54 protein-coding genes and 2 CRISPR repeat arrays (2 of these 56 cut by a window edge) are annotated in these 57,671 nt (G+C 40.5%); of the genes, 24 read left to right on the top strand and 30 right to left on the bottom strand.

All coding sequences use genetic code 11. The annotated features are described in order from the left end of the window. Window positions 1–314 carry the 5' portion of a CitMHS family transporter gene (locus tag SC428_RS03325; RefSeq protein ID WP_140182371.1) on the bottom strand. Its footprint begins 1,003 nt before the window's first position, so the window shows 314 of its 1,317 coding nt (coding positions 1–314); its start codon is at window positions 312–314; its stop codon lies beyond the left edge, outside the window. A 566-nt stretch (window positions 315–880) separates the two neighbouring features. On the opposite strand from SC428_RS03325, the gene SC428_RS03320 reads away from it, so the two are divergent. Further along, entirely contained in the window at window positions 881–1,975 is a 1,095-nt protein-coding gene (locus SC428_RS03320) for an NADH:flavin oxidoreductase/NADH oxidase (protein WP_318705827.1), read from the top strand. Between the two features lie 164 nt (window positions 1,976–2,139). Here the strand turns inward: SC428_RS03320 and SC428_RS03315 are convergent, their stop codons facing one another. Both SC428_RS03315 and SC428_RS03310 read right to left on the bottom strand, forming a co-directional pair. Next, a complete protein-coding gene (locus SC428_RS03315; RefSeq protein WP_070926170.1) occupies window positions 2,140–2,460 on the bottom strand; it encodes a hypothetical protein in 321 nt (106 codons plus the stop codon). Between the two features lie 136 nt (window positions 2,461–2,596). After that, window positions 2,597–3,469, bottom strand: coding sequence for a DMT family transporter (locus tag SC428_RS03310; protein ID WP_318705826.1), 873 nt, complete (start codon window positions 3,467–3,469; stop codon window positions 2,597–2,599). A gap of 291 nt (window positions 3,470–3,760) precedes the next feature. On the opposite strand from SC428_RS03310, the gene SC428_RS03305 reads away from it, so the two are divergent. Further along, entirely contained in the window at window positions 3,761–3,955 is a 195-nt protein-coding gene (locus SC428_RS03305; RefSeq protein WP_070926165.1) for a hypothetical protein, read from the top strand. Window positions 3,956–4,014: 59 nt separating this feature from the next. On the opposite strand, the gene SC428_RS03300 is transcribed toward SC428_RS03305, so the two are convergent. Next, window positions 4,015–5,487, bottom strand: coding sequence for a DASS family sodium-coupled anion symporter (locus tag SC428_RS03300; protein WP_318705825.1), 1,473 nt, complete (start codon window positions 5,485–5,487; stop codon window positions 4,015–4,017). A gap of 769 nt (window positions 5,488–6,256) precedes the next feature. Here SC428_RS03300 and cutA point away from each other — a divergent pair. Further along, window positions 6,257–6,604: a divalent-cation tolerance protein CutA gene (gene cutA / locus SC428_RS03295; protein ID WP_070926163.1), complete on the top strand. Its 348-nt coding sequence runs from the start codon at window positions 6,257–6,259 to the stop codon at window positions 6,602–6,604. Window positions 6,605–6,754: 150 nt separating this feature from the next. Here the strand turns inward: cutA and betA are convergent, their stop codons facing one another. From betA to betI, 3 genes are read right to left on the bottom strand one after another with little or no spacing between them, the layout of a single operon-like run. Continuing rightward, complete coding sequence (betA, locus tag SC428_RS03290) at window positions 6,755–8,422, bottom strand: choline dehydrogenase (RefSeq protein WP_318705824.1); 1,668 nt, start codon at window positions 8,420–8,422, stop codon at window positions 6,755–6,757. A 39-nt stretch (window positions 8,423–8,461) separates the two neighbouring features. Further along, complete coding sequence (gene betB / locus SC428_RS03285) at window positions 8,462–9,937, bottom strand: betaine-aldehyde dehydrogenase (protein WP_318705823.1); 1,476 nt, start codon at window positions 9,935–9,937, stop codon at window positions 8,462–8,464. A 27-nt stretch (window positions 9,938–9,964) separates the two neighbouring features. Beyond that, a complete protein-coding gene (gene betI / locus SC428_RS03280) occupies window positions 9,965–10,561 on the bottom strand; it encodes a transcriptional regulator BetI (protein ID WP_272579614.1) in 597 nt (198 codons plus the stop codon). 209 nt (window positions 10,562–10,770) lie between these two features. Between betI and SC428_RS03275 the strand changes: the two genes are divergently transcribed. Beyond that, entirely contained in the window at window positions 10,771–12,813 is a 2,043-nt protein-coding gene (locus SC428_RS03275; protein WP_070926157.1) for a choline transporter, read from the top strand. 182 nt (window positions 12,814–12,995) lie between these two features. After that, on the top strand, window positions 12,996–13,913 hold the full coding sequence (locus SC428_RS03270; RefSeq protein ID WP_318705822.1) for a chitinase: 918 nt from the start codon (window positions 12,996–12,998) through the stop codon (window positions 13,911–13,913). Window positions 13,914–13,968: 55 nt separating this feature from the next. On the opposite strand, the gene SC428_RS03265 is transcribed toward SC428_RS03270, so the two are convergent. Further along, window positions 13,969–14,325, bottom strand: coding sequence for a hypothetical protein (locus SC428_RS03265; protein WP_318705821.1), 357 nt, complete (start codon window positions 14,323–14,325; stop codon window positions 13,969–13,971). A 261-nt stretch (window positions 14,326–14,586) separates the two neighbouring features. Then, on the bottom strand, window positions 14,587–15,372 hold the full coding sequence (gene kdgR / locus SC428_RS03260) for a DNA-binding transcriptional regulator KdgR (protein WP_318705820.1): 786 nt from the start codon (window positions 15,370–15,372) through the stop codon (window positions 14,587–14,589). Between the two features lie 281 nt (window positions 15,373–15,653). Here kdgR and SC428_RS03255 point away from each other — a divergent pair, with 281 nt between their 5' ends. Then, window positions 15,654–16,607 (top strand): sugar kinase, encoded by a 954-nt coding sequence (locus SC428_RS03255; protein WP_318705819.1) that lies wholly within the window; start codon window positions 15,654–15,656, stop codon window positions 16,605–16,607. Window positions 16,608–16,609: 2 nt separating this feature from the next. Further along, window positions 16,610–17,227: a bifunctional 4-hydroxy-2-oxoglutarate aldolase/2-dehydro-3-deoxy-phosphogluconate aldolase gene (locus SC428_RS03250; RefSeq protein WP_070926133.1), complete on the top strand. Its 618-nt coding sequence runs from the start codon at window positions 16,610–16,612 to the stop codon at window positions 17,225–17,227. A gap of 264 nt (window positions 17,228–17,491) precedes the next feature. Here the strand turns inward: SC428_RS03250 and SC428_RS03245 are convergent, their stop codons facing one another. From SC428_RS03245 to SC428_RS03235, 3 genes are all read right to left on the bottom strand, one after another. Further along, entirely contained in the window at window positions 17,492–18,217 is a 726-nt protein-coding gene (locus SC428_RS03245; RefSeq protein WP_081335884.1) for an RNA polymerase sigma factor FliA, read from the bottom strand. A gap of 214 nt (window positions 18,218–18,431) precedes the next feature. Then, complete coding sequence (locus SC428_RS03240; RefSeq protein WP_140182397.1) at window positions 18,432–19,598, bottom strand: FliC/FljB family flagellin; 1,167 nt, start codon at window positions 19,596–19,598, stop codon at window positions 18,432–18,434. A gap of 346 nt (window positions 19,599–19,944) precedes the next feature. Beyond that, the gene (locus SC428_RS03235) at window positions 19,945–21,321 is read right to left on the bottom strand and encodes a FliC/FljB family flagellin (protein ID WP_318705818.1); all 1,377 of its coding nucleotides are present in this window, start codon (window positions 21,319–21,321) and stop codon (window positions 19,945–19,947) included. A 325-nt stretch (window positions 21,322–21,646) separates the two neighbouring features. Here SC428_RS03235 and fliD point away from each other — a divergent pair, with 325 nt between their 5' ends. Genes fliD through fliT form a run of 3 tightly spaced genes read left to right on the top strand, consistent with a single transcriptional unit; the run spans window position 21,647 to window position 23,851 of the window. Further along, window positions 21,647–23,068: a flagellar filament capping protein FliD gene (gene fliD / locus SC428_RS03230; protein ID WP_272579605.1), complete on the top strand. Its 1,422-nt coding sequence runs from the start codon at window positions 21,647–21,649 to the stop codon at window positions 23,066–23,068. A gap of 5 nt (window positions 23,069–23,073) precedes the next feature. After that, entirely contained in the window at window positions 23,074–23,472 is a 399-nt protein-coding gene (gene fliS, locus SC428_RS03225) for a flagellar export chaperone FliS (RefSeq protein ID WP_070926123.1), read from the top strand. After that, the gene (gene fliT, locus SC428_RS03220) at window positions 23,462–23,851 is read left to right on the top strand and encodes a flagellar protein FliT (RefSeq protein ID WP_070926121.1); all 390 of its coding nucleotides are present in this window, start codon (window positions 23,462–23,464) and stop codon (window positions 23,849–23,851) included. Before fliS ends, fliT begins: the two co-directional genes overlap by 11 nt. Before the next feature lie 161 nt (window positions 23,852–24,012). Here fliT and def read toward each other — a convergent pair whose 3' ends face one another. Then, entirely contained in the window at window positions 24,013–24,516 is a 504-nt protein-coding gene (gene def, locus SC428_RS03215; RefSeq protein WP_070926119.1) for a peptide deformylase, read from the bottom strand. 522 nt (window positions 24,517–25,038) lie between these two features. Here def and SC428_RS03210 point away from each other — a divergent pair. Further along, window positions 25,039–25,797 carry a YadA C-terminal domain-containing protein gene (locus tag SC428_RS03210; RefSeq protein ID WP_318705817.1) on the top strand — a complete coding sequence of 253 codons (759 nt, stop codon included), beginning with the start codon at window positions 25,039–25,041 and terminating at the stop codon, window positions 25,795–25,797. A gap of 70 nt (window positions 25,798–25,867) precedes the next feature. Here SC428_RS03210 and SC428_RS03205 read toward each other — a convergent pair whose 3' ends face one another. From SC428_RS03205 to fliE, 10 genes are all read right to left on the bottom strand, one after another. After that, on the bottom strand, window positions 25,868–26,983 hold the full coding sequence (locus SC428_RS03205; protein WP_318705816.1) for an adhesin: 1,116 nt from the start codon (window positions 26,981–26,983) through the stop codon (window positions 25,868–25,870). 15 nt (window positions 26,984–26,998) lie between these two features. After that, entirely contained in the window at window positions 26,999–27,532 is a 534-nt protein-coding gene (locus SC428_RS03200) for a fimbrial protein (protein WP_140186866.1), read from the bottom strand. Next, a complete protein-coding gene (locus tag SC428_RS03195; protein ID WP_140183162.1) occupies window positions 27,532–28,065 on the bottom strand; it encodes a fimbrial protein in 534 nt (177 codons plus the stop codon). The genes SC428_RS03200 and SC428_RS03195 overlap by 1 nt, the downstream gene beginning before the upstream one ends. Continuing rightward, window positions 28,058–28,486 carry a fimbrial protein gene (locus SC428_RS03190; RefSeq protein ID WP_070926111.1) on the bottom strand — a complete coding sequence of 143 codons (429 nt, stop codon included), beginning with the start codon at window positions 28,484–28,486 and terminating at the stop codon, window positions 28,058–28,060. Before SC428_RS03190 ends, SC428_RS03195 begins: the two co-directional genes overlap by 8 nt. Window positions 28,487–28,516: 30 nt before the next feature. After that, a complete protein-coding gene (locus tag SC428_RS03185; protein WP_070926109.1) occupies window positions 28,517–29,248 on the bottom strand; it encodes a molecular chaperone in 732 nt (243 codons plus the stop codon). Window positions 29,249–29,276: 28 nt separating this feature from the next. Continuing rightward, a complete protein-coding gene (locus SC428_RS03180) occupies window positions 29,277–31,814 on the bottom strand; it encodes a fimbria/pilus outer membrane usher protein (protein WP_318705815.1) in 2,538 nt (845 codons plus the stop codon). A 58-nt stretch (window positions 31,815–31,872) separates the two neighbouring features. After that, the gene (locus SC428_RS03175; RefSeq protein WP_140183160.1) at window positions 31,873–32,451 is read right to left on the bottom strand and encodes a fimbrial protein; all 579 of its coding nucleotides are present in this window, start codon (window positions 32,449–32,451) and stop codon (window positions 31,873–31,875) included. A gap of 212 nt (window positions 32,452–32,663) precedes the next feature. Beyond that, on the bottom strand, window positions 32,664–33,215 hold the full coding sequence (locus SC428_RS03170) for a fimbrial protein (RefSeq protein ID WP_070926105.1): 552 nt from the start codon (window positions 33,213–33,215) through the stop codon (window positions 32,664–32,666). A gap of 227 nt (window positions 33,216–33,442) precedes the next feature. Next, complete coding sequence (locus SC428_RS03165; protein ID WP_070926103.1) at window positions 33,443–33,727, bottom strand: helix-turn-helix domain-containing protein; 285 nt, start codon at window positions 33,725–33,727, stop codon at window positions 33,443–33,445. Between the two features lie 1,209 nt (window positions 33,728–34,936). Beyond that, window positions 34,937–35,248 carry a flagellar hook-basal body complex protein FliE gene (gene fliE / locus SC428_RS03160; RefSeq protein ID WP_318705814.1) on the bottom strand — a complete coding sequence of 104 codons (312 nt, stop codon included), beginning with the start codon at window positions 35,246–35,248 and terminating at the stop codon, window positions 34,937–34,939. Window positions 35,249–35,488: 240 nt separating this feature from the next. Between fliE and fliF the strand changes: the two genes are divergently transcribed. The 13 genes from fliF (at window position 35,489) to fliR (ending at window position 46,530) form a co-directional block, all read left to right on the top strand. Then, window positions 35,489–37,174: a flagellar basal-body MS-ring/collar protein FliF gene (gene fliF, locus SC428_RS03155; protein WP_070926100.1), complete on the top strand. Its 1,686-nt coding sequence runs from the start codon at window positions 35,489–35,491 to the stop codon at window positions 37,172–37,174. Then, entirely contained in the window at window positions 37,171–38,163 is a 993-nt protein-coding gene (fliG, locus tag SC428_RS03150; RefSeq protein WP_070926099.1) for a flagellar motor switch protein FliG, read from the top strand. Before fliF ends, fliG begins: the two co-directional genes overlap by 4 nt. Further along, window positions 38,156–38,887, top strand: coding sequence for a flagellar assembly protein FliH (fliH, locus tag SC428_RS03145; protein WP_070926097.1), 732 nt, complete (start codon window positions 38,156–38,158; stop codon window positions 38,885–38,887). Before fliG ends, fliH begins: the two co-directional genes overlap by 8 nt. After that, entirely contained in the window at window positions 38,884–40,248 is a 1,365-nt protein-coding gene (gene fliI / locus SC428_RS03140; protein WP_070926095.1) for a flagellar protein export ATPase FliI, read from the top strand. Before fliH ends, fliI begins: the two co-directional genes overlap by 4 nt. Window positions 40,249–40,259: 11 nt before the next feature. Next, window positions 40,260–40,703, top strand: a complete 444-nt coding sequence (gene fliJ, locus SC428_RS03135; protein ID WP_070926093.1) for a flagellar export protein FliJ — start codon at window positions 40,260–40,262, stop codon at window positions 40,701–40,703. Continuing rightward, window positions 40,704–42,056, top strand: a complete 1,353-nt coding sequence (locus SC428_RS03130) for a flagellar hook-length control protein FliK (RefSeq protein WP_318705813.1) — start codon at window positions 40,704–40,706, stop codon at window positions 42,054–42,056. It abuts the gene before it with no gap. Between the two features lie 162 nt (window positions 42,057–42,218). After that, a complete protein-coding gene (gene fliL, locus SC428_RS03125; RefSeq protein ID WP_070926089.1) occupies window positions 42,219–42,701 on the top strand; it encodes a flagellar basal body-associated protein FliL in 483 nt (160 codons plus the stop codon). A 5-nt stretch (window positions 42,702–42,706) separates the two neighbouring features. Further along, window positions 42,707–43,714, top strand: coding sequence for a flagellar motor switch protein FliM (gene fliM, locus SC428_RS03120; RefSeq protein ID WP_070926087.1), 1,008 nt, complete (start codon window positions 42,707–42,709; stop codon window positions 43,712–43,714). Continuing rightward, window positions 43,707–44,123 (top strand): flagellar motor switch protein FliN, encoded by a 417-nt coding sequence (gene fliN / locus SC428_RS03115; protein WP_070926085.1) that lies wholly within the window; start codon window positions 43,707–43,709, stop codon window positions 44,121–44,123. The genes fliM and fliN overlap by 8 nt, the downstream gene beginning before the upstream one ends. Before the next feature lie 16 nt (window positions 44,124–44,139). Next, window positions 44,140–44,568 (top strand): flagellar biosynthetic protein FliO, encoded by a 429-nt coding sequence (gene fliO / locus SC428_RS03110; protein ID WP_070926083.1) that lies wholly within the window; start codon window positions 44,140–44,142, stop codon window positions 44,566–44,568. Between the two features lie 12 nt (window positions 44,569–44,580). Further along, window positions 44,581–45,318: a flagellar type III secretion system pore protein FliP gene (gene fliP, locus SC428_RS03105; RefSeq protein WP_140181654.1), complete on the top strand. Its 738-nt coding sequence runs from the start codon at window positions 44,581–44,583 to the stop codon at window positions 45,316–45,318. A gap of 157 nt (window positions 45,319–45,475) precedes the next feature. Continuing rightward, the gene (gene fliQ, locus SC428_RS03100; RefSeq protein ID WP_140181651.1) at window positions 45,476–45,745 is read left to right on the top strand and encodes a flagellar biosynthesis protein FliQ; all 270 of its coding nucleotides are present in this window, start codon (window positions 45,476–45,478) and stop codon (window positions 45,743–45,745) included. A 2-nt stretch (window positions 45,746–45,747) separates the two neighbouring features. After that, the gene (gene fliR / locus SC428_RS03095) at window positions 45,748–46,530 is read left to right on the top strand and encodes a flagellar biosynthetic protein FliR (protein WP_140181649.1); all 783 of its coding nucleotides are present in this window, start codon (window positions 45,748–45,750) and stop codon (window positions 46,528–46,530) included. 75 nt (window positions 46,531–46,605) lie between these two features. Beyond that, window positions 46,606–47,416: a CRISPR direct-repeat array (repeat unit 28 nt; unit sequence TTTCTAAGCTGCCTGTGCGGCAGTGAAC). A 130-nt stretch (window positions 47,417–47,546) separates the two neighbouring features. Here the strand turns inward: fliR and cas6f are convergent. The 7 genes from cas6f to dhbA all read right to left on the bottom strand — a co-directional run. After that, window positions 47,547–48,188 (bottom strand): type I-F CRISPR-associated endoribonuclease Cas6/Csy4, encoded by a 642-nt coding sequence (gene cas6f, locus SC428_RS03090; RefSeq protein WP_318705812.1) that lies wholly within the window; start codon window positions 48,186–48,188, stop codon window positions 47,547–47,549. An 8-nt stretch (window positions 48,189–48,196) separates the two neighbouring features. Then, window positions 48,197–49,222, bottom strand: a complete 1,026-nt coding sequence (gene csy3 / locus SC428_RS03085) for a type I-F CRISPR-associated protein Csy3 (protein ID WP_318705811.1) — start codon at window positions 49,220–49,222, stop codon at window positions 48,197–48,199. A 2-nt stretch (window positions 49,223–49,224) separates the two neighbouring features. Next, window positions 49,225–50,157, bottom strand: coding sequence for a type I-F CRISPR-associated protein Csy2 (gene csy2 / locus SC428_RS03080; protein WP_318705810.1), 933 nt, complete (start codon window positions 50,155–50,157; stop codon window positions 49,225–49,227). After that, the gene (gene csy1, locus SC428_RS03075; protein ID WP_318705809.1) at window positions 50,154–51,425 is read right to left on the bottom strand and encodes a type I-F CRISPR-associated protein Csy1; all 1,272 of its coding nucleotides are present in this window, start codon (window positions 51,423–51,425) and stop codon (window positions 50,154–50,156) included. The genes csy2 and csy1 overlap by 4 nt, the downstream gene beginning before the upstream one ends. Window positions 51,426–51,656: 231 nt before the next feature. Beyond that, window positions 51,657–55,199: a type I-F CRISPR-associated helicase Cas3f gene (gene cas3f / locus SC428_RS03070; RefSeq protein WP_318705808.1), complete on the bottom strand. Its 3,543-nt coding sequence runs from the start codon at window positions 55,197–55,199 to the stop codon at window positions 51,657–51,659. After that, a complete protein-coding gene (cas1f, locus tag SC428_RS03065) occupies window positions 55,196–56,173 on the bottom strand; it encodes a type I-F CRISPR-associated endonuclease Cas1f (RefSeq protein WP_318705807.1) in 978 nt (325 codons plus the stop codon). The genes cas3f and cas1f overlap by 4 nt, the downstream gene beginning before the upstream one ends. Window positions 56,174–56,404: 231 nt before the next feature. Next, a CRISPR array of direct repeats spans window positions 56,405–57,454; the repeat unit is 28 nt; unit sequence TTTCTAAGCTGCCTATACGGCAGTGAAC. A gap of 195 nt (window positions 57,455–57,649) precedes the next feature. Then, window positions 57,650–57,671, bottom strand: partial view of a 2,3-dihydro-2,3-dihydroxybenzoate dehydrogenase gene (dhbA, locus tag SC428_RS03060; RefSeq protein ID WP_070926148.1) — the 3' portion only. The gene runs 737 nt beyond the window's last position; only the last 22 of its 759 coding nucleotides appear in the window; its start codon lies beyond the right edge, outside the window — the gene reads right to left on this strand; the stop codon is at window positions 57,650–57,652.

The raw sequence follows: 57,671 nt of genomic DNA, 5'->3' as shown, positions 1-57,671 counted from the left end.
ATTAACGTAGTCATCACACACACGATGATCACATTGCCACGAGTCATTTTGACCATCAAACGAATAATCGGGTCAAAAATATGTAAGTCTTTCATTAAGCTAAAAAATAGAATGGCAAACAAAAACATCGCTGCCACTTTGGAGACTTTATTGATACCACTTTCGAAAAAAGTAGAAATTTCAGGTATTGAGTAACCTGCGATTAGGGCACCAATAAAAGGAATACACGACATTGCAATGATTGGGCTAACTTTTCCCATCATCAGTAAGGTCACAATAGAAAGAATGATCAAGATACCAATAATCGTAAGCACATTGAGTTCCTTATTAGAATTATTTTTTCAGGTGAATAATGAAACGCTAAAAATATTTATCTGAATATTATTTATCTTTGATTAAATAGAATTCGTTTTTAGACCTTATATAAAGCGACCTAAATTTAGCAAGTACGAATATATTTTTTTGCGAGGAAAACACCCGCAAATCAGTAACTAAAATCGCTATTTAAAATAAAAACACAGGTTAAAACTCTTTTAACACCATTAAAACCATTAGCGCAAATTAAGACCAAAGCAATTTGTGTTTTATTTACTTAATCACTAACTTAGCGATTATATGGGAATATTTATTTGCAATTATTAAGCGATTTTATCTTTTCTACTTTTTTTTGATATTTCATCCCTTAAATTAATTTATAGCGGCAGAAATTTATACTTTTTTGCTTAGCACTCAAATTTTTACTTCCCTGCTTGCATTCTGTTGTGGCTCCACGGTAAAAAATTTAATAGCAAAATCACATCTATCGCACAGCATCATGATGTATTTATTTGTATTCTTTTAAGATCTGTTTGATTAAGGTTATTAATTAAGGAATACAATAATGAGCTTCCTATTTTCACCTTCCTCTTTGGGGCAAATCTCTTTAAACAATAGGATTATTGTTCCACCAATGTGCCAATACTCAGCTATTGATGGCATGCCAACTGCGTGGCATAACGCACATTATATGAATTTAGCGCTTTCAGGTGCGGCTCTAGTTATTGTTGAAGCGAGTGCGATAACACCTGTCGGACGGATCACCTACCAAGATTTAGGTATCTGGAATGATGAACAAGCTAATGCGCTGAAAAAAATGCTAAACGACATTAGGCAATTTGCCGATGCACGTCTTGGTATTCAAATTGCTCATGCAGGTAGAAAGGCATCCACTGATTTACCTTGGGTCGGTGGCAAAAGTTTATCCAGTACAGAGCCACATGGCTGGCAAACTGTATCAGCCTCAAATATAGCGTTTGGGCAATCTTATCCACCTTGCGAATTAAGCCAATCGCAAATCGCGGAAACGGTACAACAATTTATTGATGCCGCTAAGCGCGCGGAATATGCAGGATTTGATGTCATTGAAATTCACGCTGCACACGGTTATTTATTGCATCAATTTCTCTCACCTTTATCCAATCAACGACAAGATGAATATGGCGGTAGTTTTGAAAATCGCAGCCGATTGCTGATCGAAGTGTTCCGTGCAGTTCGCCAAGCAGTTACCCCTGAAATCGCGGTGGGTATTCGAATTTCAGCAACAGACTGGGTTGATGGCGGTTGGGATTTACCTGAAGCAATTGAATTAACTGAACAGCTTGAAGAGCTCGGTTGCGATTACATGCATGTGTCATCAGGTGGGTTGTCAGATAAACAGCAGATTCCAGTTGGTCCAAACTATCAAGTTCCCTTTGCACAAGCAATCAATGAACATACCATGATGCCCGTTATTGCCGTGGGTTTGATCACTGAGCCAGCTCAAGCAGAGGCGATTATTGCAACGGGGCAAGCAGATTTTATCGCGATAGGTAGAGGGATGCTGTATGACCCGCGCTGGCCATGGCATGCTGCGGCACAATTATCTGAAAACATTCGCGTCGCACCACAATATTTACGCAGTGCACCACATCAATTTAAATCATTATACTCAAAATAATTCATAATTTGAGATATTCTAAACAACAATTGAATAAAATATGGGCGAAATTATCAGTATTCAATGAAAAATATTGTAACTGAAAAGATGGCAAATATATTTAAATAAATAAAAAACCACAACACATTATTTGGACTGATGTTGTGGTTTTCATTGCGGTTAAATTAACGGTCGTTCTTAGTACATTGATTGACGAATTCAATCATTGATTTCTGAAAATCAGGTTCTGCTGTTGCAGATTTGGCTAATTCACCTTCAATACGTTTAAATTCTTTTAAACCGTATTTTTCTATTGTTTTATCGTATGCGCAACCACAAATTGCACTAATTGCATCCGCAGTTTCACCCGCTGGGCTACCTGATGCCTTAACACAGTCGCTTACAAAACTTGCTTTATACTCAGCAATTTCAGCTTTATCATCTGAACATGCCGCCAATAACGTCATCACACCAGCCATACCCAAAACTAAAGCGATCTTTTTCATTCTAAGCCTATTATCTATTTGGATTGTATTGATATTAATCTTATTTAGATTAATCCCCCACACCGTTCTTATGTAAATAATCATAGCTGCTTTAATATAAAAAATCTCTATTATAAGTAACGTTTTAATAAAAATCTTAATTGGATAAGGCGCGGAAAGAGCGCCAGCGATAATAAAATAATGCGCTTAAAATAAGCACACAGCCGATAATTTGGATCGCAGGCATCCTTTCGTGATACCAAAAAGCTGCAACAAACACCGTCATCACTGGCTCTAAAATCATAATAATGGCTGCGTTGGCTGCTGTTGTATTTTTTTGCCCCACTAATTGCAATATAAAACGCAAACTGGTAGCAATGATAGCGCTAGCGGCAAACCACGCTAATGTCGATGCTGAAATCGTTGTTGGCCATTGTTCCAATAATAAGGATAACACCAAGCCAATAACGCCTGTGCAAGCCAATTGAATCGCTGTTAATGGCAATACTGGCAAGCTACGTGCATATAGGCTGGTATAACAAAAATAGATAGCCTGAACGATTGCCGCGGCTAAAAACCACAGTTGGCTGCTTTTAAACTGGATTTGTCCTTTAAATAACGTCAAACAAGCGAGTCCGAGTACCGCGATAGGCAGAGCTTGCCAAAAATAGCGTGAGGGACGAATTTTTAAAATAATCCATCCAACTAAAGGGACAAATAACATTGCCAAGCTCATGATAAATGCTCCCTCGCCAATAGAATCTGTCGTCGCAACAGCGTATATCCATAGTGCGAGGTTTAGCGCCATCCAGCCACCGGTCATTAAAGCGCTGGGGAGTTGTCGTAAGCGAAATTGATTACGCTTTCCACTACAGAATGGCAATAAGATGATTGCAGCCAATAAGAAACGACTGCCGAGAAAAGCAAATATGGGCATTCCCTGCACTGCCTCTCGTGAAAAAACCCATCCCCACGCGGCAATAAATGTGGTTAAGACTAAAAATAATTCAGCTTTTCTTTGGGAATGCATTGGCATTGATACCAGTTAATACGATGTGTTAGCGATAATCATACTAACTATCGGCTAAATGCCAATGGATATTTTATCGTCGCTCGCGAATTCGCTCTCTAAATATGACGTTCACAGCTCACATTCTTCCTCTTAAATACGACTGACACAGCCTATTGTCTGTTTGACTAAAATATTTTCATTTTTCGACTCATTAAATGAGGAAATCTTGTAACAGATTGGTCAATTTTTCTCATTCTGCCGAGTGAGATAATAGCTATATAGTAAAACACATAAATCAAGGTGGACATGATGAACTGTACACACAAAGATTCGCTCAGCCAGTCTGAATTAATTAAAAATACCAAAAATGCCATCCGTGCGCGTAAATATGCTCATCCAGACGAAATCAATTTATTATGGAAGAATTCATCAAAAGCGAGTTGGCTGCAAATAATGCTGATTGCTTGTGTTGGCAGTTTTCTATTGATGCTGTTAGTAAGCTAGGCGATTTAAAATATAAAACCCAGATGGCTATTGCTATCTGGGTTTTATGGGCTAATTAATCACCAATAACCGAGGAATTTCCACCAAATACTTCCTAAACCTATCCAAATAATTAGGTTAACAACGCTCATCACAAATCCCGCTTTCCACCATTCCCCTAAAGTCGCATAACCAGACCCAAAGATAATCGGTGCCGTACCTGTTCCGTAATGCGTTAATGACATCATCAGTGATGATGAGAATGCTAATGTTAAACCTAACAACATAGGTGGCGCACCTAACGCCAAGCCTGCTGCAAAAAATGCCCCAAACATAGCGGTAATATGTGCGGTGGTACTAGCGAAGAAATAATGTGAGTAGACATAAATTAGCACTAAAATAAGTGCTCCCCAAACCCAGCTAAGCCCCATATTATCAATCGAAGTGCCCACTGAGAGCGACATCCATTTAATTAAGCCGAGTTTGCCTAAAAAACTTGCCATCATCACTAACGCAGCAAACCATACAACCGTATCCCACGCACCTTTATTTTTTAGCACATCATCCCAATTAATCACCCCTGTGGCCAATAAGATCCCAAGACCAATAAATGCCGCAGTCGTCGCGTTAATAGTATAACTAGAGCCAAATAGCATCGCAGGTACTCCTGCCCACATTAATAGCAATAACAGGAAGACGCCTAACGTGATCACTTCAGGTAATGAAATTGGCCCTAACTGCTGTAAACGTTCTCTGGCGAAATTTGGCGCATCTGGCGTTGAAGTTATTTCAGGCTTATACATGAAATAAATCACCAGCGGCATCAATATCAGTGAAACCAGAGCCGGAGCAAAAGCCGCAATCGCCCACATCGACCAAGTCAATTCATGTGTGCCCCCCGCTTCACTGACGATCAGACTCACAATAAGCGGGTTTGGTGCTGTTGCAGTAATGAACATCGCAGAAGTAATTGGGTTAATATTATAGTTAACCAAAGAAAGATAACGGCCTATTTTTCCTGCGGTGCCATCATCGGCTTTAGAGCCAAAACTATCGGCAATTGAACGCATTATAGGGTGAATGATCCCCCCACCACGTGCAGTATTGCTCGGGGTAACAGGAGCAAGTACCGTTTCTGCAATGGCTAATGAATAAGCGATCCCGAGTGTTTTTTTACCAAATAAAGATATCACATAATAACCAATTCGCGCCCCTAAACCGGTCTTATTTAAACTCATTGAGACCATGATAGAAATACCAATCAGCCAAATAAGATCATTTGAAAAACCACTTAATGCATCTGCAATTGCCGCTTTCGTCGAATTAGGGTTAGTCACCCCCGTCACGGCGACTAATGCAATAGCAATGATAGAAACACCTCCAATAGGAAGCGCCTTACCAATAATCGCCGCAATAGTTCCAACAAAGAGCGCCAATAAATGCCAAGCATCAGGGTTAACACCTTCGGGAACAGGGATCACGAACCAAATAATGAGGGTAATAGCAACAGCAATCAATGTAGGTATCGGTTTTAACGGGGTCAGTTTATTCATGTCAGGCATCCATACACGTTTTAAGATGGAAACAAAAAACTGTACTCTAAATAATTCGCAGTTCAGCTAGGCAGGAAATAAACCATGAACAACATACCTTAATGTAAAACGCTGTAGCTGGAAGAATAACGAGTACTAATAATATATTTTTATCTTTACAGTTATGTTAGCTAAATATCGTTGAAAGACTTTGATCGTTATCATTGAGTTATACATCTTTACATATAAAAAACGACTTTAATTTAGTAACAAAAGGTAATTAATCAATTCAACAAACATTCTTAAAAATTTAACTAACAGGTATCATTTCATTTACCTTGTTATTATTAAAATAATAAGCACATCAATTTATAATCAAAAAAACACCACTTCACTCGGTGAATGGGTAAATAAGTGAAAAATCTAATTTATTTTCCAGAACCATCACTTTTTGGCGTATGCAATATACAAAAAAATATAGGTAATTTATATTACAACTCGTAAAAATGAAGGCTGAATCGAATTATTCGTTTTCTATCTTATTACTCACTACAAGCGACTAAATTACGAGCTTAGCTCTTCACGAATAATAATGTACAAATAATAAACTCACCTTCGCTTAATCATTAACGGCAATCACCTTAAAATTCTTTCTAAACGTCAGGTATCAAACTATTTTCCCCTGCATTACAATTAGCAATTGATTAATCTTCATACACAGTATGGCTATTTAATCTACCCTTAACCATGGATGCACACTAAATAAAGCAATTATTCTGAGGGAATTTAAATGACTAAAAATGATGTCAGCTACAAAAATGAACTACAACCTTGTATTATTTTATGCACGACAAACAGCCAAAGTAATGCGATAAAAATTGCTCAATTGTTATTAGATAAACACTTAGCAGCCTGCGTGTCACTGCTTCCTGAGCTAACGTCACTTTATCGGTGGGAGGATGGGATAGCCCAAGACAAAGAAATTATGTTATTCATCAAATCTACCTACAAAAACCAATCTAAATTATTTGCGACAATCAAAGAAATTCACCCTTATGAAACACCTGAACTGATTTGTCTGGATTTAGATCAAGTAGATGGCAGCTATTTAGAATGGTTAATAAAATCGGTTAAGTGAACCTAGATAGTGAGCAAGCTCCCAATATTTTATCTTACCTAAGCACCAGTGTACTGGTCTGCTCTGGTAGGTAAAAAATAAATGTTATACAGATGTTCTCGTTTTCGATTTATTTGCCCTCTTTTATAGAGGGCTTTTTTCGTAAACTCATCAGATTTGGCGTGTTTCGGCTTCACCAGCAACATAATAATCCACTTGGCTTGTGGGAAGAGGCGCCCGTCCACGGATTTTATCCGCTATTTTTTCTGCGATCATAATAGTTGTCGCATTCAAATTACCTGTAATAATCAACGGCATAATCGATGCATCAATTACCCTTAAATTTTCAAGGCCATGCACTTTACCTGCACCATCAACAACCGCCATCTCATCATTTCCCATTTTACACGTCCCACAAGGGTGAAATGCGGTTTCTGCGCGCTCACGCACAAAAGCATCCAATTCCTCATCCGTTTGAACGTGCTTACCTGGACTAATTTCTTCACCTCGATAAGGCGCTAATGCAGGCTGAGACATAATTTCACGCGTGATACGAATTGCTGCGCGAAACTCCTCCCAATCCTGTTCACATGACATGTAATTAAATAAGATACTTGGATGTTGATAAGGATCCGTTGATTTTAACCTTACACGTCCACGACTAGGGGAGCGCATGGAGCCAACATGAGCTTGAAAACCATGTACGTTAACGGCATTACTGCCATTGTAGTTGATTGCGACTGGCAAGAAATGGAATTGAATATTTGGCCAAGCAAACTTTTTGCTCGTACGAATAAAACCGCCAGCTTCAAACTGATTACTCGCCCCTATACCAGTACCTTTAAATAACCATTCTGCCCCAATACCGGGTTGGTTATACCATTTTAATGCAGGGTATAGCGATACGGGTTGCGTACATTCATATTGCAAATACATCTCCAAGTGATCCTGTAAATTTTCGCCAACACCAGGAAGCGAATGTACGATAGGGATATTGAACTGTTTTAGAACCTCTTCAGGCCCCACACCAGAACGCTGTAATATCTGTGGTGAAGCAATCGCACCAGCGCATAATAACACCTCTTTACGCGCCTTAACTTGAACCGCGTTTTTACTGTTTCCTTGATAAAAACGCACCCCCGTCGCTTTTTTCGACTCAAACTCAATCAAATCAGTGGTCGCATGGGTGATAATAGTTAAGTTTTTACGTGCCTTAGCCTGATCAAGATAGCCTCTCGCAGTACTAGAACGACGGCCTTTCGGGGTAACCGTTCTATCCATCGGGCCGAAACCCTCTTGTTGGTAACCATTAAGATCATCGGTTCTCGGATAACCCGCTTGTACACCAGCCTCAACCATCGCATGAAATAACACATTGTTACCTTGCTTTGGCGTCGTCACACTGACGGGGCCATCACCGCCATGATAGCTATTTTCACCGATATCTCGCGTTTCCGCTTTACGGAAATACGGTAAGCAATTGAGATAGTTCCAATCCTCTAACCCAGGCGCCTTAGCCCATTCATCGAAATCTAATGCATTACCACGGATATAACACATACCGTTGATTAACGAAGAGCCGCCTAACCCCTTGCCTCGGCCGCATTCCATACGGCGGTTATTCATGTGAGGTTCAGGCTCTGTTTCATAAGCCCAGTTATAACGGCGACCCTGTAACGGATATGCTAATGCCGCTGGCATTTGAGTGCGAAAATCGAACCTATAGTCCGGTCCTCCAGCTTCAAGGAGCAGCACAGTAACATCAGGATCTTCTGTCAGGCGAGTAGCAAGAACGTTACCGGCTGAACCAGCACCGATAATAATGTAATCATAGACCATTGTTATCTCCTCTGTTTCAGTCAAATTAAAAATAAGTGATTAAAATACGGATGAAAATTCCTCGAGCTCAACTTGAATGGATTTGATTTGAGTGTAATTTTGTAATGTGACTAAGCCATTTTCACGCCCAACCCCTGAGTGCTTGTAACCGCCAACAGGCATTTGAGCCGGTGATTCACCCCATGTATTAACCCAACAAATACCCGCTTCCAATTGATGAATGACTCGGTGAGCACGTGATATATCACGGGTAACCACCCCTGCTGCTAGTCCATATAATGTATTATTCGCTCGCTCAATCACTTCATCTTCGGATTGATAACTGAGAATGCTCATCACAGGGCCAAAAATTTCCTCTTGGGCGATCCGCATATCATCTGTACAGTTGGTAAAGACAGTAGGCAATATGTAAGCTCCCTGAGCAAACTCATCTTCAATGAAACGTTCCCCCCCACACAGCAATGTGGCGCCTTGCTTTTTACCTATCTCAATGTAGCGCAAGACATTTTCCATATGAGAGAAACTGACAAGTGGTCCAAAATTGGTATCAGGATCAACCGGCGAACCAATTCGAATACGCCCTACACGTTGTTGGATTTTAGCTTCAAATTTCTGTTTTAATGCTTCAGGCACAAACACTCGCGTCCCATTAGTACAGACTTGCCCTGAGCTGTAAAAATTAGCCATCATGGCAATATCTGCGGCGATATCGAGATCGGCATCATCAAAAATGATCAAGGGTGATTTACCACCTAGCTCCATTGTCACTTCTTTAAGTGTCGAGCCAGATGCATTTGCCATGACTTTTTTGCCTGTCGCAACACCACCTGTAAACGAAACCTTAGCGATACCTGCATGTTCTGATAGCCATTGCCCAATTTCGGCGCCACCAGTAACAACATTAAATACACCAGCGGGTAGGCCTGCTTCGGTATAAATTTCAGCTAATTTAAGTGCAGTTAATGAGGTGACCTCACTGGGTTTGAACACCATTGCATTACCAGCAGCTAAGGCGGGAGCCGATTTCCACAGAGCAATTTGAATAGGGTAATTCCATGCGCCAATCGCAGCAACAACCCCCAGTGGTTCACGACGTGTATAAACGAATGAGCTATCACGCAAAGGTATCTGCTCCCCTTCTAAAGCGGGGATCAGACCTGCGTAATACTCCAACACATCTGCACCTGTTACAATGTCGACATAACGGGTTTCTGATATCGGTTTACCTGTATCCAATGTTTCAAGTTGAGCGAGTTCTTCGTTACGTTCACGCAATAAGTCAACGGCTCGACGCAAAATACGTGAACGTTCCATTGCCGTCATTGCCGCCCAAATTTTTTGCCCTTGATGAGCACTTTCCACCGCCCAATTAATATCTTCATGGCTAGCTGATTGTAAACGTGCGATCACTTCACCATTTGCTGGGTTAATTGCATCAAACTGCTCACACTCAGGTTGTGAACTATCCACATATCCACCGTGGATATAGAGTTTATGTAATTGGGATTGGTGCATAATATCTCCTTCGATTAAAGCTAAGGCTTAGCTCTGACCATGTCGTTCAAATTGCATATCGATGTATTCGTTGGTAATGGTTAATGCATCCTGTAGTGGAAATGTTTCGTTGCTTAACGCGCTACGTAACCAAATCCCATCAATCAACGCTGCTAGGCCTTTTGCAGCCATACGTGCCGATTGCTTATCCAGCACACGCGCAAACTCATAACTTAAGTTTGAATACAACCGTCTATCATTGACCTGTTGTAAGCGATTTAAATTGCGTTGATGCATACTGCTTGCCCAAAATGCTAACCATGTTTTCATTGCCGCTTCACTGATCTGTGAAGGATCAAAGTTACCTTCCACAATAGCTTGAATGCGTTGCTTAGGCTCAGCATGACTCAACATCCTTAAGCGCATCGCAACAGCAAAACCGAGCTGGTACTGAATATGGCGCATTGTGGCCTCTAATAAACCATTTTTATCGCGGAAGTAATGGCTAATAATTCCTGTTGATACTCCCGCTTTGCGAGCAATTAATGCGATGCTAGCTTCCTGCATTCCAACCTCATTAATCACTTCAAGTGTGGCTTGAATTAGCTGCTGCTTACGTATCGATTGCATTCCTATCTTCGGCATGATCTCTAAACCTAAAAAATACAGTGAACACTATTATTAAACTTTTTTTTAATTGAACATTCAATCAATATTAACTATATTTTATCACAAAGATTTTACAAACATAAGGAGAGGATAGCCGTGAAAATTTGAATCTTTGCTAAAAATTCAAACAGTTAGCAAAGAATGCAACTTTTAACTTTTAAACAAATAAAATTGTGGAACTGCCGATGACAACTCAAAACAGTCCAAAAAATCAGCAGAAAGACAAACTGAATTCTGTGGTTTTTTTCTATTCCGCTGGGTTAATCCTAGCGTTTTCATTTTTCACCATACTCATGACCGAAACCGCCAATCAATGGATCGTTGCCACGCTAGGCTGGGTATCCAAAACATTTGGTTGGTATTATTTATTAGCAGCAACCTTGTATATCGTGTTTGTGATTTTTATCGCCACCTCACGGTTTGGTAATATCAAGTTAGGGCCTGAGCAATCTAAGCCTGAATTCAGTGTGCTCAGTTGGTCTGCAATGTTATTTGCGGCAGGGATCGGTATTGACCTGATGTTTTTCTCTGTGGCTGAGCCCGTGACACAATATATGCTACCGCCAACTGGCGAAGGGCAAACATTAGAAGCAGCCCGTCAGTCGATGGTGTGGACCCTATTCCACTATGGCCTGACGGGCTGGTCTATGTACGCATTGATGGGGATCGCTCTGGGGTATTTTAGTTATCGCTATAATTTACCTTTAACCATTCGCTCCGCGCTATATCCTATATTTGGTAAACGAATTTACGGGCCAATTGGCCACACCGTCGATATTGCCGCCGTTATTGGTACCATCTTTGGAATTGCAACCACATTAGGCATCGGTGTTGTACAGCTTAACTATGGGTTGAAAGTCCTATTCGATATCCCACAGGGGCTAGCCGCTCAAGGTGGATTGATCTTACTTTCCGTTATTATGGCTGTAATTTCAGCAACTTCAGGGGTTAATAAAGGGATCCGCGTTTTATCTGAGCTAAATGTGTTACTGGCTTTTGGTTTGATCTTATTTATTCTCTTTGTTGGTGATACTGAATTCTTACTCAATGCCTTAGTACTGAATGTCGGCGATTATATTAACCGCTTTATGGGTATGACCCTTAACAGCTTCGCTTTTGATAGACCAACGGATTGGATGAATAGCTGGACGCTCTTTTTCTGGGCGTGGTGGGTTGCATGGTCACCATTTGTAGGGCTCTTTCTTGCACGTATTTCCCGCGGACGCACTATACGCCAATTCGTTATTGGCACCCTGATCATTCCATTTGTATTCACCCTGCTTTGGCTATCCATTTTTGGTAATAGCGCACTCTATGAAATCATTCATGGTAATAAAGCGCTCGCCGAAACCGTTCTTGCCGCTCCCGAGAAAGGCTTTTACTCACTACTTGAGCTTTACCCGGGTTTTGGCTTAACCGCTTCTGTCGCCACCATCACTGGCTTGTTATTTTACGTGACATCCGCTGACTCAGGCTCCTTAGTACTTGGTAATTTCACCTCTAATTTAAGCGATATTAACAATGATGCGCCAAACTGGTTACGTATTTTTTGGTCAATCGCCATCGGTTTATTAACCCTTGGTATGTTGATGACCGATGGTGTTTCTGCTTTACAGAACACGACCGTGATCATGGGCTTACCATTTAGTTTTGTGATTTTCTTTATCATGGCGGGTCTATATAAATCATTAAAAGTTGAAGATTTTAGACGTGTCAGTTCATTAACGACCAGCGCACCTGCGCCTTTATATGGCAATGGTAAATTAAACTGGAAACAGCGCCTTGGTCGAGTGATGAATTTCCCTGGAACCACTTATACCCAAAGGATGCTCGATCTTGTGTGCGTACCCGCCATGCAAGAAGTGGCAAAAGAGCTATCACTGCGGGGTGCAAAGGTTGAATTTAATAGCCTTCCACCGGTTGCAGATGAGCGATTAAACCATTTAGAGCTGGTTGTCGATTTAGTTGAAGAGCAAAACTTTATTTATCAAATTTGGCCTCAACGCTATTCAGTACCGGGTTTCACCTATCGAGCACGCTCAGGAAAATCACACTATTACCGATTAGAAACCTTTTTATGGGAAGGAACTCAAGGTAATGATTTAATGGACTTTACTAAAGAACAAGTGATAAGTGACATCTTAGATCAATATGAAAAACACCTTAACTTTATTCACTTAAGCCGTGAAGCCCCCGGTTCAACACTAACTTTCCCTGAAACTAACTAACCGTACTACCTAAAAAGGACTCGTTTGAGTCCTTTTTAGCCTTGCAACGGCCTGCACGTTTTTCCAATAAATTTCATGACAAGTCATTAATGTCTTCATCATTTAACCAATGAATATGGCGTAATTTTATCGTTAACGACCCAATGTAAGCAGGAAAAATTTCCGCTATTGAAAGAGAAATGATGATGAAAAAAACACTGTTTTCACCTTATTTTAATGTGACTGTTGATGCGATTTGGAATGATCCACTTTCCCCCAACGGTAAACCAAACCCTAAATATAGCCAAGCTGCGATCAGTAAAGGCGTTGATGGTGTTTACTTAGCTTTTTTAACCGCGGATGCGAATAATAATGCTGCATGGGGAGCATACTCAAGTATGCCTATCTCTTGGGCTAAACCATTTTGTGATGCCTTGATTGATGCCAATATCAAAGTGATAGTGTCCTTTGGAGGGGCTGCTAACTATGATATTTCAGTTAGACAAACCGTTGAGCAACTTATTGCCACCTATCAAGACGTGATTGATACGCTTGGCGCTTCACAACTGGACTTTGATTTCGAAAATGATTTATACGATGCCGATAAAGCTTTTAGCGCATTAGTCACCATCGTGAAAAATAACCCTGATATCGTTTTAAGTCTCACATTACCGGTCATGCCATATGGCCTTGTTACAAAAGGGTTAGCCTTAGTACAAAAATCCGTTAATGCGGGTTTAAAAATGAAAGTTAATGGTATGGCAATGGATTATGGTCAAGGAACTGATAAAAATATGGGACAAGCAGCGGTTGATGTAGCAAGCAGTCTAAAAAACCAATTAAAAATTTACTACCCAACACTGACAGATACAGAGCTATATGATTTAGTACAAGTCACACCAATGATCGGCCTTAATGATGATAAATCTATGTTTAACTTTGATGATATTAATACCCTAAGTAGTTTTGCAAAAACCAATGGAGTGAACTTAATTTCAATATGGAGTTTAACCCGCGATAGAGTTGGCGTTGGTGAATCAGCATCAGCGTCCTACTCAGGAAACTCAGCACAAACCAAGGATTTTGAATATACGGAACGCTTTGTCAATGCTCTTAAATAATCAATTTAAATGATGAGTAATGAAAACCTAAGGAAAGGCACTATCGCGCCTTTCCTTATTTCCTTGCTTGTTCAATCATCTGTTTGAGCTGTTCAGGATCATGCAGCCATGCAGGTTCACCAGTACATCCATTGGTAACAACAGAGCGATGACAGAGATCATTATTCCAATTTCCCCAAGTATTACCTTGTTGCTGCTTTTCAGCCAGTAAATCTTCATAATGGCGCTCCGCTTCTGGGATCTTCTTTTTAGGATCAAAAACGAAACGTTGTTGCTGTTTGACAGTATCAATACCTTGATAGTTTTCACTATATACGCGATCTGCGGGAGACTTTTCTTTGAAGGTATAACCCGTTGCCATACTTGGAACGGAAATAATAAATATGCTGAATATTAATAAGCTTTTAAACATAATCATATCTTGATAATAAAATTATCAAAAATTATAGATATGACGAATGAAATGGCGAGTTTTATCTTAAAAAAACTCGCATTAATGGACGATTTATCAACAGATGAATGATATTTTCATCAAATTTCAATCGATTGATTTTATTTGTTTTTTATGACTAAACTGTTAACCACACAAAGTTTAATGGATAATAGCCTTCGAGGCTTTAAATCATTCAAAATACAGTGAGGCGGCAAGTGAGCATACTCAACAACACCGCAACTATAATGGGTAATTATGATACCCCATTTTCTCAGAAATATTACGTCCCGCCACCTTTAATAAACTCACATAATCGTCTAGTTGTTGTTCATCAAAGCGAATAGTTGGGAAAGAGATTGATAATCCTGCAATAACTTGCCCTAAACGATCATAAATAGGCACGGCAACACAACGTAACCCTAGCTCTTGTTCTTCTCTATCCTCTGCGTAACCTTGTTCTCGCACCATCGCTAATTCAACCGTTAGCTGATTTGCATTCAATAATGTCGTCTCTGTTTTTCTAACAAATTCAATCTGTTCTAATATTCCTTTGACAATCTCTTCATCTTGCCAAGCTAACAGCACTTTACCAATAGCGGTACAATACAAAGGATTACGTCGTCCAACTCGCGAATACATGCGTAAATTATAGCTAGAATCAATTTTATGAATATAAATAATCACATTATCATCAAATGCACCAAGATGTAATGCCTCATGAGTTAATTGACCAATATGGCGCATTTCTTTATCAGCAATTTCAATTAAATCAACATACTCTAGCGATTTAGCACCTAATTCAAATAATTTAAGTGTCAGAGAATATTTATCCGCTTCCCCTTCTTGTACCACATATCCTAGTTGTTTCATGGTCTGTAAAAAGCGATAAGTTGTCGCTTTTGACATGAATAAACGTTGGGAGAGTTCAGATACCCCGATCTCTTTTTGCTCTCCTAATGCGCTCAGGATACTGAATACTTTCACTACAGAAGATACCGCGTCTGTTTGCGTGACATTATCCGTCATTATTAACCATTCCTTATAGACTCAAAATAATTCAAGTTGCAGATAGGTGGCAATCACCGCCCTTTAACGAAAAGCTCCGCGACTTGAAGCACGACGAGTATATGCCATTTTATTGACTGCTACACAGCATAGAGAACCCCCTCATAAAAAACAAGAACAGCAATTCAATTTTTTTAAAACACTGTTTCATTTTTATTGAAGTTACCTAAAAAATGGGCTTTAATGACAACCATTCAATGATGATTTTTAGAATGACAATAAAATGCAGGTGGTAAACAAACATGGCTAAAACTCTACAAGTTGCCATTATCGGTGAATGCATGGTTGAGTTACAGAAATCAGGGGAATTATTTAAACAAACCTTTGGAGGGGATACGCTTAATACTGCACTCTACCTTGCTCGCCTCACCGCTTCTTTCGGTGTGATGACACGCTATTTAACCGGACTTGGTCAAGATCCTTTTAGCCAGCAAATGTTAACCAGCTGGCAAAAAGAAGGCATCAATACCGATCACGTTGTTATCTCAGATAGACACCTGCCCGGCATGTATTTGATTGAAACCTCAGCAGATGGCGAGCGTCGTTTTTTCTACTGGCGCGATAATTCAGCAGCTAAATATTGGTTGAATGAACAAACCGCATCTGACACTCAGCAATTACTCAACCAACAACAATTCATCTACCTAAGCGGTGTTAGCTTAGCCATTTTACCTGAACCCACGCGCAATTTATTGTTTACTTTACTTGAGACGGCGCGCCAATCTGGTGCGAAAATTATCTTTGATAATAATTATCGTCCTGCATTATGGCCGTCTATTGAAGCTGCCCAAGCGGCTTATCAACATATGCTTGCGCTGACAGATATGGCTTTCTTGACCTTTGATGATGAGCAACTGCTATATGGCGATCAGCATGAAAATCAGTCTATTACTCGTGCTCAACAATATGGCGTCAATGAAATCATCATTAAACGAGGCGAAAAACCCTGCTATATCGTTATCGATAATCAACAACAAGAGATCCCTGCGGATCAAGTGAGCAATGTTGTTGATACCACTGCTGCGGGTGACTCTTTCAGTGCAGGCTATCTGGCTTGTCGCATTTTAGGAGGAACACCTGCCGAAGCTGCCAGTACAGGTCATCTTCTTGCTGGGACAGTGATCCAACATCGCGGTGCCATTATCCCTAACGATGCCATGCCCCAAATGACATTAAATCAATCCCAAAAGGCGTAATCATGAATCGATTAATTGAGAAATTAAAAAAAATCAGTGTTGTTCCCGTTATTACTATTAATAATGCACAGCATGGTGCAGCGCTTGCTAAAACATTAGTCGAAAATGGCTTACCTTGTGCTGAAGTGACGTTTCGTACCTCAGCGGCGGTTCAAGCGATTAAAAACATGCGTGCAGCTTACCCTGAAATCTTAATCGGTGCAGGCACCGTATTAACAACTCAGCAAGTCGATCAGGCTATTGAAGCTGGAGTTGATTTTATTGTGAGTCCAGGTTTTAACCCTAAAATCGTTGCTTACTGCCAACAAAAAAATGTCATTATCATTCCTGGTCTGAACAACCCGAGTCTTGTTGAACAAGCATTAGAATTTAATTTAACTACCGTTAAATTCTTCCCCGCAGAAGCTTCAGGCGGTGTTGCGATGTTAAAAGCATTAAGCGCAGTTTATCCAATGAGCTTTATGCCTACTGGTGGGATCGGCCCTAAAAATATTAAAGATTATACTGCCTTACCATCTGTATTGGTTTGTGGTGGTTCATGGATGGTGCCTAATCACTTAATAGACAGTGAAAGCTGGGATGAGCTCGGTAAACTTATTGCTGAAGCCGCCAATTTATAACGATGATAATGGCTTTCTGCAAATAAAACAGTAGGAAGCCATTATTTGCCCTCTGTCTATTCAATCACCTCGTTTGCTATCGCTTTAATGACACATTAATCCATTCCATCAAAAATGATCCCTCTCAGCAGGAAAATTGGCCATTACCCTATAGAAGTAAGTTAACCAATTAAGCTTTAACGTCATTTGGTCCGTTAACTATATCGGTGTAAAAGCGATTTAACTGGATATTAAATTATCTGCGGCAGATTGCCGCATTCTTGTTTATTCCGTGAGCGATTTTAAACGGCCGCGCAGTCGTTTTATTGCTTGGCTATGTAATTGACTAACGCGCGACTCCCCCACTTCCAGTACAGCCCCAATCTCTTTTAAATTTAGCTCTTCTTGATAATAAAGGGTGAGTACCAATTTTTCGCGCTCGGGTAACTGTTCAATTGCTTCAATTACTTGTGAGCGTATATTGGCTTCCATTAATAGATTGAATGGATTGCCCCCCTCGTTTTCATCCATGGTGGGTTCACAGCTTTCTCCGTGAATTTCATGCCACTCATCATAGGAAAATAGTTGGCTATTATTGGTATCAAGTAACGCTTGGCGGTATTCCACAATATCGATTTGCAATGCATCTGCAATTTCACTTTCTGTGGCTGTACGGCCTAGGGATTGCTCCAATTCCCCAATCGCTTTTGCCATTTCGCGTGCTTGGCGGCGTACACTGCGGGGCGCCCAGTCTCGGCTACGTAACTCATCGAGCATTGAACCACGGATACGCTGTACTGCATAAGTCGCAAATGACGCACCTTGCGTGACATCAAAACGCTCTAATGCATGCAATAAACCAATGCCGCCCGCTTGGATCAAGTCATCAATATCAACACTCGCAGGGAGTCTTACTTGCAGTTTAAGGGCCTCATGTCGTATTAGCGGATAATAACGCTCCCACAGGCTATTTTTATTAATTACACCTTCGGCAGTATATAAATCACTCACAACCGGCATCACCCTTTAAGACTTATACAAAGGTATTTATTATGCTAGTTGCTTAATAATTCAATCCGTAGAGTAATGGGGTAAATTGGCGCTATTTTACCTAACCCAAATAAAAACCGTATAAAGATCCACCTTCTTAATTACATTCTAAACAAGATAAAAAAGGCCAGAAATGTCTGGCCTTCGGTAGAATAGAATAGAAAGGGAGTAAAAATTAACGCAACAGGCTCAACACACCTTGTGGAACTTGGTTTGCTTGTGCCAGCACTGCGGTACCTGCTTGTTGCAGAATTTGACCGCGGCTCATGTTAGATACTTCGGTAGCAAAATCAGCATCTTCGATACGGCTACGTGCAGCACTCAGGTTGTTAACTGAGTTGTTCAGGTTGTTGATTGTTGATTGGAAACGGTTTTGGATCGCACCCAGTGAAGAACGCATACCGTCAACTGAATTGATTGCGTCATCGAGATCTTTCAGTTGTTGTTCTGCTTTCTCTGCTGCTTTTTCTTCAGCTGAGCCTTTTGCTAGAATTTCAACTTCAGCACCTGCTTTAAATTGAATAGTTTTCGCATTAGCAGGATCAGCAGGGTTAGTCACAACAGGTTCATCTGCTTTAAAGGTCACTGACTTATCTGCGCCTTTATCGTCTTTAACGGTTGCAGTTACATAATAATTACCGTCTTTATCTGTAAAAGCTTTAGTTACAGCAACATCTTTTTGTTCTTTACCTGCATAGTTAACAGTGACTTTTCCTAAGTCAGCTGCAACCTTACCATCTGAGTCTGCTGCTGCAATATCAGCGGCTTTTTTCTCTGTTAAATCACTTTCTCTAATAGCAGAAGACTCAGCTCCCACTTTAAAACCTTTAACATTTAACGTTGAGCTATCGACTTTTTTCAGATCAAAGCTGATTTTTTCTTTATCGTTAGTCCCCACTTGCACAGTCATGGTTGGCTTTTCGCCGCTCAGAACTTTAACACCGTTAAATTGAGTTTGTTCAGAAATACGGTCGATTTCTTTTAAACGTTGATCCACTTCTTCCTGAATCGATTTAATATCTGATTCAGAGTTAGAACCGGTTTTTGCTTGAACAGTCAGCTCACGAATACGTTGTAAGTTAGAGTTGATTTCGTTCAATGCGCCTTCCGTGGTTTGCGCCATTGAAATACCGTCGTTAGCGTTACGAGAAGCTTGAGTCAGACCTCTAACATTAGATGTAAAACGGTTAGCAATCGCTTGACCCGCAGCATCATCTTTTGCGCTGTTGATACGTGAACCAGAAGACAAACGCTCAATTGCGGTACCCAGTACACCTTGTGAACGGTTTAAGTTATTTTGTGTTGTCAGAGACAGAACGTTAGTGTTGATGACCTGTGCCATGATATAAGTCCTTGTTATTCGATAATAATAAGGAAGGCTGATTTATTAAGCCATTCCATTGTTGCCACGAATATGATTATCGGCGGCAGCAAAAAGGCCTTTAGGGTTTTCAACAAATAATTTCCGAAATAAAACAAAGCAAATAATAATTATCATGAATAACAACGATATATTGATTTTGGGAATTTTTAGATTGATAGCTTAATTGATTGATGTTTCAGCAAAGATGGTTAACGATAAGAGATAAGGAACGACGATATAAATATGCAGGTTATATTAGCGAGACAGATGAAAAAAATTATCTCAGGCAAGTTTGCCCCACCTGAGATAACTACAATAATTTAAATTAACGTAACAGGCTTAGCACACCTTGTGTTGATTGGTTTGCTTGTGCCAGAACAGCGGTACCAGTTTGCTGTAAGATTTGACCTTTGCTCATATTAGACACTTCAGTTGCAAAGTCTGCATCTTGAATACGGCTACGCGCTGCGCTCAGGTTAGTCATGGTATTGTTAAGGTTCTGAATAGTCGACTCCATACGGTTTTGTACTGCACCCAATGTAGAGCGCATGGTATCAACAGTTTTTAATGCATCATCTAATGCTTTTAATGGCTCGTCATGGATATCCATACTAATTGCTGCCGTTGGGTCAAGCTTAACCGCAGCTGTCGCCGTTGACATCTCGCCTGAAATTGCAGAAAAGTTGTCTCTTTTAACTTCAAAATACTGGTCATCTTTTTTAATTAAGAACTTATCGGCATCTACATTGCCATTTGCATCTAATTTATGGAATAGCTCTTCACCAGCACCAAGCTTGATTGCGGCTTTTGCCGTCACGCCTGTCACCCCTTTGACTTCAGCGTAAACTTCCTCACCATCGACCATTTCCGCACCTAAAGTTGGCGTAGAGGTAACAGCCGTAGCTAGAGCCGAAGATTTAATTTTACCTTTATCCGCACCTGCCGAAGTCTCAAAATCAGCTTTTGTAACTTTGTAGTATTCAATAGTAGCAGCACCACCACCAGAAGCCGGTGTTGTTTTTTCTAATATATACTCGCCTTTTGTAGTACTTTCATAAAGCTTTTGCCCTGCTTCAGCCTTAAAGTTAATCGCATCTTCTGCGGTCACCGCCGCCACTGCTTTATCTTCAGTTTCACTTAAATTCTTCACTTGCTGGCCAATCTGTCCTTTTTTCGATAAATCCACTTCATTCACTTTTAGCACAGAACTATCAATCTTTTTAAAATCTAATGAAATAGTTTGATTATCAAATGCACCTACCTGAATTGTCATAGCACCGTCTTTGCTCAATACTTTATTACCATTAAAATCGGTTTGAGCAGAGATACGATCAATTTCTGCTAAACGCTGAGACACCTCTTCTTGCAGTGATTTAATATCCGATTCGGAGTTTGAACCGTTTTTTGCCTGTACCGTCAGCTCACGAATGCGTTGTAAGTTATTATTAATTTCGTTAACCGCACCTTCAGCGGTTTGCGCCATTGAAATACCATCATTGGCATTACGTGCAGCTTGAGTTAAACCACGAACATTAGCCGTAAAACGGTTGACGATAGCTTGACCTGCTGCATCATCTTTTGCGCTATTGATACGCATGCCAGAAGATAGGCGCTCAATCGCGGTTCCCAACACACTTTGTGACTTATTCAAATTATTCTGAGTATTCAGAGACAAAATATTGGTATTGATAACTTGTGACATTATATAAACCCTTTCTATTCATATATATTATATATTGAATTAACCACCTATTCTTAATGATTAATTCGTCAAAATATTTATCGGCAGGATTAAAAATGGCTTTAATCATTAATTTCAATATTTTTATCTGAATGCATATATCTTTAATTTATATAATGATTTACACGGCAAAATGAGTGCTAAAACCCACTTATTTATCACCAATAGAAATAAATACGCTGCTTTCTGTCGCTAACTCGTGCCATCACTATTTGTGTATATAGTCTAAGATTTCCGCGCTTCTCGCCGATAACCTCTGAACGAGAACATTTTTTAGGAGATATTCATGGCTGGTATAGCGACACTCGGTATCGGGGCTAACTTAGATTTAAATAATCAAATGAGCCAAATTGAAGCGGTTGAAAAGCGCCGTTTGGAACCATTAACCACACAGAAAGCCAGCTATGATGCACAAATCAGTGCCTATGGCAAAATGCAATCATCACTGGAGAAATTAAAAAAAGCCGCTGAAGATCTAAAAAAATATGGTGATATCAGTACCACTAAAGTTAATGGTGACTATAAAAGCTTTGATGTTAAAACAGATGGAAAAGCGGTTGCAGGTGTACACGATGTTGTGGTTAAAAATTTAGCTAAAGCACAAACTATAGCTACTAAAGGTCTGAGTGATAATAAAAAACTACTCGGTAATGGTAATGCAGAACGGACTATCACCATTACTCAACCCGCTGAAAAAAAACCCATCGTTATTAAGTTAGACAATGAACACACTTCATTAATTGAAATTGCTGATGCAATTAATAAAACAGACAGTAATGTGAGTGCGGCAATCATTAAAGATAAAACCAATAATTATCACCTTGTCTTTACCTCCAAAAAAGAAGGCACCGATCACCGTATCAATATCAAGGTGGACGGTGATGATGACCTAGCTAACCTAATGAATGTTAAATCAGAATTAGGTGCAGATAATAAAGTCATCATCAATGGCGCACCTGATATGGAGCAAAAAGTTGCCCCGCAAAATGCGCAATTAATCATCGACGGCTTTGAACTTGAATCACAGACCAATGAAGCGAAAGACCTGTTTCCTGGTCTCACCTTAACGCTTAAACAAGAAACTGAAGCATCAAAAACTGATCATTTAATTATTTCCTCCGACATCGAACCCGCTAAAGCTAAAATAAAAGCGTGGGTCGATGCCTATAATGAATTTCAAACTCTAGCGACTGAGTTAACCAAATATACACCGACAGATAAAGGCTCTGAACCTGATAAAACCAATGGCCCGCTCATTGGTGACTCTACATTGCGTGGGATCCAAAGCCAACTACGTACCCATGTTCGAGCGGCACAACAAAGTGGTGAAATTGATACTCTGAATAAACTGGGGATCAAACAAAAATTAGACGGTACATTGGAGATCGATAATAAAAAGTTTGAAGAGGCATTAAAAGAAAACGCTGCTAGCGTCAAAACCTTCTTTATGGGCGATGGTAAAGAAACGGGTTTTGGTACTGAGAACTTCGAATATTTGAAAAAGACCCTTGATAACAAAGAAGGGACAATACATAACGCCACCGATGGCCTGCAAAAGAAAAAGAAAAGCCTCGATAAACGTATTGAACAAACCAATAAACAAATCGAAAGCACTATGGATGGCTACCGCCGTCAGTTCCAAAATCTCGATAAAATGATGAACTCGCTCACTAGTACCAGTAATTCGTTAGGTAGACTCTTAGGTTAATTAATATGTACCAACAAAAAGCAAAACAAGCTTATCAACAAGTTGATATAGAAAGTGAAATTATCAACGCTACCCCCTATCAACTCATCAGTATTTTATATAAGGGCGCATTAAGCGCCCTGAAACGCGCTGAGATTTTTATGCAGCAAAATGAGATTGCCGCGAAAGGTAAAGAACTTTCCAAAGCAATTGATATCATTGATACTGGTTTAAAACATGCGCTAAATCATGATGCAGGTGGTGAAATTGCGGATAATTTAGCGAGCCTTTATGACTACATGGTGATCCGCTTACTCAAGGCTAACCTTGAAAATAATGTGGCCTATATACAAGAAGTTTACCAATTACTCTCCGATCTTGCGTCAACTTGGCAGCAAATCGGAGCAAATGTGGATGAAATATAAACAGGTGAATAATCATAAATCTATCGATTTACATGAAATCTACCGTGATGTTTTAGTATTAAGTGAAAATTTAGTCGCACTGGCACAAGCAAAAGAGTGGGAACAGTTAATCGCCCGCGAAACAGAGTATGTCCATGCTGTCGAAAATTTGACGCAATTGTCACATGAGCTCGGAGCGCAACACCCCATCACAAATGAATTAGTGATAATGTTGCAGCAAATCATTGAAAATGAACGCGTAACCAAAACCTATTTACAGCAGCATCTAGATTTTTTAAGTAAAGAAATTAAACAATTAGATCAAACTCGGGCACTGAATAACAGCTATGGCCAATTTAATCAGCCAGACACGCCAAAAACAATAAAGCCTCTTGAGTAGTTATGTGTGTCAGGCGCCCCACCTGACACTTCATAACCATTTCACATCAAGCTGTAGCCGTTTAGATTAAGGCATGGTGACGTTGCTCTCCCGCACTAGTCACATACACTTATTGATTACATCTCGAATTATTTAGGGTAGAAACAATGGAGTCCACTCAATTATTGCTTTAATCGTTGCTGTTTTTTTAGTTTTTTCAATAACATATTACGTTTTAGTGTTGATAAATGATCAAGAAACACTTTACCGTGTAGATGATCAATCTCATGTTGCATCACGATAGCTAAAAACTCATCGGAATCGACGATAAATTCATTGCCGTCTCTATCTAATGCTTTGACCTTAACACGTTGAAAACGTGGAACATCTGCATAAATTTCAGGGACAGATAGACAACCCTCTTGATAGCTAGTTTCCCCTTCACTTTCAATAATTTCAGGATTAACAAATACCATCGGTTGGTCACGGTTTTCAGAAATATCAATCACCATCACCGATTGCGATGCACCTATCTGAGTCGCCGCCAAACCAATACCATTATCGGTGCTATACATAGTATCCAATAAATCATCGATCAAACCTTGTACCGCAGCAACATCAGTCACAGGGTGACAGTGTACTCGCAGCCTTTCATCCGGTATCTCAATAATCTCTCTTACTGCCATAATTCAAAGATCCTTCAATCACACTCTTGACTTAAGCTATAACTCATTATCGTCTGTTTAAATTTACGATAAGATGCAAAAAATGGCATTGTTGCCAATATCAAAAACACAGCGAAATAAAATTTCACAGAAAAATAACATGTTATTGTAAAAAAAACACGCTAAAAAACAATTAATGGGGGCTAAATAAATTAGCTTATATATGACAACTTCTGTTTATTACCCTTCCTACAATGAATTTCATTGTATCCGTGCTTTAGCCAACGTCAGGTAATTTATCACCGCAGATCCACGTCGTCGTTGATTAACTATTTAATAACTTTAAAACGCAATAATTAGACATTGAAGCAATTAATTAGATGAATATATTTCCCTTATTATTTAGCTTAATAAGAAATAATCACTATTCACGATTTAATGATGCGTTATTACTGAGTTTTTGCTTGGTGAAATCCAGTATAACATAATGAATCTACGGCAAAGAATGCAAAGTAGATTTGATTAATTTATATAGGATATATAATGAAAAAAGGATTTATTGTTAGTTCACTTACATTGATACTAACCTCTTCGTTATCAACTACCTCGTTCGCGTTACCTCTTTCTTCTATTCTCATCGAGCCCATTGTTGCTATCTCAGAAACATTATCGGAAATACCAACTGAAAAACCGTCTATAGAACATAAAAAAGCAGTGATGAAAAAATATGAAGAGAATCGTCTGCGAACTCTTTTTGGCGGTCATAATAAACTGATTACCGATCCACCATCTACTTTAGAAGAGCACATCTATAAAATAATCAATCAAGATATGGAAGATATATATCGTGAGCTAGAGCCCAAGATGTCAGAAATCGATAAAAATACTCAACAGGCTATTTCTCATAACAACATTCATATTTATGATAAAATTGATTTAGCTGATAAAAAATATCATAAAAAGCATTCTGAAAATGTAAAAAAACTTACCGTTCTTCGTGAAGACTTTAATAAAGCTCAAAGTGAAAATACGGCTCATTTTTCTCAAATGGAGAAAAAAATCAGCAAAACGACTAAACAAGCGAATTCAGGCATCGCTTCCGTCGCTGCGATGTCGAATATTCCTTATGCTATGAATACACGCTTTAGCCTTGGTGCTGGCTTAGGTAACTACCGTAATGGCAATGCTGTCGCTGTCGGGGCGCAATATCAAATCAAAGAAAACGTTAACTTACGTAGTTCTGTCTCTTGGAATAATTCAGACAGTGCAGTTGTTGGTGCTGGCGTTGCGATTGGTTGGTAATCCATTATTTCTAGCTATTCGTAAGTATAAATAGTGCCTTGATTGGCACTATTTATAAATAAAAGACAACTTAATCAAATGTCGCTATCAGCCAAGCGGAGCCTTTATAGTCACCTGCTACAGCATTACTGCCTTGAATATGACTGGTTATCTTAATGGTTCTTAAATCTTTAATATCAACTTTAAAATCTTTTCCCGTTTGACCAGTTATTTCATCGGTCATGCTCAAATCGCTATAAATTTTATTATTTTGACTACTCGTCATCGGCAAACGTTTCTGTGGGTCGCCGTCGGTAGCATAATCGAGACGTAATCTAACTTTTGTTGGCATGGAAAATTTACAGTTATAGGTGACTTTCTCTGTGACCACACTGTCATAATTTAGCGTATTTAACTGCCCATGACGTAAGTTAATTGTTCCTGCCTGCCCTGTGGTCGTGGTTGTATTACAAGATGAACCTACATTTAATGTTGAAGAAAGTAATCGCATTGGTACTGTGGTTTCACCTAATGGCCAAGATGTGTATGTTGGAGGCGTTTTAGGGCTCATAAATGCACGTACATAGCCCCCAAGTGGCATAGAAGCAATAACTACCTGACCATCAATAATTCTTTCATTAATATAAAATGTCACTGTAATTGGAAATTGTACTGCAAAACCAGAGGCTGACTGTGTCGATCCACTCGAAGCATTAGAACAAGCAGAAGCACCTGTAATATTCAACCAATTGAGCATTTTACTATCAACTGTCATCACGACATTACTATTAACGCGATAACCTGTTTTACCATCGACTGTCGTCCCCGCTGAAGGTGCATACATAAATAGCCTATGGTAAGCACTGTCACTATTAATATTTGTGCTCGCGCCCCCCCATGTTCTACCAATACACCTTACTGTGCCTGTTACGCTAACAGAAGGACCGCTACCATTAATCACTATCGGGCTACCCACACGATAATAGTTTTTACCATCAGAACCAACCACAGGGGTAGAAGCTATGGAACTATTGCTAGCGAGCTGAATTAAATATCCATCATTTGGGTCTTGGATCATCGGGGCGTAGTTTGCTAATGCAATTGATGGAAGCAATAAACTGCCCAATGAAATTAAACTACACCAAATTTTCTTTTTATGAAAAGACTGCAACCAGTGTGTAGGAATAGTACCTTTTAAATCCAACATAATAAAATGATCCTACTAGTTATAAGTCACAGCAAGGGTGACAGTTGAAGTAAATTTCCCCAGCGCCAACTGATTGATTGGCACCGCATTGACTAACTGCGCCTGTAAATCCATACGGTATAATGTCGCATCCACCCGTTCGGGATAGATTCGTTGCTTTTTACTCATTTCCAGCGCACGCACCGTTCCGCCCGTCACTTCTTTAAAATCAATCCCTAAGCCATCGGTACTGGTGGCGAGAATATTTTTTCCGTTGTATAACAAGGTGCTTCCCCCTTTCGGGTTCAATACGATCGCGAGGCTATTATTGAAATTACACCCCGATATATAGAGTGAAAAATCTTTCACTGCCGTCGATTTACTGAGAGACTCTGGATTGAGCGCACCAAAACCAATTTTCAACGGTGAACTGCTATTTTCACTGCGAATGTTACAAGCTGGGTCGACCATAGTGGCGGTAACATCCACTAAAACGTCAGCTGAACTCTCTAATGTGACGAACAATAACAGTAACCCTAGTGTTTTTTTTATTTGTTTGAGTATATTCACTATTCGTACTCCACATTAAAGGTCACGATACTGGAAAAATCGCCAATCTTGGCTTCACCCGTAGCGGGCTTGCGAACAAAAACACCAAAGTCGAATTGCTGTAAACCTTCAACAACATTGACATCACCAATAGTCATGGGTTGATTCCATACAATAGGTTTTTCATCTTGATCAATGATCCCTAGCACCACCCCACTGTCACCTTTGGTAGTTAAAAAACTATCACCACCAATGTTGACTAATTCCTGACTTTTCCAAGTCAGTTTGATACTTTTTTGCAAATCCGTTTCACTGCATTTATCAATGGCAATGGAAAAAGGTGTCACTGCACTGGTTGTATTTTCATTAATAAATTGCCAACGTAAGTTGTACAGTGTGATCTTTTTATTGATGGATTCCGCTGCTACTTGGCATGCAGTACTGACCAATTCGCCACTAAACTCAACATCCAAGCTATTCGCTGCCCATGTCTGAGGCGGACAACTTAGAAGTACCACAGGAAGCAGCCAAAAATGCATCGTAGCCTTATTCATAGCTCACCTCTAAACGCAATGTATGCCGATCATTCATCAATATTGGCAGGTGAATTGGATTATCCCCATTAAGCAATGAAAGCGGATAACGCACTGAAAACACATCGCGTTGCACATCATAAAATCGCATACTTGCTGGCGTATTAGCAGTGGCATCAAATAATTTCATTTCTCGGTAATCATTTCCCGCGCCACACCCTGTTAAACGCCACGTTTTATCTAGACTTAAATTACATGGAGCATTAAATAGTGTGGCACTCACTTGTATTCGGCCTTGATGCAACGGTTCATAGTCCGATTGATTTACTGGTGTATTCGCCACAGGGAGCTCAGCGTTGGCCAATTGACCGAATACACTGCACGCAATGAGTAATGCCGCTTTGTACCATGTTAATCTCATGAAAATATTGTGTTTGCGCATCATCTTTCCCCGTTAGCCAAACCCTTGAAATTACTGTTCACCCGTAACAGCGCATGTATCACCTTGGCAACGAAACGCCAGCGTCGGCTTGCCGCCATAATCATTAATGTACGTGAGATACGGTGTGGATAACGCTGGTGACACTACATCTTGTACTGACTTAGGTGGCACCATGACGACATCAAATGAATTTTGTTCGGAAGCCGCTTTACTATTTCCTAACCCAATTACGGTTAAATTAAAGGGGGTGTTATTGTTGATGCGATAACCTTTTGCGGTTTTGGTTAATGTGACCTTATGTGCCCACTTTGTTTCCGACTCAGCTAAAATAGCACTTGGGCGATAAAACAGTTTTACTCGTGATTGCAACGCGATTTGTAATGTATTGCCATCGGTAGATTTTGGCGGTACTTCACGCAAATTGAAGTAAAACACTGACTCTCGGTCTTGTGGCAGTTTGCTCAATTCAGGCGTCGTACTTAAACGCACTAAACTGGTACTATTAGGCTCAACACGCTGTAATGGGGGAGTTGCCAAAATTGCGCCTTTAGTCAGTTTATTACCCTGTAAGTCCTCAATCCAACTTTGCGCTAAGTAAGCTTCTTCTGGATTATCATTCGAAATAGTCACGTTAATTGACTTTTCAGAGCCCGGAAAAATAATACGAGTTCTATCTAATGTAACGGCGCTGTAAGCACTGATTGAAACTAATGCTGCAACCCCTGCGAGTACACGATATAACCCATGACCTAAATTCAACATAATTGACCTCATAAAACGAACTAAAAAATTATTTTGCTGGCGTTGCATTAACCGTTGATAATGCGGGACTGGCTGGAGAGCATGGCAGCAATAACATGCTTGATAATGATGTGATATTGTCAGGTATTCGTAATTCACATTGCTTTTCTCCGGCCCAATAAACAGAGAGTGTCTCTTGAGGGGAAATACCAACCAACCACGTCACCCCATCTTCTCCAACAATGCCTAATTCACGATTATCGGTATTACGTACACTGGCACCAAACGGCGGATTTTTACCATTATTCAACGATAAAATGGCAAATAGCTTTTCACCTTTCATTACCGATAAGCTGCGATAACCAATCGCGCCTTTGGTTAAGGTGATATCCGTCGTTGACTCCAATGTTTCTAAATTCTCCGGTAGCTGGCTGGTATTAATCGATGCTGTCGATTTACGATAACTATTCACGTTAGGAATAACCGCAAGCCCAAAACGGTTAGTTTTGATCACACCGCTATCTAGAGGCACATCACCCACCCCCGGTGTTTCAATCATTAGACGCGTATCGCCATTCGCGCTACGGTGTAAAGCGACCCCGTGAGCCGTCGCGGTGATCCCACTGTTAATTGAAGCCCCAAAACTACGGTATTGTTGCGGCACATAACTGGCGTTCGCCGATAAGTTAGCTTGCGATAAGTCACGTGAATAATAGCCACTGATACTCGATTGACTTTCCATATTTTGTCCATGGTTATAGCCAACATTCAGGCTGTAATTATCACGGTCGCTATAGCCGCTATACCCAACACTATGGTTATATTGGTTATTACCTCCGGCGCGCGAATACAGCTCGGAAAAGGTAATATTGTGCCCGCTATACAAAGGGATCGTTAAATACAGGTTGATCGCATCATCTTTATAGCCGTTATCACGCTCAGTACGCGTTGCCGATAATGAAATATTGGCATCTTGTTGCGATAGCACAGGAATACTGATATTCGTGCTGGCATATAATCCATACTGTGTCTGTGGCTTATCTTGCCAATAAGTACTGTATTGATAATTCAGCGATAAATTGAAATTATCAAAATACTTATTCAAATAAATTTGATAGTTTTCTTTTGGTGCTCGCACCACGTACCCTGTGCGTTCTTGATCCATAAACTGAGTGAGTGTGCGGTAATTTCTATCCGCAAATCGGTAGCCTGCGAAGGTAATATCCGTACGTAACGCATCAAACGACTTTGCATAGTTGAGGCGAAATGAGCGTCCTTGCAGAGTTTGGTTGGTAAAATGGGCAAAAGACTGTGTAATATCGAATGACAAAGCACCGAAAGCAAACAAGTCTCGACCAATACCAATCGCCGCAGTTTGGTAATCACCATTAAGTTGCGAGCCCCCATACAGTGACCATGCATTGGATAAACCATACGACAATTCACCCCCAACCACAGGTTTACCAGTCAGGTTATGGCCGTTATAGCGCGTTTTACCAGCCACTAATTTATAAATAATGCGTCCGGGACGGGTTAAATAAGGCAGCGAGGCCGTACTGAGGCTAAATTTTTTCTCTTCACCATTTTCTTCACGCACCGTCACATCAAGTACACCACGTACACCACTGTCTAACGTCTGAATACGGAATGGGCCCGGTGGTACCGTAGTTTCTAAAATAATTCGATCTTGGCTACGCACAATGACCGTAGCATTGGTATTTGCCACACCAATAATTTCTGGTGCATAACCTACCAATTTAGGCGGTAACATACGGTCGTCACTTTCTAAGGAAAGGCCTGTGTATTGCCATGACTCAAATACATCGGAATAGAAGTAGTTTTCACCAATGGTTAAAATGGAGGCAAGTTTCTTCAAGGACGTAAACGCATACAGTCGGCTAAAATCAAAATTATGCGTTTCTTGTGGGTTGCTGCCGCCGTGCTGCTTTTGATAGGTTGCGTTATAGTCGCCACGTAAACGCCAAGCACCGAGGTTAATACCCGCCGTACCATTAGCAGATAAATAAGTACGCTTATTGCCTTTGTTCTCTTCGGTCACCGAAACATTCGCGTTGTAATCAACAAAAGCCCCATTAATCCCTTCTTCCCATAATGCAGGCGGGACCCAGTTAGGATCACGGTATTCCATCCATAATTGTGGAATAGTAATTTTCAGTGATAGCGTGGGCAATTCAATTATCGATTGCATACCTTTTAATGCGGAAAGATCAAGGCACTGGCCATCATCGTAAGTCGTGACTTTTTCTTTTGCCGAATCTTTCAAACCAATCAGATCCAATAAATTAGCCGGTATACAAATTGCTTGGTTCTGGTCATTTTGTTCAAGAACCGCAATATCACGAGGTGCACCTAAGCGCTGCCCGTTAACAAAAACGGTTAATACATAGTTTCCGGGAGGCACATAACCGGCAACAGAAAATTGGCTCATATCCACGTTTTGCATATCTTCTGCATCCAATACATCCGTATTGAATTCTGTTGCATACGCCGTGCATGCACTGACGCTCACCGCCAATAAAACGGCCAGCCTTATTTTGCTAAGTTTGAACATCATGCTCTGTACCATCCCAAAGACAACAAAAATGCCGTCCTCAATGTTATTATTGAAGAAGTGTTTCTATGCTTTATTGATAATCGATAAAAAAACGAACTAACCCCTGATAACTTCCTGCTTGTAACGGTTTCCCGGTCAGTTCTAGCCGTAAAAAATAACGTAAAAAGAGGGTTTGCCCTGATTTACCTTGCCGTAACACACTCTTAAACAAAGGGTAGCTTTCTCCAGGTATCAAGATATTTTTCGTGTTATCAAGCACAGAGACTCCCAAACCTTGGGAAGGCCCTTGTAAGACAAATGCATGGATATTGTCAGCTCCTTGCCCATCAAAACGTATCGTCCATGTTTTGCTATCAATAGTGCTATACACACTGCCACAATCACGAAGCTCAATATCAAATGGCCGAGTTTGTTGTTCTCGTTCTACCGCCGTTGAAAGCTTGGTCATCGTTAAAGATGAAAAATCGACCGTTTGATAACGATTTGACATCACAATCGAACATGGCGTCGAGATCACACTGCCAACAAGTTGAGTCACCCCTTCATGGCGCATACCCACCTCTTTCGCGGCAAAAACTGGTGTACCACCAAAGATAAGCGAAAATAAGATCCCTGTTATTTGCAGACCAACATGTTGATAAACAGCCACCCATCTCTCCCTAACAGGCATCAAAAATCCGCCCGTAATCTGACTGTTAACAAACAAAAACTGTTTGACGGCAGTCACTAGAGGTTGTTAAATATTCGAAGAAAATCAATTTATTGATTTTCAATTGAAATACGAAGAGGGAGAAATTACCGTTTGCCCCTCTTCGTGAGCAAGATTGGCCGCCAGTGTTCGCTGGCGGTCAATTTATCGACTTATTGATATGTGATACGGAAGTTAGAGATAGCACTGAATTTACCTTCAGCCACATCTTTAGTTGTATCAACTGCTTTAGCTAGTGCCTTGAAAGTTAATGTGTTATCACCAGTTTGGTTTGCAATACGAGGTAATACGTCGGTCGCTTTACCGAACTCGAAACCGTCGATCAAAATACCAAGGTTGTTTGCATTTCCTGCTGAAGTTGCCAACAATGTATTGTCTTTATCTGCATAAGTTTGGCCAGTAAATACCAATTCCATTGATTTCACTGCTACAGGTTTACCTTCAGTATCTTTACCAAAGTTAGCAAAATCACAGCCTGTAAATTTGATATCGAAATCTGCTTCCGCCGCTTTACCACTTTCCAGTGCCTTACGTGACAGCTGCCCAAAATCAACAGTTTGTTTCAGAGAAGACTGCTCAATATTGCAAGGTGTGTTAACAACAGAGCCCACAAAGTTAATTGTCCCTGTGTTATCGGCCATTGAGCTGAATGGAACAACAGATGCCGCAAATACAGTTGCAATCGCTAATTTAGTTAATTTCATTTATTTTTCCTTTCTAGTAAAAAGACAATAGAAACCATTCACCCTTTTAAATAAAGGTGTTAATTTCATTTTTTTTTGAAACGTAAAAGTTACATCATTAATAACAGCATCATCCTGTTGCTATTTAAGTCCCTTATTTATCGCTAAGCGAGATAGTCGATCCTATAGGCTATAAATAGCCTATAGAATATTTTTTCATACTCATTATTAAATAGAAAAGTAAACTTCTATAGAAAGTGCTTTCTTTCCTGTATTCTCATTTCCATCATATCATCTGAATAATTAATCATGACGGAGAAAAAAAATTCTGACCAGCTTTTCCCTAAAATATCGAGCATAACATCGAGAGTTTCAATATTAATGCCGGATTCGCCTCGTTCATAGCGTGAAATTTGTTGCTGACTAACCTGCATTAATCTGCCCAATTGATGTCCTGTGAGAGATTGATTCTTTCTTGCTTTTTTTAAAAAGCTTCCAATCTCCTTTCGTAATAACTCTTTATTTTTTGTCATAATATAAACCAACAATAAATAATTTACTCAATTTATCTTAGTATCTTATTACTCTTAAAAAATGACTCTGTAATAAGATAAAAATTGAAAAAACTGTTACTTTAAAATCGAAAAAACACCTAACTGGAGTTGAATATAGGATTAACCACCTAGAGAGTAAATACGTTTATAACGATCGATCTTAAAATTTTAATAGAAAATAACTATCAAAAATAAATAATTGATCGTTATATACAATATACAGTTTAATTTAAGCCAATAATATCAAAACATTGAGGAAATAACCCATAATATGGGTATTTGAAATACTCTTATTATGGGTTATTCATATTTGGTGTATGTTAATATATTTAACGATATTTTCATTTTGTTACAAATTTAATTTTTTTGATATAGTTTACTTTGAAAATACATTTCCTTTTTTTAAAAAAAACATAATCACTGTTAATTTAAGCATATGAGCAACCCAAAATATTATTAATTAAAAATCAATTAATTAGTAATTGAGAGGCATGCGTAACGTATTGAACAAGAAGTATTAGAGAAAAAATAGATAATTCATCTTAACTATAACGTATGTAAATAAAAATCCCATTTAATGAGTATTAACTCTTTACTGTTAAATTTAATGTATTAAGCTATACAACAAAAAATGCTATTATAATCTCTCTCTTTAGCCTCACCATCATTCATTTCATATACAGCTTCTATTAATTGCATTCCTCCTCTATTTTTCATTTCAGTTAAAAGTGCAGAACTCTAACTAAAAACCGCCCCATCTCAATCAAAGTCTAATCCCCTACTTTGATTAATAAAAAACGTCTAGAAAAAATTAACTTTAATTAACACCTTGTTCTATATTAATAATCTCTCATTACTGGTTTTGTTCTTTCATAAATTTAGCCAATATGCACAATCTAGCAGAACGAGCAAAAGACTCAGTAAACCGATTATTGATATTGAACTTGAGCAACAACAACCCGCGAACCTTCGTGAACGTTTATTTTATTAAAACCCAATACTATCGCTCAAATCTGCTAATGATGAACGGATAAGACCTCATCAAAAATGGTTCACAATGTATATGGTAAGTGGATAGCCGAAAACGATGTTAGCTAAACTGATATTTTAAATGAATAATGCCCTATCACTGCTCCAAGAAAGCAATAATAAGGCAATTAATTCATTATATTCAAATGGGTAAACCAATTACACAGGTATAGACATCACCTCTTGATATGCCGCCACCAACTTATTACGTACTTGGATCCCCATCTGAAAGCTCAAGCTGGCCTTTTGCATATCCACCATGACATCATTGAGCGATACATTCTCTTTCCCCAAGGTAAAATCTTCGATCTGTTTCGCCGAGTGGTTTCTGACGTCATTAATTTGCTCCACAGCTGACACAAGATGATCCGCAAATCCTACAGGCTCAATAATAGGTTTGCTGTGATTGGCGGCTTGGGTAGCAGTCGCTTGCAGCTGTGATAGCGCCCCTTCAATAGCTTGAATAGTCATGTATTTCTCTTCAATTTCATAGGTGAATGGTCATCGCATTCTAGTTAGGCATGCTTACCCTAGCACAGGCTTTTTAACTTGAAGCCGATAAATAACACCAAATTTATAGGCTGATTCCGTCATTAGATTTATTAGAGTCATCAATAATAGCAACGTAAAAAAGTGACGTGACGAAGAGGGAATAACATTGTTTCGCCAAAAGTGTTTTCATCTGTTGATTTTGCAAGGCAAGGAATATCTATGAGTGCCGCATCTAAAGAAACGGGAGAGGCTTCAAAAGGGTTTGCATCTATTGCTACGCGCCTCAAATCATCCCCAAAAATTCCACTAATGATTGCTGGTGCTGCGGCGATTGCAGTTGTTGTCGCCCTACTTCTTTGGCTACGCAGTCCTGACTATCGAGTACTTCTTAGTAACCTCAGTGCCAAAGACGGTGGTGATATAGTCAGCCAATTAACACAAATGAACGTGCCTTATCAAATCGCTGATAATGGTAGTGCAATTTTGGTACCCGCGGATAAAGTTCATGAACTACGTCTTAAATTAGCGCAATCTGGATTGCCTAAAGGAGGCAATACGGGTTTCGAACTGTTAGATAAAGAACAGTTTGGTATCAGCCAATTTAGCGAACAAGTTAACTACCAACGTGCATTGGAAGGTGAATTATCACGCACCATTGAATCACTGAGCCCTGTCCAAAACGCACGTGTTCATTTGGCCATCCCAAAACCCACTTTATTTGTTCGTGAACAAAAGCTCCCGACAGCCTCAGTCACCGTAGGATTACTACCGGGACGCATGTTAGATGAAAGTCAAATCACAGCAATTGTCCATATGGTCTCCAGTAGCGTTTCAGGTTTAACCGCTGCAAATGTGACGATTGTCGATCAAACAGGTCGTTTACTGACTAACAATGATAACAGTCAACAATCGGCTAATAGCGCACAAATAAAAATGACTAAAGAGATGGAATCCCATCTCAAACAACGGATTGAAGATATCCTGTCACCATTAGTCGGTCGCGCTAACGTGCATGCACAAGTCACGGCGCAAATGGATTTCTCTAAAGTTGAGCAAACCTCTGAGGAATATAAGCCGAATCAAACACCTGAAAGTGCGGCAATACGCTCACGACAAAACAGCCAGAGCATGCAAAACAACAATGGTGGAACAGGTGGTGTGCCGGGAGCATTATCCAACCAACCACCAAGCGCCCCATCAGCACCTGTTTCGACGGATAAAAACAACCAAACTAGCCAAAAAAATAATATGTCGGGTAATGGTTCAAGCCACTCACAGAGTGATGAAACCACTAACTACGAGGTTGACCGTAAAATTAGTCACACTCAGCGTCAGATAGGTGTTGTTGATAGATTATCAGTCGCAGTGATCATCAATTACTTACCGCAAGAAGGTGAAAATGGCGTCCAAATGAAACCATTACCACCAGAAATGATGAAGCAAATTGATGCGCTAACCCGTGAGGCAATGGGGTATTCAGTTGATCGTGGAGACTCTTTAAACATCACTAACTCATTATTTACCAACGAAACCGTTGTTGAAGAACAACCTTCGATGCTGGAAAACCCACAGCTTATCGCCCAAATATTGGATTACGGTAAGATCCTCTTAATCGCCATTATCGCTTGGTTTATGTGGCGTTTCGGTATCAAGCCACAATGGGTGAAATACCGCCAATCACAGCAAGCGCAAGTGACCGCCGAAACTTTTGTTGCGACTCAACCTAAAACCCCGCTCGTGGTTGATGAAGAAATTAATGAAGATATGGACGAACAAACACGTCGTCGCCTGACTCGCCAACGTGTCAGTGCTGAAATTCAAAGTCAACGTATTCGTGAAATGGCAGAGAAAGACCCACAAGTGGTTGCCATGGTCATTCGTCAGTGGTTAGGAAAAGCACAATGATATTAACAGGAACCGAAAAAAGTGCCGTGATGCTAATGACACTCGGCGAAGATCAAGCCGCAGAGGTCTTTAAACACCTGAATCCCAAAGAAGTTCAACAACTGAGTATGGCGGTTTCTAACATGCGCCAAATCTCAAATAATGAACTGGCTGAGGTACTCACCGAGTTTGAAGAATCCGCCATTCAATTTGCAGCACTCAATATTAATACCAATGATTATCTACGTTCAGTGCTGATCAAAGCATTAGGTGAAGAGCGTGCGGCTAGCTTGTTAGAAGATATCTTTGATAAACAAGAAAGTACATCCGGTATTGAAAGTCTCAATTACATGGAACCGCAAACCGTGGCCGATATTATTCGTGATGAACATCCACAAATTATCGCCACGATATTGGTTCACTTAAAACGCAACCTTGCTGCCGATGTTTTAGAGCTGTTTGACGAGCGCCAACGTAATGACATCATGCTACGTATCGCGACCTTTGGTGGTGTACAACCCGCAGCCTTGGCCGAGCTTACCGAAGTTCTTAATAACTTATTGGATGGTCAAAACCTCAAACGCAGCAAAATGGGTGGCGTAAGAACCGCGGCTGAAATCATCAACCTTATGAAAAATCAACAAGAAGAAAGTGTGATTGATGCAATGCGTGACTACGACGGCGAATTGGCACAACGCATTATCGACGAAATGTTTCTATTCGAAAATCTTATCGAAGTCGACAATCGCAGCATTCAACGCATTCTACAAGAAGTTGCCAACGATTCGTTGGTTATTGCCCTTAAAGGCAGTAATCAAGCACTACGCGACCACTTCCTTAACAATATGGCGGTACGTGCTGCTGAAATCGTTCGCGATGATTTGGAGTCCCGTTCACCTGTCCGTATGTCACAAGTAGAAACCGAGCAAAAAGCGATCTTGATGATAGTGCGTCGTTTAGCAGAAAAAGGCGAAATCAGCATTGGTGGTGGAGACGATGTCTATGTCTAAATCACCAATCGATCAACAATCATGGAAACCTTGGCAACTGCGTGAATTGAATCAATGGGATCTCAATTCCCCAGCTATTCCTTCATTGGATGACCTACCAGAGCCTGATAAACCGAAAGTTCCCTGTCTTGAGCCGCAAGAGGTACTTGAGCAAATCAATCTATTGGATAACTTAAAAGAAGAAGCCCAACGTTCAGGTTACCAACAAGGCCATGAACTTGGACAAAAAGAAGGTTATCAAGTCGGTTTTGAGCAAGGGTTACGTGCAGGTGAAGAACAAGGTCGCCAACAAGCTCTCGCGCAAGAACAGCCAATCATTGAAACTTGGCAAAAATTACTGTCCGAGTTTAATTATTCAATTGATAGTTTCGATACCGTCATCACCACTAAGTTGCTACAAATTGCCTTAACTGCCGCTAAACAAGTATTAGGTCAATCAACTATTTGTGATGGCACAGCACTACTAGAAGAAATCAGCCATTTATTACAACAAAAACCCATTTTCTCAGGCCAGCCTGAGCTACATGTCAACCCTGCTCACATAGAGCTGATTGAGCAACATTTAGGTTCATTATTAAGCCTTAATGGTTGGCGTCTAGTTGCCGATCCTAAGCTACACCTCGGTGGTTGCCGTGTCGTCGCTGAAGATGGCGAAACCGATATGACCGTCGCGACACGTTGGCAAGAATTGTGCCGCCTTTATGCGCCGGAGACCTTGTCATGACCGTGAGAATGGGTCGCTGGATAGCAACACTGGATGATTTGGAATCTCGAATGAAAGGGATCCCAATGACACGCCATTATGGTCGCCTCACTAAGATCACCGGTTTAGTGATGGAAGCAGAAGGCATTAAAATGCCATTAGGAGCGACCTGTTTTATCGAACGTGCGATTAATGGTCGTCATGATGAAGTAGTATGTGAAGTCGTCGGCTTTAATGGCGCACGTATGCTATTAATGCCACTGGCTGATCTCGAAGGAATTGCGCCAGGTGCTCGTGTTTATGCACAAACTACCGGCGATGACGGCCAAACTAGCCGCCTGTTACCACTCGGTGATGAATTACTGGGCAGGATCCTAGATGCACAAGGCACCCCACTTGATGGTAAAGGCCCATTAGATGTTAAACATCGCGCACCATTAATCACGCCACCAATTAATCCACTTGAAAGAACACCGATTAATAGCGTACTGGATGTTGGCGTTCGCGCTATTAATGCGCTTCTCACCGTAGGCCGTGGCCAACGTATGGGGCTCTTTGCCGGCTCAGGGGTGGGTAAAAGTGTGTTACTTGGCATGATGGCTCGCTTCACGCAAGCTGACATCATTGTGGTTGGCCTAATTGGTGAGCGAGGCCGTGAAGTTAAAGATTTTATTGAAAATATTTTAGGTGCCGAAGGATTACAACGTGCAGTCGTAGTAGCCGCCCCTGCTGACGTTTCCCCCTTACTACGTATGCAAGGGGCCTCTTATGCCACACGTATCGCCGAATACTTCCGCGATCTTGGTAAAAACGTACTGCTGATAATGGACTCACTCACTCGTTACAGCATGGCACAGCGTGAAATCGCACTCGCAATTGGCGAACCACCTGCAACAAAAGGCTATCCCCCCTCTGTATTTGCAAAATTGCCTGCATTGGTTGAACGTGCCGGTAATGGCAAAAACGGAGGCTCGATCACCGCTTTTTATACCGTACTCACAGAAGGTGATGACCAACAAGATCCGATTGCCGACTCTGCACGCGCTATCTTAGATGGTCATATTGTGTTATCGAGAGCGCTTGCCGAATCAGGCCACTACCCCGCTATCGATATTGAGGCTTCAATTAGCCGTGCCATGACTGAGCTCATTGATAAGCAACACTATCGTTTGATCCAACGGTTTAAACAACTCACCTCCAGTTATCAACGCAACCGCGATTTGATTAATGTCGGCGCTTATGCAGCAGGCAGTGATCCCATGTTAGATATGGCAATCCAATATTACCCACGTATGTCGACATTTTTACAGCAAGACATTGATGAGCGTTGTGATTATCAAACGGCTTGTGAGCAATTAGTTCATGCGATTCCCAATGAATAATGAGGGGTGAGATGAGTAACAATAATGCGTTAACAACATTACTAAATTTAGCCGTAGAAGCTTCCGACGAAGCGGCAAAAGTGTTGGCTCAAGTTAGACAAACGCAAGTACAAATGTCTCAACAACTCAACATGCTAGAAAATTATCAAACTGAGTATCGCCAAAAACTCAATCAAACATTACACAGTGGAATCGATGCTGATAAATGGCAGAACTATCAACAATTTTTAGTCACATTAGAACTCACCATTGAGCAACAACAGCAACAGCTAACGTTATGGGAACAGCGCGTGAGTGAAGCTAATCGCCATTGGCAAGAAAAACAACAAAGAGTGAATGCGTTCGATACCTTAATTCAACGTGCCGAACACAGTAAAAACCAGCGATTAAACCGTTTAGAGCAAAAACAGATGGATGAATTTGCTCAACGTGCAACGTTACGGAGAAACCAATAAATGGACGTCAATACGCCTAACGCCCCCGCAATTTCTTCATCTACGGGGCTAAAAAACAGTCATAATCAACAAAATGATCCGCGTTTAGATGCCGATCAAGTGCCAGTATTGCCCTTCCAAGCAGTTCTTGATAACCAGCAACCGGTTCAAAAACCTACAAACACCAATGATCTTACTGCTAACAAAACATCCCATACAGCTGCTGACACAGTACAAACGGAAAACTCGCCACAACCAACAACTAAGCAGCAAGCTGAGCATGCCATTGATCAGATGAATTACAGTCGAACTTTACGTCGTGACGGTGAACACCCCGTATTACAAACACAGCTACTTAATCAAACAGATAGCCTAGAGCAGACTTGGCTAAATAATTTAAAAGTGACAGACGACAGTAAAACATTCATATCTGCTTCAACGCAGTTTGCTGATGGCAAACAAATGGCCCTTATTCCTTTTGCTGAAAAATCAGTACAACTTAATGCCTCATTTGCCGCTACAGTGCAATCTGAAGAGGATAGTGAACTGCGCGTACCGATACGACTCACCGATCTTGATAATAAAGACCAACCTGCACACTTAACTGCTTTTATTAAAAATGAAAAAGAAGAGCGCAAAGATCAGCCTTTATTACCGTTGAATGAAAGCAAAAAAATTGTCGTGAAAGATTTATCTCCTGACTTTATGCCACTAAATAAAAAGAGCATAGAGAGGGAAACATTCTCAGTATCCCAAGCGATCAGCAATGGAGAAAATACGGGCAATCTGAAGAGTGCCTTCACCTCTTCTGTCGATAACTCTCTACTACAGCCTACGTCAACTCAATCGGCCTCTGCACATACAGTCAGTATGATGCCGACACCTACCGCCACACACACTGTCAGCACCAATACACCGATGATACCCATGCAACCGGGAGTACCACTTGGCAGTGAAGCATGGCAACAGCAAATTAATCAACATATGCTATTTTTTTCACGCCAAGGTATTTCACAGGCACAAATTCGCTTACACCCTGAAGATCTGGGTTCCCTAAATGTCCATTTACGCATAGAAGATAACCAAGCGGTAATGCATTTTGTTTCACCTCATAGCCATGTTCGCGCAGCAATGGAAAGCATGATGCCAATATTGCGTAACGCACTCCAAGAAAGTGGCATTCACCTAGCACAGGGCTCTGTAGGACAAGACACCCCTAATGGCCAATCAGGTTCAAACAAGCAAACCGACCATCAACAAAGTTTACCCTCCTCCAGTGCAACTTTAGTCGGTATCGCTAGCAGTGAGTCATCATTGACTCCATCAGCTCAACCAGTGACTCGTGCACGAGGTGGCATTGATACATTCGCTTGATTTTCAAACAATAGGTGGTGATTTCGTAACTAAAGCGCCGAGTTACCCCCTTTTTGTTTCGTTTTTCCCCCCTTTAGACTGGCTCAATCAAGCCATAATGCTAAAGATTACAAAGTAAAACCCTAATTGGGTTTGGTTTTTATCAATAGGAATTTTGCTAACATGCCGTCTTCAAGCAATTCATCTAAAAATTCAAATAAAGGGCTAATGATACTCTTTGCCCTTCTTGCCATCGCTGGTGCAAGTTTTGGCGGTTACACATGGTGGACAACACAGCAGACGGCAAACCCAGTCAATGAAGATGAAAAACGCATCAATATGCCTCAACCCATCTTTATGGATTTAGAGCCCTTCACCGTAAATCTACCTGGCTTGAATGAATCACCTGATCGCGTTTTATATATCAATGTGACCTTACGGCTCGCCAATGAAAAATCACGTAAGCAACTTCACGAATACTTGCCTGAAGTTCGCAGCCGCTTGTTATTACTGTTGTCTGAACAAAAACCGAAAACACTCAGTACCCATGAAGGGAAACTACAGTTGATGCAAGCCATTAAAGAAACTCTTTCACCGACGCTGATCCCGGGAGAGTCAGGACAAGATATTTCAGACGTATTATTCACGACCTTTATTTTGCGGTAATTCAGATGAGCGATAATATTTTATCTCAGGCTGAAATCGATGCGTTGCTCAATGATGATGCACCATCATCGAACCAATCAGCGACACCATCCAAAGACAAAGAACACGTTCGTCCTTATGATCCGAATACACAGCGCCGTGTTATTCGCGAGCGTATGCAATCACTTGAAATCATCAATGAGCGATTTGCACGTCAGTTTCGTATGGGATTGTTCAATATGCTGCGCCGTAGTCCAGACATTACGGTAGGTGGCATTAAAATCGAGCCTTATCATGAATTTGCTCGTAATTTACCTGTTCCAACTAACTTGAACTTGATCCATATGCCACCCTTACGTGGCACGGCACTGTTCACATTTGAACCCGCGTTGGTGTATATCGCAGTCGATAACCTATTTGGTGGTGATGGCCGTTTCCCTGTTCGCTCTGAAGGTAAAGAATTCACTAATACTGAACAGCGTATTATTAATAGGATGTTGAAACTCGCTTTGGGTGCCTATCGTGATGCTTGGAAACCAATAGCAGATATCGATGTGGAGTATGTGCGCTCAGAAATGCAGGTAAAATTCACCAATATCACCACTTCTCCAAATGACATCGTCGTTACCACGCCTTTCTTAGTGGAAATTGGCAATACCATTGGTGAATTCAGTATTTGTATCCCTATCGCTATGATCGAGCCACTGCGTGAGCGGTTAATTAATCCCCCCGTAGAACAAGGCCACCAAGAAAATGAAGCGTGGGTCAGCAATTTAGTCACGCAAGTCAAACGCTCAGAGTTAGAACTTGTCGCTAATTTTGTCGATATTCCATTACGAATATCTCGCTTACTGCAACTGCAAAAAGGGGATGTGCTCCCTATCGATAAACCTGACCGATTAATGGTCAGTGTTGATGGTGTGCCCGTATTGACGAGCCAATATGGCACTCAAAATGGTCAATATGCATTGCGTGTAGAACATTTGATTAACCCTGTTTTAAACACTCTAGATGAGGAAAGTACCAATGAGTGAGGCGAATAACTCTCCTGATGCATCAACCAATCACGACAGTGAAGATTTATGGGCTGAAGCGTTGGAGCAACAAAAGAAAGCGGGATCCTCCTCAGCCAGTGCACAGGCGTTTGCAAGTTTAGATGGGCAAAATACGCTTGATCAGCTTTCTGATATTAATTTAATTATGGATATCCCAGTTCGTCTATCTGTCGAATTGGGTCGCACTAAAATGACTATCAAAAAACTATTAAGCCTTTCACAAGGCTCAGTGGTTTCTCTTGATGGACTTGCTGGTGAGCCATTAGATATTTTGATTAATGGCTATTTGATTGCTCAAGGTGAAGTGGTGGTGGTCTCTGACAACTATGGTATCCGTATTACCGATATCATTACACCGTCAGAACGCATGCGCCGTTTAAGCCGTTAATAGGTTAGAGACTGATATGAAAACGACTCCATTTATTAGCCAAACCGAACAACCAAGCGGTCAGGCGATCCCCGCCCTCAGTAATAGTCATAGCTTAATGCAAATATCAGGGGCATTAGGTGGGATCATCTTGTTAATACTGGCTGGTTCATGGTTAGTGAAAAAACTCGGTCTCGCCCCTAAACAATTAGGTAAAAGCCAATTATTAAAAGTGAAAAGTAGCTGTTCACTTGGCAACAAAGAACGTGTAGTTGTGGTAGAAATGAATAATGAATGGCTGGTGCTAGGTGTAACTGCTCAGTCCGTGAATTTACTGCATCAATGCCCCGCTGTGAATAAAAAACCGCTTACATCGGTCCCTGAGCCGCTGACATTTCAATCTGTGTTCAAGAAAAAACAAGATGCAGTTGAACAAGTGGCCTCCAAAATAACAAATTACCAATAATTGGAAGCACACATGTTCCCTTTGAAAACGATAACTGTGATCGCTTCATTATTACTCCCCACTCAAGCTTTCGCTTCCTTGCCGCCTATTATCAGCCAAACACTACCTGATGGTGGGCAAAGTTGGTCATTACCAGTACAAACATTACTGTTTTTAACCTTATTGGGCTTTATCCCTGCCTTACTGTTAATGATGACCAGTTTTACTCGCATTATCATTGTATTAGGTCTATTACGTAATGCACTCGGTACCCCTTCTGCACCACCGAACCAAGTATTATTAGGTCTGGCACTATTTTTAACCTTTTTTGTGATGTCACCGGTTGCCGATCAAGCTTACCGCGAAGCCTATCAGCCATTTAGTGAAGATAAAATTAGCTTAGAAACTGCTTTAGAAAAAGGCACGGCACCATTTCGCACCTTTATGTTAGGACAAACTCGCGAATCAGATTTAGCGCTATTCGCACGGATCGCCAAAGTCGGTGATATTCAAGAAGCCAAAGACGTGCCAATGCGTATTTTAGTCCCTGCTTTTATTACAAGTGAGCTTAAAACCGCTTTTCAAATCGGCTTTACCATTTTTATTCCGTTTTTGATCATCGATCTCGTGGTCGCTAGTGTATTAATGGCGCTCGGTATGATGATGGTGCCGCCGGCAACCGTGTCTTTGCCTTTTAAATTAATGCTATTTGTTTTAGTCGATGGCTGGCAGCTGCTACTTGGTTCTTTGTCACAGAGTTTTTTTAACTAATAGTATTGAGTCATTTATGCTCAAAATCATTCGAAGTGCTGATGGGCAACAAGTGAGCCAATCGCTAAGAGCATATATAAGTAGATGATGAGAAGCGAATGAACGCAGTCAACAACACTGCAATTTGAAGTATGACGAGTATCAATGAGGAATAGTGATGACACCTGAATCCATCATGGCAATGGGCACAGAAGCCATGAAAATTGCTTTAATGTTAGCCGCACCATTATTGCTGGCGGCTCTTGCTGCGGGGCTGATTATTAGCCTATTGCAAGCCGCAACACAGGTGAATGAAATGACCCTGTCATTTATTCCCAAAATCCTCTCCGTGATTGCAGTGATCATTATTGCTGGTCCATGGATGCTCAATCTACTGCTTGATTACATGCGCGCGTTATTTAGTAACCTGCCATTTATCATTGGCTAGCCATGTTAACCATTACCAGTGAAACGCTAACGCTTTGGTTAAGTCAAGGTTTCTATCCTTTTATTCGCCTATTAGCCCTATTTGGCACCGCCCCCTTCTTCAATGAAAAACAATCTATTACCAAAGCACGTATCATCTTAGCTTTTTTTGTGATTTTAATTGTTTCGCCGCAACTGCCTATCGTCAATATTCCTTTATTTTCAGCAATGGGGTTATGGGTGATTGTTCAGCAAATCGTGATTGGTATTGCTATCGGACTCACGATGCAGATGGCATTTGCCGCTGTACGTCATGCAGGTGAGGTAATTGGATTACAGATGGGACTTTCTTTTGCCACCTTTTTTGATCCAACTGGCGGCCCGAATATGCCCATTTTAGGACGTATTCTAAATCTGATTATGTTACTACTATTTCTTTCCTTCGATGGCCATTTGTGGCTGATTTACATCGTGATCAATTCATTTGAACTGATCCCAATTCAAGTCTCTCCTCTTAATCGAGACGGTTTCTGGTCATTAGTCCAATTTGCCAATAGTATTTTTATCAATGGGTTAATGTTAGCACTACCTTTTATTACCTTGTTTTTAATCCTTAACTTAGCCCTTGGTATTCTGAATCGTATGACTCCACAACTTTCGGTGTTTGTCGTTGGCTTCCCTCTGACATTAACCATTGGTATCAGCATGTTAGGGTTAATTATCTCGATCTTACCACGTTATAGTGAGCGTTTGATTCATCAAGCCTTTGAGCAGTTGTCACTGATGTTTGGGTTGTTTGTGGGTTAGGTAAACTAGGTAGTACAGCAAAGCTACCTATGTGGCAATGAACTAATAAGTCATTATTTAAATCCGGTGGTACTTTTTCTAAGCTGCCTGTGCGGCAGTGAACCAATGAACGTTACTTGTGGGAACAGGGCGTTATTTTCTAAGCTGCCTGTACGGCAGTGAACCAATGAACGTTACTTGTGGGAACAGGGCGTTATTTTCTAAGCTGCCTGTACGGCAGTGAACCAAGACCAAAGCGGTCAAGACCGATACACAACTTTCTAAGCTGCCTGTGCGGCAGTGAACATGTTAAATCTACAGTTATTGACAGCACTCCAATTTCTAAGCTGCCTGTGCGGCAGTGAACACATGGAAAGGGATTCATCAATTCCAGAAGTGTTTCTAAGCTGCCTGTGCGGCAGTGAACTTAATCAGGTGGCTGACTACTTAACGGCTAAATTTCTAAGCTGCCTGTGCGGCAGTGAACTATTGTTAGGAGTATGGAAATGTTTGCCACTATTTCTAAGCTGCCTGTGCGGCAGTGAACAACAGGGATAACCATCCCCGAAAACGTGTAGGTTTCTAAGCTGCCTGTGCGGCAGTGAACAGATATTCCGGAATGGCGCACGCATGACTTTATTTCTAAGCTGCCTGTGCGGCAGTGAACATTTTAGCAAACGTAGTGAAGAGAACTTGCGCTTTCTAAGCTGCCTGTGCGGCAGTGAACGGCAATATCACCTATTCATTACGTCACTTATTTTTCTAAGCTGCCTGTGCGGCAGTGAACAAATCATAAAAAACTACCAGAAACCCGATATTTTTCTAAGCTGCCTGTGCGGCAGTGAACATGGTGACTGTGTGGGAGCCTTAACTGTAGAATTTCTAAGCTGCCTGTGCGGCAGTGAACTAGACTTTATCAAATAAAAAATAAGTTACAACAAGTCGTTAAGCGTATTTCTACAAAAATACCTTCTTTTTCTCTACTTATTGTAACCCATTGTTTTAATATCAAATTTTAAAATAGCAAAAAAACAAGGTCAAAAATGTGGAACTGTTGCTAATTTTATATCGCCAGTAACTGCTTGACTTAATCCATAGCAATTAAACAAACCTGCTTGGGGCTTTTCGGCTGAAAGGCATTTAATAAACAGTGGAAACGGACGGTGCCCACTTGCTTCATCCCGTGATTTAGTTTGCTGACTTTCAACCCATAAAAACGGCAAACGGCTCTGTGCTTTCGGCTGTTTTTCCTTCAGCTGTGCCAAGCAAGCCTCAACCGACAAACCTGATTTAGTTGCATATAGTTGCGCCTTTTTTTGCATATCCAACTGGATCCGTTTTTCACCCTTTACATGTTGGCGTACATAGCTAACCGCCGTAGCGTATTCAGGCACCAGTTGAATTGATTTGATATGCACATAATCAGATAACCTCTCCAACCAACGGCTTATGTTTAACTGAACTAGTGCCTGTTCAGTTTTTGCCAATAAACGCATTTTTTTACCTAATCGAAAACCAACGCTACCATATTCAGGAAATGCAATCGCAACTGCGCTATCTCCTGCGGCTGATTTGTTGTCAACAAGGGCAATATGCGTTTGCTGATAAACTTTTTGCCATAAAAAATCTAACGGTATGGTTGGATCAGGTAATAAAGTTATCTCCTGATAATAGTTCATAGCTCACCTTATTTGTCGCTTTCACCAAATACACCACCACGAACCAACACCGCCATCACATAGTGTTCATCCTCAACACGCGCTAATTTTTCACCTCTAGCCCATTTGTCAAAGTGAGTATAAAAATCTTGCTTAGCACCAGGGGTACGATAAGCCGTACCAAGGTTAGTCACTGCACCATAAGGCTCGATTGCGATTGCGCCAGCGCTATTAACCTCATCATCATAAGCAGGATACCATGTATCAATAGAGCGTAGCGCGTTGCCCACTTTTTGTGAGTGCATCGCCGCATGACCATTGACATGATAAAGGATCTTGCTTTTATTGCCTTTCCCCTTATCCATCACCAACTCTTCACTTGGATAAACTTCTTGTGCTTTTCCTAGTTGTGCATAAGTGGTAATTTCAAGCAATAATGCCCCATCACTATTTGCTAAGGCAGAGGCAATTTTATTTCCTAATTCTGTAACTTGCTTGTCTTGCTTATCAAAACTACGAATGCTGTATTGCGTTGCATCAAATGTCCATTGCTGCTCTTGCCCTGAATTTAATATTTTGACTTCAACTTCAATTTTTTCGGCTCCGACTCGGTTACGCCATAAAAAACGCGCATTAGCAATATTATGCGCATAGCGACGACCTAACTCACGAAAGCCTTCTTTTTCAATATACTCTTTAGCTGCTTTGGTGTAGCTTTCTTTGAATAGTGCATTGTTACAAGCAGAAGGTGATTCAACGCCCCCCAAAACTTTAAGGGTGAATTGATGCTTTAATGTATCTTGTTCGGTACCTAATGCACATGAATCAACGGTTTGTAAATTGGCTTTCTCAACTTCTGCATTTAGTTTTAACGGGTCGTTTTTAACCGCACCTTTTAACCTATTTGAAATGGTTCCGCGAACCGATTTTTCTTGAAGAGCCAAAGGGGTAAATTGGCTTTTATTATCCCAGCTAGTACCGTAAAAATAACCATCAGATGGAACCAATTTTTTTTCAAAGGCCAATACTGAGGCTACATCGTTATTCTTCGCCATTTTTACTCTCCGCTTGTAAAATGTTTAGGTTGAACTTGTTCGCATAAATAGAGATTATTTTCAAAATCCTGTGCATAACACCAAAGTATTTCATCAGGACATTCGGCTTTATTGACCATTAAAAATTGCCCTAATGTGATCATACTTTCTGCAAATCGATGGGAACATTCAGGGTCGCGTTGATTTTTTGCTTTTCCTAATGGAGATATGCCTTGAAACCCTGTTGCTATAGGGACAATCCAGCCCGATGTTTTGCGTTGCATTTTCCATTCAAATTGTTTCTTTTTAGACTCATCACTGTTTTCTATTTCAACACACTGGTTATTTACGGTGACGTAATCTAATAGTGCATCCATGGCATCTTGACCCTCTTGCATCGCTTCAATCATTAAGTCGCGGCGTTCAATTAAGGCATAACCAGGCATTAAGCTATTAAATAATTTAATTTTTTCAGCATTATTGTAGCCATCAGGTAAAATATACCGTTGTGGCATCTCAACCGATAAAATATCGCCACCAGCCAGTTTCATGGTTGGGATCAGCTCATGGATTTTATTTAATACTGCGGTATTGATTGGGGAGTCTTCGTTATCTTCATATTTAATTAATAATGACACATCCAAATGGCACCTTGCTTCTTCAATAAAAGCTGAGCGATTACCGTCTTTATCAAGAGGGTTACCTGTGCCAATAATTGAATTCACAAAATCATCAGGCCCCCGGTAAGTTTGCAAATTACATTCATGGCTGATCACCGCCAGAGCATCAAATTGAACATCTAATTCATAATCATTATTAAGCTTACGTTCTAAAGCATGCATAAAGCCAAGCCATGCGGTCATCGCAGGGAAACCAATTGTCAACGGGCTAGATAAGGCATTGGCATTAAGGACTTTAAGATGCGGTAGTTTAATAAGATAGATAGGCTCACTCATCTTAATAATTCCTTATTTTTAGCCACAATCTCAGCGATGGCATTAAATTCATCATTACCAAATGACAGTGCCTTTTTACCGTTGACCTTGTTATAGCCCGCAATAAATTGGCGAGTTATTTCCGCAATTAGCACCAACAACCAATCATCCAAATCATCACGCTGCTGCTGCATGTTTGGAAATAGCCATGTTTGTTGGTATTTAGCAAGTTTGGTCGGTAAAACGACATCATCTTGTTCATATGCACGGCGGATTTTCCACATCATGATAATTATGTGATCCACATATTCTTGAATTCGATTATCACGGTATTCAGAAAAACGACTACCTCGCTTATCTTTTGGTAATGTAATTAACCCATGAAAAGCTTCAAAAGCCTCTTTTATATGCCAAGGGTTAATACAATCTGCAAAGAAATTTTTTGAGGGTAGTCGTGTTTCCCGTATATTGATCACGGGAGGAAGAGAAGGTAATAAATGTGCCTTACCTGCGTTTTGGTTATTTAGCACCGAAATATTTTGTGGCTTAGTTCCCCCAAAGCCGATGGTGGTAATACCATAAATTTCTTTAAAACCCATTTCGCTATATTCACCTTTGCGTTTTAAGTCACGCAATGCTTTGGTTTGTTCAGAAAAGCGAATATTGTCGATACGTCGACGCATTTCAAACACTATCCCTGAAGGGGTTAATACTGAAAGCAAATGGTAGTCTTCATGATCAGCCCATACGGGAAAATAAACTTGTTTTATTTTTGAGCTAGTCACCGCGGTTTCATCCGTCGCAGCCATAGCCAGAAAGCCTTCCCGTAATTCTTGATAGCTCCCCGTATTTATCGTCAATAATGATTTTGCGAGGGGAGTTTCGGCTTCAATATGAGATAACAGTGTTTTATGATCTTGCATTTGTAAAGTCAAAAACTTATAGACATCTAATGCCGCGGCATTGCCTAATGCATCAGCTTCAACAGTCACATTTCCTGATCGTAAAAAACCATCATTTGCATATTGACTATGTGCAATGGTTGCACTGACTGAACCATTTTTATTTTTACGGGCGCTAGGGTGACTAAATGTACAAGGGTGAGTCGAAATAGATATTTGCCCTGCGCGTTTAGCCGCACTTGGTAGCCACTCATTTAATGAAAAAGTTTTTTCACACTCTTGCTGTAACTGGCTAACTTCATGTTCATTCATTGAAGCTTTTAAATTCTTTTTAAGCCAGCCCTCTTTGCGCTCGGCAAAGAAAGCGTCTATTGCTGGATCAAGCATATTTAGAGGTCCTTGTGACTTAAGTTAAATACCAATCTAGCCGACAACACAAAAACGATCAACCATTATACTCTATAAAAATAGATTTAATTTATACTAGGGATGATGACGACTATGTACCAACTTGATAAACTTCCCAAACTACCGCATAGGTAGCTTAGAAAATTATTCTCTAGAATCTAAAACCATGTTCACTGCCGTATAGGCAGCAGATAACTGGCCTAGTGCCAGTTATCTTTCTACTTCGTAAATCCCCATCTGGTCATCATATTGATAATTATGGTTATCATTATCACGCTTCAAAAAGCTAACCTCACCGTATAGCCGTGAAATCGACGTGAGTTGCCCCTCATCTTGACTATGTTGATAAATTGATTGCTGATAATCCCTCACTAGCCATAACCTTTTTTTCAACGATTCAGGAAAATCAACGTACTGAACACCTGACACACTATCTTTCGTGACCCATCCGCTAACTCGGTCATACTCCCAAAATTCAGGTTTTCCTCTATTTGAAATCACTAATGAAAGCCGAATCGATAATGAGTTTTTACGAAAAGGTGCTAATTGCACGGGTATCGCCGTCATCCACCAGCAACCGTGGGTATAGCCCCATAAATGAGATGCCGTATTAACTCGAACCATAGCAGATGAATTTGCGCGTGAACGCCTTCTTTGATGTGTTTTGACTGTTTTTTCAACTTGCTCAGTTGGAAAAAGGCAGTTGGTTTTCAACGTATAACTAATCGATGCATGCTCTAAACTGGCGAAATTACAACTTTTAGTGCCCTCAACATTGGTTGGTTTTTTTATTCGAGGCAGTGAATTAATTGATTTTCTTAACTGTTGCTCATCAACCAGTTCACTTAAATTATGCGTTTTGAGTTTTATCGCGCTATTTTCATAACCTGGACGAACAAAAACATATTTCTCCTTACCTTGAAAACCTTTCCAATTATATTGCAATAATGACACATTCGGCTGTTCGACCTCGCCTTCGCGATGGCGACGTACCCGCCCTGATACCTGAATGATAGAACGATATGACGACGGTTCGACAACCGCCCAATCAAAGTCATGATCGCGTCCTACTTCCTCAACAGGTGTAGCAACAAGAATAAAGATCAAGTTCTTAGCCTTACCTTGAGTTTTAGTTAAATGCTGACAAATAATAGGATCGGCAAGTGCGATAGGTTGTTCACCCATTTTTTCTTTACGTTTAAGCACCTTATCTAAATGCTGTTCTTGTTCATGACGCAGTAATAACACCTGCCGACTGTGATACGCCATTGTGCGAATTTCAATATTTTCAGGCCATTCACATTCAAGTAAAAAACGTGTCAATTCAACACAAGGGCTGATATTGGCTACTCGTACCACACCAAATGAAAGTTGAATACCCGTTTGCTGATCAACAAAATGATGATGTTCATGTTGCGTTAAAATGGCTGCTTGAATATGTTCAAAAAAGCGCTTCTGACTATTTTTCCCCTGCTCAATCGGCATCGGTGCAATTAATGCTTTACGGCGAGCAGGTAGTGACTGTAAAACCTCAGCACGTTTATCAACAAATTGATCGTGATATTGCTGATATAAGTACACTGAATTCACATCATTTGCCGTGATGGTCGCAATTTGTGTTGTCGCTTGGCACTGATCTTTCGCTGAATTATATTTACCTTCGTCCATCCATATGCAACCAATTTGTAATGGCTGTTGGCGGCTTTTAGCATGAATATACCAGCCTGATTGATAAGCATGAAAATAGGCTAAAGCAGTATCAGGAGGGATGGTTGCCGAAGAGATCATCACCTTTCTCCCAAGCAGGCCAGCGAAGTGGATCAAACGGCCGATAGCAATAAGATCATCATCGCTAAAATCATCCACTTCATCAATGACAAGGTCAGATGACATTAAACGTAAACTTGGCAAAATATAACGGCCACCACGAGTGGTTTCTGTCGCGCCCATAATATGGTCAATAGTACAAGCCAAAACAGGCGCATAGAGCAACGCTCTATCTTTTGCTCTGGTTAATACAGTTGATAATGCTTCTTCAGGGAGAGCGCCTTGCCACTTATCCTCTTGCCATAAGAGCACTTCTTCGTCGTCATCAAATAATGTTTCCTGTGATTCAGAGCCTATATCTTGTGGCTTAGTTTTATTTTCAGCATTATCATCATCTTTCGCGCTGTTATCAGCATCAGCTGCATGATGATGTAATTGAGTGACAGCTTTAGAACCGACTAATACAGCCAGTTCATCTTCCTCTAGCCCAATACTGTCTTTGTATTCATCACCTGTTTGTAATGTGAGTGTTCGCAACCCCAATGCGAGTATAAAACGTAAGCTTTGCTTATCTTCTGATAATGCTTGCATAACTTTTGCATTTGCTCGCGTTTTACCACAACCTGTGCTGGCCATATTGACAATAAAATAGCCTTTTATATCGTCTTGTTGTTCACGGTATTTATGAATTGTGCTAACGACATCTTCTTGCCAGCTAAATGGCCCGGTGCTGTTTTTTTGATGAGTTAATTTTTTAACCTCGCCCGCTGTAGGTGGCTCCCCTTCAAAAAAAGGTAATTGTTCCGCCACATCGCGAGCAATTTCAGCAACCTTAACGAGGTGCTCATCCATTTTTTGTTTAAATTGCATACCTTTATTGAGTGGATTCTCTTTTACATAATGGGTATTCGCATAAAGGGGAATATCGCTTTTCCACTGTGGGTCATTTTCTTTTGAAGAGTAATTATGATCCCCTAACATGAGGCAAAGGCGTGCATAATGGGCAATGATTTTCCAGCTACCATCAGCCATAGCTTGTTGAAATAGAGGCAATTGCTGTTTTAAGTGGATCGCAGCTTGTTTAATCGCTTGAGTCCATATTGGTGACGTACTTAATAAGCCATTTGGAAATTCAAAACACATGCCTAGCCGCTGGTTAAATTCCTGCTCATTATATTTATTTTCATAGCCCCAATACTGTTCAATGAATGTCATCATATCTGCCAGTGTATTAGCTTCTTTATGGCCTATTTGGCTTAACAGTAGACGGTCACCATTTTTAGCATCACCCTGTTGCTGTTTAACATCTAAAAAAGGCAGTCTATGATGGGATAAAATTAGCCACGTTAATAATGATGCGGCATCGGGTAGCCCTGATAGTGGCAATGCCGCTTGTTGATTCTGTTTCGCCCACTGTTGTAATTGTGATTCATCCCATTGTTGCGTACTCAGTACATCGAGCCAGTTTTCATCATTTTCACTATTAGGTTGGCTTTTCACTAATGCGCTAAACAGTATTGATGAGACCCATTCATGCCTTACTGGATCACCTTTAAAAGGCGTTTTAATCTCTGGGTTAAGTTTATCTTGAAATAGACGCGATGCCTTGCCCCAATCATGTAAGAGTGCAGCTAATTTAGTAAAAGCTTCTATGAGAGAAAGGTACTGCCAATCATTTTCATGTTCGCGCCCAAGAAAGGATTTTTCTGTCCGATTAACAGGTACATATCCTTCTGAGTTAAATTTTTTACGGTTGCCTACAACCCACAACAGTTGCGTTCGTGAGCGAGAGCGTATCCAATGGCAGCTAACCGCTGTGCTACGACTGGCACTTTTTCGGAGCATTTTTTTGACCGTTTCTAGTCCCTCAGCGGTGATAAGTGTCTGCCATGTGTTATCACCAATACGATTTGCAAACGCATCAAGTACTCGACGTGTTCTTTTTAAAGCGTATTTTTCACACTGTGAAACGAAGGTCACGATCATTGCGTTGGCTCCTGAGTTTGTTGCTCTGAGCCTGTTTGTAAAGCGATTGCTTTTACGGTATCAAAAAGGTAATCGAGTGCATGGTTATCAACAAAGGATTGTAAAATTTGCTGGCGAAACTCTTGCTCACTAGCATCTTCCTTTGCACAAATAAAAGACCATGGCAGTACGATAGCATCTTTAATTAAATCAGCTATATCAAATACTAAGGCTCCCCGCCTTGTTTTACCATGCATCACCGCAAAACCGTGGGGGATCCCTAATACCCACAAGCAACTGGCTGCTAAGCCATAGGCCAAATAATTACCGTGATTTAAAAAAGCATTGGCTTTATCTATCGATTTATGTTGCCGTGAAAAGTGCTTTTGACCAGTATTATTTGCCGCGTACTTATAAAGGGTTTTTGTTAATTGGGCTTCGGTAAGTAATAACTCTTGCGAGTTTGTAGCGGTATCTGTTCTTATTTGAAAGGTGTCTAGCGCACTTTGGATAAGACTATCATTATAAATAAAACCTTCATTTTGTAGCTCTCGCGAGTTCTGCCAAATTTTCTGTAAGTACTTGATACGCGCTCGTTGCAACGATTTTGCTGCCCGTAAACGTTTAGTATCATCAAACCAAAACCTCATCCAACTCTGTAGATATTCAGTCGGTCGATATTCACTTTGAGGGGTTAACCATTCCACCTCAGAAGCCATGTAAAGAGGCGTTCCCCCACCACCACAAAAACCAACAAGCACACCTGCCTGAGATAACATCCGCATCGCCGCTTGTGTTATCGATGTTCCTGTGCCTAGCATCAGAACCGTTGTATTAGCGATTGGAATATTAAAATAAAGATTTTCATTTTTTGCTTCGGTGAGATAGAGCACGCGCCCATCTTTCTGCATCACTCGACAATGCTCTAGATAGTACATATTGGCACGTTTAGAATGCAGAATTGTTTTTAGATCTGAAGGGGAAAAATCATCCATGTAAATTTGGCCTTTCCATTAGATTGATAAGTTACATTACTATGTTAATACAATTTACCTTATGGAATGTCTATAGCAATTGACCTACTGTTATGCATTATTATGCAATTTTGGGAAGATGATCGCAGAGTTGGTGAATAAAAATAACTCATTGATTGTATTCAGATTGTCTAATTTCAATTGGTTACTATGTGCTTTTTAATAAAACAAATAAGCATTCGATGGTAACAATCATTAAGCTGCCTATATGGCAGTGAACAAAGTCTTCAACCAAGCTCGCGAATTCGTGCTCTTTCTAAGCTGCCTATACGGCAGTGAACTTATTCGCAGTGGTTAACGCGCTATCCGCTTTTTTCTAAGCTGCCTATACGGCAGTGAACTTGGTTGCCGCCTTTGAGGTTTTTCTTTTTGGTTTCTAAGCTGCCTATACGGCAGTGACCCCTTAAACTGTTTAACTTCATCGATAACAAGCTTTCTAAGCTGCCTATACGGCAGTGAACTTTTTATACGCATCAAAAATCGGGCGATTAGCTTTCTAAGCTGCCTATACGGCAGTGAACGGGTTATGCATTAAAAAGCCCCGCTATTGCGATTTCTAAGCTGCCTATACGGCAGTGAACAATCATGTCAATCAAATTACGGTACGGAGTATTTTCTAAGCTGCCTATACGGCAGTGAACCCCATGATTTCATAGGCAAATGCTTTATCACTTTTCTAAGCTGCCTATACGGCAGTGAACTGCTTAACAGCTTTGACCCTCGATATGCATCATTTCTAAGCTGCCTATACGGCAGTGAACAATATAGATTGACTTACTTTCAAGTTTTGACAGTTTCTAAGCTGCCTATACGGCAGTGAACTATTGCTGTTGGTTTCGTTAACGCTGCTTGATTTTCTAAGCTGCCTATACGGCAGTGAACTTGCTGGTTTCGTTCTTCGCTTACTTCCTGTTTTTCTAAGCTGCCTATACGGCAGTGAACATCACCCCAGCAATCACTCTCGACTGGCGTTATTTCTAAGCTGCCTATACGGCAGTGAACAGGCGACAAGGATGAGCGTGGTAAATTATTTTTTTCTAAGCTGCCTATACGGCAGTGAACTTTTTGCATCTTGAGCAAAGATTTTTAAATCATTTCTAAGCTGCCTATACGGCAGTGAACCTGCGTAATCACCTTCAAGAACAACTTTCGTTTTTCTAAGCTGCCTATACGGCAGTGAACTGCAGGCAACATCTAAACCCAAAAGTGACATTTTTCTAAGCTGCCTATACGGCAGTGAACTATAACTTACCAGATAAAATGTCTTAGACAACAATTCATTACTGTATTTTTTCGTAAAACACCTTCTTTTTTTCTTATCATTATAACCAATTGATTTTATTAGTAATCAATTGATAACAAAAAACACAAGGTCAATCAAGATTAAGATGGAATAGAGACATTATAAAATCGTGTATCGATATACAACACTGGGGGCTATACCCCCAATGTTGAGCCT

This window comes from Providencia sp. 2023EL-00965 (genome assembly GCF_033550225.1).
In the GTDB taxonomy this organism is placed as follows: Bacteria; Pseudomonadota; Gammaproteobacteria; order Enterobacterales; family Enterobacteriaceae; genus Providencia; species Providencia manganoxydans.
Note: the sequence above shows the minus strand (reverse complement) of the source record. Positions and strands in the feature narration are given on the sequence as shown.

Bases quoted from the DNA above. Each gene is read 5' to 3' on its own strand.
- SC428_RS03320 (WP_318705827.1), top strand. From the start codon at position 881: ATGAGCTTCCTATTTTCACCTTCCTCTTTGGGGCAAATCTCTTTAAAC.
- SC428_RS03315 (WP_070926170.1), bottom strand. From the start codon at position 2,460: ATGAAAAAGATCGCTTTAGTTTTGGGTATGGCTGGTGTGATGACGTTA.
- SC428_RS03310 (WP_318705826.1), bottom strand. From the start codon at position 3,469: ATGCATTCCCAAAGAAAAGCTGAATTATTTTTAGTCTTAACCACATTT.
- SC428_RS03305 (WP_070926165.1), top strand. From the start codon at position 3,761: ATGAACTGTACACACAAAGATTCGCTCAGCCAGTCTGAATTAATTAAA.
- SC428_RS03300 (WP_318705825.1), bottom strand. From the start codon at position 5,487: ATGAATAAACTGACCCCGTTAAAACCGATACCTACATTGATTGCTGTT.
- cutA (WP_070926163.1), top strand. From the start codon at position 6,257: ATGACTAAAAATGATGTCAGCTACAAAAATGAACTACAACCTTGTATT.
- betA (WP_318705824.1), bottom strand. From the start codon at position 8,422: ATGGTCTATGATTACATTATTATCGGTGCTGGTTCAGCCGGTAACGTT.
- betB (WP_318705823.1), bottom strand. From the start codon at position 9,937: ATGCACCAATCCCAATTACATAAACTCTATATCCACGGTGGATATGTG.
- betI (WP_272579614.1), bottom strand. From the start codon at position 10,561: ATGCCGAAGATAGGAATGCAATCGATACGTAAGCAGCAGCTAATTCAA.
- SC428_RS03275 (WP_070926157.1), top strand. From the start codon at position 10,771: ATGACAACTCAAAACAGTCCAAAAAATCAGCAGAAAGACAAACTGAAT.
- SC428_RS03270 (WP_318705822.1), top strand. From the start codon at position 12,996: ATGATGAAAAAAACACTGTTTTCACCTTATTTTAATGTGACTGTTGAT.
- SC428_RS03265 (WP_318705821.1), bottom strand. From the start codon at position 14,325: ATGTTTAAAAGCTTATTAATATTCAGCATATTTATTATTTCCGTTCCA.
- kdgR (WP_318705820.1), bottom strand. From the start codon at position 15,372: ATGACGGATAATGTCACGCAAACAGACGCGGTATCTTCTGTAGTGAAA.
- SC428_RS03255 (WP_318705819.1), top strand. From the start codon at position 15,654: ATGGCTAAAACTCTACAAGTTGCCATTATCGGTGAATGCATGGTTGAG.
- SC428_RS03250 (WP_070926133.1), top strand. From the start codon at position 16,610: ATGAATCGATTAATTGAGAAATTAAAAAAAATCAGTGTTGTTCCCGTT.
- SC428_RS03240 (WP_140182397.1), bottom strand. From the start codon at position 19,598: ATGGCACAGGTCATCAACACTAACGTTCTGTCTCTGACAACACAAAAT.
- SC428_RS03235 (WP_318705818.1), bottom strand. From the start codon at position 21,321: ATGTCACAAGTTATCAATACCAATATTTTGTCTCTGAATACTCAGAAT.
- fliD (WP_272579605.1), top strand. From the start codon at position 21,647: ATGGCTGGTATAGCGACACTCGGTATCGGGGCTAACTTAGATTTAAAT.
- fliS (WP_070926123.1), top strand. From the start codon at position 23,074: ATGTACCAACAAAAAGCAAAACAAGCTTATCAACAAGTTGATATAGAA.
- fliT (WP_070926121.1), top strand. From the start codon at position 23,462: ATGAAATATAAACAGGTGAATAATCATAAATCTATCGATTTACATGAA.
- def (WP_070926119.1), bottom strand. From the start codon at position 24,516: ATGGCAGTAAGAGAGATTATTGAGATACCGGATGAAAGGCTGCGAGTA.
- SC428_RS03210 (WP_318705817.1), top strand. From the start codon at position 25,039: ATGAAAAAAGGATTTATTGTTAGTTCACTTACATTGATACTAACCTCT.
- SC428_RS03205 (WP_318705816.1), bottom strand. From the start codon at position 26,983: ATGTTGGATTTAAAAGGTACTATTCCTACACACTGGTTGCAGTCTTTT.
- SC428_RS03195 (WP_140183162.1), bottom strand. From the start codon at position 28,065: ATGAATAAGGCTACGATGCATTTTTGGCTGCTTCCTGTGGTACTTCTA.
- SC428_RS03190 (WP_070926111.1), bottom strand. From the start codon at position 28,486: ATGCGCAAACACAATATTTTCATGAGATTAACATGGTACAAAGCGGCA.
- SC428_RS03185 (WP_070926109.1), bottom strand. From the start codon at position 29,248: ATGTTGAATTTAGGTCATGGGTTATATCGTGTACTCGCAGGGGTTGCA.
- SC428_RS03180 (WP_318705815.1), bottom strand. From the start codon at position 31,814: ATGGTACAGAGCATGATGTTCAAACTTAGCAAAATAAGGCTGGCCGTT.
- SC428_RS03170 (WP_070926105.1), bottom strand. From the start codon at position 33,215: ATGAAATTAACTAAATTAGCGATTGCAACTGTATTTGCGGCATCTGTT.
- SC428_RS03165 (WP_070926103.1), bottom strand. From the start codon at position 33,727: ATGACAAAAAATAAAGAGTTATTACGAAAGGAGATTGGAAGCTTTTTA.
- fliE (WP_318705814.1), bottom strand. From the start codon at position 35,248: ATGACTATTCAAGCTATTGAAGGGGCGCTATCACAGCTGCAAGCGACT.
- fliF (WP_070926100.1), top strand. From the start codon at position 35,489: ATGAGTGCCGCATCTAAAGAAACGGGAGAGGCTTCAAAAGGGTTTGCA.
- fliG (WP_070926099.1), top strand. From the start codon at position 37,171: ATGATATTAACAGGAACCGAAAAAAGTGCCGTGATGCTAATGACACTC.
- fliH (WP_070926097.1), top strand. From the start codon at position 38,156: ATGTCTAAATCACCAATCGATCAACAATCATGGAAACCTTGGCAACTG.
- fliI (WP_070926095.1), top strand. From the start codon at position 38,884: ATGACCGTGAGAATGGGTCGCTGGATAGCAACACTGGATGATTTGGAA.
- fliJ (WP_070926093.1), top strand. From the start codon at position 40,260: ATGAGTAACAATAATGCGTTAACAACATTACTAAATTTAGCCGTAGAA.
- SC428_RS03130 (WP_318705813.1), top strand. From the start codon at position 40,704: ATGGACGTCAATACGCCTAACGCCCCCGCAATTTCTTCATCTACGGGG.
- fliL (WP_070926089.1), top strand. From the start codon at position 42,219: ATGCCGTCTTCAAGCAATTCATCTAAAAATTCAAATAAAGGGCTAATG.
- fliM (WP_070926087.1), top strand. From the start codon at position 42,707: ATGAGCGATAATATTTTATCTCAGGCTGAAATCGATGCGTTGCTCAAT.
- fliN (WP_070926085.1), top strand. From the start codon at position 43,707: ATGAGTGAGGCGAATAACTCTCCTGATGCATCAACCAATCACGACAGT.
- fliO (WP_070926083.1), top strand. From the start codon at position 44,140: ATGAAAACGACTCCATTTATTAGCCAAACCGAACAACCAAGCGGTCAG.
- fliP (WP_140181654.1), top strand. From the start codon at position 44,581: ATGTTCCCTTTGAAAACGATAACTGTGATCGCTTCATTATTACTCCCC.
- fliQ (WP_140181651.1), top strand. From the start codon at position 45,476: ATGACACCTGAATCCATCATGGCAATGGGCACAGAAGCCATGAAAATT.
- fliR (WP_140181649.1), top strand. From the start codon at position 45,748: ATGTTAACCATTACCAGTGAAACGCTAACGCTTTGGTTAAGTCAAGGT.
- cas6f (WP_318705812.1), bottom strand. From the start codon at position 48,188: ATGAACTATTATCAGGAGATAACTTTATTACCTGATCCAACCATACCG.
- csy3 (WP_318705811.1), bottom strand. From the start codon at position 49,222: ATGGCGAAGAATAACGATGTAGCCTCAGTATTGGCCTTTGAAAAAAAA.
- csy2 (WP_318705810.1), bottom strand. From the start codon at position 50,157: ATGAGTGAGCCTATCTATCTTATTAAACTACCGCATCTTAAAGTCCTT.
- csy1 (WP_318705809.1), bottom strand. From the start codon at position 51,425: ATGCTTGATCCAGCAATAGACGCTTTCTTTGCCGAGCGCAAAGAGGGC.
- cas3f (WP_318705808.1), bottom strand. From the start codon at position 55,199: ATGATCGTGACCTTCGTTTCACAGTGTGAAAAATACGCTTTAAAAAGA.
- cas1f (WP_318705807.1), bottom strand. From the start codon at position 56,173: ATGGATGATTTTTCCCCTTCAGATCTAAAAACAATTCTGCATTCTAAA.